53 protein-coding genes (1 of these 53 running past the window's edge) are annotated in these 57,671 nt (G+C 68.3%); 32 read left to right on the forward strand and 21 right to left on the reverse strand.

Translation table 11 applies throughout. From position 1 onward, the window contains the following. On the forward strand, positions 1-2,184 hold a 2,184-nt coding region (locus AB0M45_RS13770), incomplete at its 5' end, for an NAD-glutamate dehydrogenase domain-containing protein (RefSeq protein WP_364327416.1). Between the two features lie 38 nt (positions 2,185-2,222). Here AB0M45_RS13770 and AB0M45_RS13775 read toward each other — a convergent pair. Then, positions 2,223-3,287 (reverse strand): SPFH domain-containing protein, encoded by a 1,065-nt coding sequence (locus AB0M45_RS13775; RefSeq protein ID WP_364327419.1) that lies wholly within the window; start codon positions 3,285-3,287, stop codon positions 2,223-2,225. A gap of 213 nt (positions 3,288-3,500) precedes the next feature. Between AB0M45_RS13775 and AB0M45_RS13780 the strand changes: the two genes are divergently transcribed. Together AB0M45_RS13780 and AB0M45_RS13785 are read left to right on the forward strand one after the other, a co-directional pair. Continuing rightward, positions 3,501-5,039, forward strand: a complete 1,539-nt coding sequence (locus AB0M45_RS13780; protein WP_364327422.1) for an amino acid permease — start codon at positions 3,501-3,503, stop codon at positions 5,037-5,039. A gap of 329 nt (positions 5,040-5,368) precedes the next feature. Further along, positions 5,369-7,615, forward strand: a complete 2,247-nt coding sequence (locus tag AB0M45_RS13785; RefSeq protein ID WP_364327425.1) for a tetratricopeptide repeat protein — start codon at positions 5,369-5,371, stop codon at positions 7,613-7,615. Positions 7,616-7,621: 6 nt separating this feature from the next. On the opposite strand, the gene AB0M45_RS13790 is transcribed toward AB0M45_RS13785, so the two are convergent. Then, positions 7,622-7,978 (reverse strand): DUF1707 domain-containing protein, encoded by a 357-nt coding sequence (locus tag AB0M45_RS13790; protein WP_364327427.1) that lies wholly within the window; start codon positions 7,976-7,978, stop codon positions 7,622-7,624. Between the two features lie 216 nt (positions 7,979-8,194). On the opposite strand from AB0M45_RS13790, the gene AB0M45_RS13795 reads away from it, so the two are divergent. The 4 genes from AB0M45_RS13795 to AB0M45_RS13810 all read left to right on the forward strand — a co-directional run bounded on the left by AB0M45_RS13795 (position 8,195) and on the right by AB0M45_RS13810 (position 14,962). Beyond that, a complete protein-coding gene (locus AB0M45_RS13795; RefSeq protein ID WP_364327430.1) occupies positions 8,195-8,929 on the forward strand; it encodes a MerR family transcriptional regulator in 735 nt (244 codons plus the stop codon). Between the two features lie 243 nt (positions 8,930-9,172). Next, positions 9,173-9,754, forward strand: coding sequence for a dihydrofolate reductase family protein (locus tag AB0M45_RS13800; protein ID WP_364327433.1), 582 nt, complete (start codon positions 9,173-9,175; stop codon positions 9,752-9,754). Positions 9,755-9,853: 99 nt separating this feature from the next. Next, on the forward strand, positions 9,854-12,370 hold the full coding sequence (locus tag AB0M45_RS13805) for an AAA family ATPase (RefSeq protein ID WP_364327436.1): 2,517 nt from the start codon (positions 9,854-9,856) through the stop codon (positions 12,368-12,370). Between the two features lie 54 nt (positions 12,371-12,424). Beyond that, complete coding sequence (locus tag AB0M45_RS13810) at positions 12,425-14,962, forward strand: hypothetical protein (protein WP_364327440.1); 2,538 nt, start codon at positions 12,425-12,427, stop codon at positions 14,960-14,962. A 275-nt stretch (positions 14,963-15,237) separates the two neighbouring features. Here AB0M45_RS13810 and AB0M45_RS13815 read toward each other — a convergent pair whose 3' ends face one another. The 5 genes from AB0M45_RS13815 to AB0M45_RS13835 all read right to left on the reverse strand — a co-directional run bounded on the left by AB0M45_RS13815 (position 15,238) and on the right by AB0M45_RS13835 (position 21,456). Next, positions 15,238-15,795 (reverse strand): hypothetical protein, encoded by a 558-nt coding sequence (locus AB0M45_RS13815; RefSeq protein ID WP_364327443.1) that lies wholly within the window; start codon positions 15,793-15,795, stop codon positions 15,238-15,240. Positions 15,796-15,940: 145 nt separating this feature from the next. After that, a complete protein-coding gene (locus AB0M45_RS13820; RefSeq protein WP_364327446.1) occupies positions 15,941-16,315 on the reverse strand; it encodes a hypothetical protein in 375 nt (124 codons plus the stop codon). A gap of 1,057 nt (positions 16,316-17,372) precedes the next feature. Next, positions 17,373-18,119 carry a DUF6008 family protein gene (locus AB0M45_RS13825; RefSeq protein WP_364327449.1) on the reverse strand — a complete coding sequence of 249 codons (747 nt, stop codon included), beginning with the start codon at positions 18,117-18,119 and terminating at the stop codon, positions 17,373-17,375. 178 nt (positions 18,120-18,297) lie between these two features. Continuing rightward, positions 18,298-18,939 carry a TetR/AcrR family transcriptional regulator gene (locus AB0M45_RS13830; protein WP_364327452.1) on the reverse strand — a complete coding sequence of 214 codons (642 nt, stop codon included), beginning with the start codon at positions 18,937-18,939 and terminating at the stop codon, positions 18,298-18,300. 48 nt (positions 18,940-18,987) lie between these two features. Next, entirely contained in the window at positions 18,988-21,456 is a 2,469-nt protein-coding gene (locus AB0M45_RS13835) for a phosphoketolase family protein (RefSeq protein WP_364327455.1), read from the reverse strand. Between the two features lie 270 nt (positions 21,457-21,726). On the opposite strand from AB0M45_RS13835, the gene AB0M45_RS13840 reads away from it, so the two are divergent. From AB0M45_RS13840 to AB0M45_RS13870, 7 genes are all read left to right on the forward strand, one after another. Beyond that, positions 21,727-22,302, forward strand: a complete 576-nt coding sequence (locus tag AB0M45_RS13840; RefSeq protein WP_364327458.1) for an FKBP-type peptidyl-prolyl cis-trans isomerase — start codon at positions 21,727-21,729, stop codon at positions 22,300-22,302. A 257-nt stretch (positions 22,303-22,559) separates the two neighbouring features. Next, complete coding sequence (tig, locus tag AB0M45_RS13845; protein WP_364327461.1) at positions 22,560-23,936, forward strand: trigger factor; 1,377 nt, start codon at positions 22,560-22,562, stop codon at positions 23,934-23,936. A gap of 236 nt (positions 23,937-24,172) precedes the next feature. After that, the gene (locus tag AB0M45_RS13850) at positions 24,173-24,760 is read left to right on the forward strand and encodes an ATP-dependent Clp protease proteolytic subunit (RefSeq protein WP_364327464.1); all 588 of its coding nucleotides are present in this window, start codon (positions 24,173-24,175) and stop codon (positions 24,758-24,760) included. Positions 24,761-24,830: 70 nt separating this feature from the next. Then, positions 24,831-25,499, forward strand: a complete 669-nt coding sequence (locus AB0M45_RS13855; RefSeq protein WP_067475990.1) for an ATP-dependent Clp protease proteolytic subunit — start codon at positions 24,831-24,833, stop codon at positions 25,497-25,499. 432 nt (positions 25,500-25,931) lie between these two features. Then, positions 25,932-27,212, forward strand: a complete 1,281-nt coding sequence (gene clpX, locus AB0M45_RS13860) for an ATP-dependent Clp protease ATP-binding subunit ClpX (protein WP_195131826.1) — start codon at positions 25,932-25,934, stop codon at positions 27,210-27,212. A gap of 145 nt (positions 27,213-27,357) precedes the next feature. Then, complete coding sequence (locus AB0M45_RS13865; protein WP_364327468.1) at positions 27,358-27,768, forward strand: STAS domain-containing protein; 411 nt, start codon at positions 27,358-27,360, stop codon at positions 27,766-27,768. Positions 27,769-27,828: 60 nt separating this feature from the next. After that, on the forward strand, positions 27,829-27,930 hold the full coding sequence (locus AB0M45_RS13870; RefSeq protein WP_364327471.1) for a ribosomal protein L7/L12: 102 nt from the start codon (positions 27,829-27,831) through the stop codon (positions 27,928-27,930). A 191-nt stretch (positions 27,931-28,121) separates the two neighbouring features. Here AB0M45_RS13870 and AB0M45_RS13875 read toward each other — a convergent pair whose 3' ends face one another. From AB0M45_RS13875 to AB0M45_RS13895, 5 genes are all read right to left on the reverse strand, one after another. Continuing rightward, positions 28,122-29,015, reverse strand: a complete 894-nt coding sequence (locus tag AB0M45_RS13875) for a hypothetical protein (RefSeq protein ID WP_364327474.1) — start codon at positions 29,013-29,015, stop codon at positions 28,122-28,124. Between the two features lie 223 nt (positions 29,016-29,238). Then, positions 29,239-29,808 (reverse strand): carboxymuconolactone decarboxylase family protein, encoded by a 570-nt coding sequence (locus AB0M45_RS13880; RefSeq protein WP_364327477.1) that lies wholly within the window; start codon positions 29,806-29,808, stop codon positions 29,239-29,241. Positions 29,809-29,905: 97 nt separating this feature from the next. Beyond that, on the reverse strand, positions 29,906-30,283 hold the full coding sequence (locus AB0M45_RS13885; RefSeq protein WP_364327480.1) for a nuclear transport factor 2 family protein: 378 nt from the start codon (positions 30,281-30,283) through the stop codon (positions 29,906-29,908). A 39-nt stretch (positions 30,284-30,322) separates the two neighbouring features. Continuing rightward, a complete protein-coding gene (locus AB0M45_RS13890) occupies positions 30,323-31,114 on the reverse strand; it encodes an AraC family transcriptional regulator (RefSeq protein ID WP_364327483.1) in 792 nt (263 codons plus the stop codon). Positions 31,115-31,310: 196 nt separating this feature from the next. Next, positions 31,311-31,943, reverse strand: coding sequence for a dihydrofolate reductase family protein (locus AB0M45_RS13895; protein ID WP_364327486.1), 633 nt, complete (start codon positions 31,941-31,943; stop codon positions 31,311-31,313). A gap of 194 nt (positions 31,944-32,137) precedes the next feature. Between AB0M45_RS13895 and mihF the strand changes: the two genes are divergently transcribed. After that, a complete protein-coding gene (mihF, locus tag AB0M45_RS13900) occupies positions 32,138-32,452 on the forward strand; it encodes an integration host factor, actinobacterial type (RefSeq protein ID WP_067475971.1) in 315 nt (104 codons plus the stop codon). Positions 32,453-32,610: 158 nt separating this feature from the next. Here mihF and AB0M45_RS13905 read toward each other — a convergent pair whose 3' ends face one another. From AB0M45_RS13905 to AB0M45_RS13915, 3 genes are all read right to left on the reverse strand, one after another. Beyond that, the gene (locus AB0M45_RS13905) at positions 32,611-33,153 is read right to left on the reverse strand and encodes a hypothetical protein (protein ID WP_364327490.1); all 543 of its coding nucleotides are present in this window, start codon (positions 33,151-33,153) and stop codon (positions 32,611-32,613) included. A gap of 81 nt (positions 33,154-33,234) precedes the next feature. After that, entirely contained in the window at positions 33,235-34,074 is an 840-nt protein-coding gene (gene fdhD, locus AB0M45_RS13910) for a formate dehydrogenase accessory sulfurtransferase FdhD (RefSeq protein WP_364327493.1), read from the reverse strand. After that, a complete protein-coding gene (locus tag AB0M45_RS13915) occupies positions 34,071-36,368 on the reverse strand; it encodes an FdhF/YdeP family oxidoreductase (RefSeq protein WP_364327496.1) in 2,298 nt (765 codons plus the stop codon). The genes fdhD and AB0M45_RS13915 overlap by 4 nt, the downstream gene beginning before the upstream one ends. 125 nt (positions 36,369-36,493) lie before the next feature. Between AB0M45_RS13915 and AB0M45_RS13920 the strand changes: the two genes are divergently transcribed. Together AB0M45_RS13920 and AB0M45_RS13925 are read left to right on the forward strand one after the other, a co-directional pair. Next, positions 36,494-36,655: a hypothetical protein gene (locus tag AB0M45_RS13920; protein ID WP_364327499.1), complete on the forward strand. Its 162-nt coding sequence runs from the start codon at positions 36,494-36,496 to the stop codon at positions 36,653-36,655. Positions 36,656-36,702: 47 nt separating this feature from the next. Beyond that, complete coding sequence (locus AB0M45_RS13925) at positions 36,703-36,996, forward strand: helix-turn-helix transcriptional regulator (protein ID WP_364327502.1); 294 nt, start codon at positions 36,703-36,705, stop codon at positions 36,994-36,996. A gap of 156 nt (positions 36,997-37,152) precedes the next feature. Here the strand turns inward: AB0M45_RS13925 and AB0M45_RS13930 are convergent, their stop codons facing one another. Then, the gene (locus AB0M45_RS13930) at positions 37,153-37,479 is read right to left on the reverse strand and encodes a hypothetical protein (RefSeq protein ID WP_364327505.1); all 327 of its coding nucleotides are present in this window, start codon (positions 37,477-37,479) and stop codon (positions 37,153-37,155) included. A gap of 573 nt (positions 37,480-38,052) precedes the next feature. Between AB0M45_RS13930 and AB0M45_RS13935 the strand changes: the two genes are divergently transcribed. The 3 genes from AB0M45_RS13935 to AB0M45_RS13945 all read left to right on the forward strand — a co-directional run bounded on the left by AB0M45_RS13935 (position 38,053) and on the right by AB0M45_RS13945 (position 39,867). Then, complete coding sequence (locus tag AB0M45_RS13935; protein WP_364327508.1) at positions 38,053-38,574, forward strand: DUF6879 family protein; 522 nt, start codon at positions 38,053-38,055, stop codon at positions 38,572-38,574. Next, a complete protein-coding gene (locus AB0M45_RS13940; protein ID WP_364327511.1) occupies positions 38,571-39,407 on the forward strand; it encodes a helix-turn-helix transcriptional regulator in 837 nt (278 codons plus the stop codon). The genes AB0M45_RS13935 and AB0M45_RS13940 overlap by 4 nt, the downstream gene beginning before the upstream one ends. A 139-nt stretch (positions 39,408-39,546) precedes the next feature. Beyond that, positions 39,547-39,867 carry a DUF6879 family protein gene (locus AB0M45_RS13945; protein ID WP_364327514.1) on the forward strand — a complete coding sequence of 107 codons (321 nt, stop codon included), beginning with the start codon at positions 39,547-39,549 and terminating at the stop codon, positions 39,865-39,867. Positions 39,868-39,938: 71 nt separating this feature from the next. On the opposite strand, the gene AB0M45_RS13950 is transcribed toward AB0M45_RS13945, so the two are convergent. After that, entirely contained in the window at positions 39,939-41,129 is a 1,191-nt protein-coding gene (locus AB0M45_RS13950) for an FHA domain-containing protein (protein ID WP_364327517.1), read from the reverse strand. 1,045 nt (positions 41,130-42,174) lie between these two features. Here AB0M45_RS13950 and AB0M45_RS13955 point away from each other — a divergent pair. The 3 genes from AB0M45_RS13955 (at position 42,175) to AB0M45_RS13965 (ending at position 44,383) form a co-directional block, all read left to right on the forward strand. Further along, entirely contained in the window at positions 42,175-42,969 is a 795-nt protein-coding gene (locus tag AB0M45_RS13955) for a hypothetical protein (RefSeq protein ID WP_364327520.1), read from the forward strand. A 182-nt stretch (positions 42,970-43,151) separates the two neighbouring features. After that, positions 43,152-43,823, forward strand: a complete 672-nt coding sequence (locus tag AB0M45_RS13960; protein ID WP_364327522.1) for a TetR/AcrR family transcriptional regulator — start codon at positions 43,152-43,154, stop codon at positions 43,821-43,823. Between the two features lie 41 nt (positions 43,824-43,864). Beyond that, entirely contained in the window at positions 43,865-44,383 is a 519-nt protein-coding gene (locus AB0M45_RS13965) for a GNAT family N-acetyltransferase (RefSeq protein ID WP_364327525.1), read from the forward strand. Positions 44,384-44,544: 161 nt separating this feature from the next. Here AB0M45_RS13965 and AB0M45_RS13970 read toward each other — a convergent pair whose 3' ends face one another. After that, complete coding sequence (locus AB0M45_RS13970; RefSeq protein ID WP_364327961.1) at positions 44,545-46,095, reverse strand: glycerol-3-phosphate dehydrogenase/oxidase; 1,551 nt, start codon at positions 46,093-46,095, stop codon at positions 44,545-44,547. Between the two features lie 31 nt (positions 46,096-46,126). After that, positions 46,127-46,789, reverse strand: a complete 663-nt coding sequence (locus AB0M45_RS13975) for a helix-turn-helix domain-containing protein (RefSeq protein WP_364327528.1) — start codon at positions 46,787-46,789, stop codon at positions 46,127-46,129. Between the two features lie 125 nt (positions 46,790-46,914). On the opposite strand from AB0M45_RS13975, the gene AB0M45_RS13980 reads away from it, so the two are divergent. Continuing rightward, positions 46,915-48,492, forward strand: a complete 1,578-nt coding sequence (locus tag AB0M45_RS13980) for an FAD-binding oxidoreductase (RefSeq protein ID WP_364327964.1) — start codon at positions 46,915-46,917, stop codon at positions 48,490-48,492. After that, on the forward strand, positions 48,489-49,445 hold the full coding sequence (locus AB0M45_RS13985) for a diacylglycerol kinase (protein ID WP_364327531.1): 957 nt from the start codon (positions 48,489-48,491) through the stop codon (positions 49,443-49,445). Before AB0M45_RS13980 ends, AB0M45_RS13985 begins: the two co-directional genes overlap by 4 nt. Positions 49,446-49,534: 89 nt before the next feature. Here AB0M45_RS13985 and AB0M45_RS13990 read toward each other — a convergent pair whose 3' ends face one another. Together AB0M45_RS13990 and AB0M45_RS13995 are read right to left on the reverse strand one after the other, a co-directional pair. Continuing rightward, complete coding sequence (locus AB0M45_RS13990; RefSeq protein WP_364327534.1) at positions 49,535-50,212, reverse strand: AAA family ATPase; 678 nt, start codon at positions 50,210-50,212, stop codon at positions 49,535-49,537. 158 nt (positions 50,213-50,370) lie between these two features. Then, positions 50,371-50,964 (reverse strand): XRE family transcriptional regulator, encoded by a 594-nt coding sequence (locus AB0M45_RS13995; protein ID WP_364327537.1) that lies wholly within the window; start codon positions 50,962-50,964, stop codon positions 50,371-50,373. A gap of 106 nt (positions 50,965-51,070) precedes the next feature. Here AB0M45_RS13995 and AB0M45_RS14000 point away from each other — a divergent pair, with 106 nt between their 5' ends. From AB0M45_RS14000 to AB0M45_RS14030, 7 genes are all read left to right on the forward strand, one after another. Then, positions 51,071-51,310 carry an FAD-binding protein gene (locus tag AB0M45_RS14000; protein WP_364327967.1) on the forward strand — a complete coding sequence of 80 codons (240 nt, stop codon included), beginning with the start codon at positions 51,071-51,073 and terminating at the stop codon, positions 51,308-51,310. Further along, complete coding sequence (locus AB0M45_RS14005; protein WP_364327540.1) at positions 51,219-51,560, forward strand: FAD-dependent oxidoreductase; 342 nt, start codon at positions 51,219-51,221, stop codon at positions 51,558-51,560. The genes AB0M45_RS14000 and AB0M45_RS14005 overlap by 92 nt, the downstream gene beginning before the upstream one ends. Before the next feature lie 315 nt (positions 51,561-51,875). Continuing rightward, positions 51,876-54,554: a valine--tRNA ligase gene (locus AB0M45_RS14010; RefSeq protein ID WP_364327543.1), complete on the forward strand. Its 2,679-nt coding sequence runs from the start codon at positions 51,876-51,878 to the stop codon at positions 54,552-54,554. Between the two features lie 89 nt (positions 54,555-54,643). Then, positions 54,644-56,014, forward strand: a complete 1,371-nt coding sequence (locus AB0M45_RS14015; protein ID WP_364327970.1) for a folylpolyglutamate synthase/dihydrofolate synthase family protein — start codon at positions 54,644-54,646, stop codon at positions 56,012-56,014. A 64-nt stretch (positions 56,015-56,078) separates the two neighbouring features. Continuing rightward, a complete protein-coding gene (locus AB0M45_RS14020; protein ID WP_364327546.1) occupies positions 56,079-56,495 on the forward strand; it encodes a DUF4233 domain-containing protein in 417 nt (138 codons plus the stop codon). Positions 56,496-56,672: 177 nt separating this feature from the next. Next, the gene (gene ndk, locus AB0M45_RS14025) at positions 56,673-57,089 is read left to right on the forward strand and encodes a nucleoside-diphosphate kinase (RefSeq protein ID WP_364327549.1); all 417 of its coding nucleotides are present in this window, start codon (positions 56,673-56,675) and stop codon (positions 57,087-57,089) included. 472 nt (positions 57,090-57,561) lie between these two features. Continuing rightward, on the forward strand, positions 57,562-57,671 hold the 5' portion of the coding sequence (locus tag AB0M45_RS14030; protein WP_364327552.1) for a translation initiation factor IF-2 N-terminal domain-containing protein. 3,268 nt of this gene lie beyond the right edge of the window; only the first 110 of its 3,378 coding nucleotides appear in the window; it begins with the start codon at positions 57,562-57,564; the stop codon falls past the right edge of the window.

Consider the following 57,671-nt stretch of genomic DNA (forward strand, 5'->3'; position numbering starts at 1 on the left):
CCTGCGCGGGTGGTGCGCCGGGATGGTGATGACACCTATCTGGTGGTGGCCGCGGATAAGGGCACGGCGACGTTTTCGGATATCGCCAATGATGTCGCCCAGAGTTATGGGTTCTGGTTGGGTGATGCGTTTGCTTCGGGTGGGTCGGCGGGTTATGACCACAAGGCGATGGGGATTACGGCCAAGGGTGCGTGGGAGAGTGTGAAGCGGCACTTCCGTGAGATGGAGATCGACACTCAGTCGCAGGATTTCACTGTTGTGGGTGTGGGTGATATGAGTGGTGACGTGTTCGGTAATGGCATGTTGTTGTCCGAGCACATCCGTTTGGTGGCCGCGTTCGACCACCGCCACATTTTCCTCGACCCGAATCCCGACGCGGCTCGCTCGTTCCAGGAGCGTCAGCGGATGTTCGCGCTGCCGCGCTCGTCGTGGGCCGACTACGACCGGTCGTTGATCAGCTCCGGCGGCGGCATCTACGACCGCTCCGCCAAGGCGATTCCGGTGACGCCGGAGGTGCGTGCTGCGCTCGACCTGCCCGCACATGTGACCACTTTGTCGCCGCCGGAGATGATCAAGGCCATCCTGCTCGCGCCGGTCGACCTGCTGTGGAACGGCGGTATCGGGACCTACATCAAGGCGAGTACCGAGACCAACGCCGAGGTGGGCGACAAGTCCAACGACGCGGTCCGGGTGAACGCAAATGAACTCCAGGTCAAGGTGATCGGCGAGGGCGGCAACTTGGGTGCGACCGCGCTCGGCCGCATCGAGTTCAGCCGCAATGGCGGACGGATGAACACCGACGCGCTGGACAACTCGGCGGGTGTGGATTGCTCCGACCATGAGGTGAACATCAAGATCCTGCTGGACGCCGTCGTATCCAGCGGCGAGCTGCCCATCGCCGAGCGCAATCCGTTGCTGGCCTCGATGACCGACGAGGTCTCCGAACTCGTGCTGCGCGATAACATCTCGCAGAACTTCCGGCTGGGGATGTCGCGGGCCGACGCCGCGGGCATGTCCGGCGTGCACGGCAGGCTGATCAACGACCTCGAACAGCGCCGCGGCCTGGACCGCGAGCTCGAGGCGCTGCCGACGGATGCCGAGCTGGCCCGCCGTGCCGCCGAAGGAACCGGGCTGACCTCGCCCGAGCTGGCCAATCTGATGGCGCACGTGAAGCTGTCGCTCAAGGCCGACCTGCTCGCTGGCGACCTGCTCGATAGCGCCGCGTTCGCGTCGGTGCTGCCGGCCTACTTCCCCGCGCCGCTGCGCGAGCGGTTCGCCGCCGCGATCGGCAGGCACCCGCTGCGGCGCGAGATCGTGGCCACCGTCGTGGTCAACGAGATGGTCGACTACGGCGGCATCACCTACGCTTTCCGGCTCGCGGAGGAGGCCGGGGCGACCACCGACGACGCGGTGCGCGCGTACCAGGCGGCGGTGGAGATCTTCGACCTGCACACTCTGTGGGAGCGGATCAGGCAGACACCGATGTCCACGGCGGCGCGCAACGAACTGGAGCTGGAGACCAAGCGCACGCTCGACCGGGCGTCGCGGTGGCTGCTGTCCAACCGGCCGCAGCCGATCGCGATCGGCGCCGACATCGCCAGGTACCGGGACGGGGTGCGTGCCCTGGCCGGCCAAGTCCCCGCCTGGCTGACCGGGAACCTCACCGACGATCTCGCCGAGCGCTCGCGGCGGTCGATCTCCCGCGGCGCGCCGCGGGAGCTGGCCGAGGAGGCCTTCGGGCTGATCCACCGCTTCCCGCTGCTGGATGTGATCGACCTGGCCGACATCGCCGACCGCGAGCCCGCGGAGGTCGCGGTGCTGTACTACGCGCTGAACGAGCATTTCCAGATCGAGCGCCTGTTGACCGCGGTGGGCAACCTGGAGCGCGGCGGGCGTTGGCGGGCGCTGGCCCGGCTCGCGGTGCGCGAGGATCTCTACGATTCGCTGCGCTCGCTGACGCTGGACGTGCTGACCGCTACCGAACCGCAGGACAGCACCGCCGAGAAGATCGCGTACTGGGAGTCGACCAACCGGTCGCGGCTGGCCCGCGCCCGTGCGTCACTGGCGCAGATCTTCGCCGCCGAGACCCACGACTTGGCCGCCCTCTCGGTGGCGGCGCGGCAGGTCCGCGGCATGGTGAGCGGTGGTGAGTCGACCGCCGTCGCACCGACGGTCGCCGGCTGATCCATCCGACGATGCCCGGAGGCATGGCGCGCTCGGCGTCAGCCTCCGGGCATCGGCGTTCCGCAGGCACCGCAGAACTTGGCCGATGCGGCGGATTCCGCGCCGCAACTGGGACAGTGCCGCGGCTGCGGCGCGAGGCGCGCACCGCAGTTCATACAGAACCGCGCGCCCGCCGGGTTCGCGGCAGCACAGGCGGTGCACGACACCTGGGCCGCCTCCGGAACAGCGGGCGGCAGCTGCGGTGCGGCGGAAGGGGTGCCGACCTGCTGGCCGATGGCGTTCAAACTCAGAGCGGCGCCGAGGAATCCGCCGTCAGCGCCGTGGTGGTGACCGTGTGCGAAACCCTGGCTCGCGCCGAGCGCGAGTTCACCCGCGGCGTAGCGCTGGAAATCGCCGGTCAGGGAAATGTACTTGACGTCCTTGGCCAGTCGCTTCAGCCGGTCGGCGTCTTCCGGAGCCAGTGAGATGTCGAAGTTGCCGATCCTGGGGATGCGCAGGCCGTATTCGTAGAGTGCCGTGTTCGTCTGGCGCAGCACCGCGGTCTCGATCGGCTGCAACTGCGCCGAGAGCCCGAGCACCTGCCAATCGCCGCGCGAGATGCCCTGGGTAACCGCGATTTTCATGGACTTGAGCAGCAGGTCGGCGCACCAGCTCTGCACCCGTTGCTGGTCGGTGAGGTCCGCGGTGCCCGCCAGCTGGGTGAGCAGCTCGGCAGGATCGCGGACGGTCAGGGCGAACTCGCCGAACACGCGCAGGGTCACCACCTGCTCGCTGACCGGGTCGAGGATGTCGGCCAGCCGACCGCCGAACCGAATCCCCGGAAACTCTCGTGTGGAGACGAAATACAGCTCGGCGCGATAGAAGTTCCCGCCGGTGACCGTGTCGACCAGTGCGCCGAGCACCGGAAGCTCGGCGGCATCGATGCGGTGCCGGCCCGGGCCCATAGCGGCGATCACCCGCCCGGACTGGACGAAGAGGGCGATCTCGTCGGCGTTGACGATCGCGCGGCTGTAGCGGCGGATGTTGACATCCGGCCACTTGAAGACCAGCTGGTTCTTGCGCTCCTCGGGGACCGCGATGAACTCCCGCTCGAACCACGCCATCTGCGCTCCCTCTACTGTCTTTCCCCATCGAGCGTACCGATACCGAGTGGCTCGTTCAATGATTCATTTTTGCGATTACTGCTGCTCGGACGCCTTTTTCTCAAAGCCATTGATGTCCAGCATGTTACAAGTGGCGAGTCGCTATTGAACGTACCGCTATCTAACGGTACATTGAGCGAAGTTATGATCGCCGTCACCTGAAAGGCCATCGCCATGACCACAGTTCGACCTCCCGCGGAGGCGCCCGCACCCGGTGCCGCGCTGCATGAGGAGGACGAGGGATACCACAAGGCCCTGCGCCCCCGTCAGCTGCAGATGATCGCGATCGGTGGCGCGATCGGCACCGGGTTGTTCCTGGGGGCGGGCGGGCGACTGGCCAGCGCGGGCCCGGGTCTGTTCCTCGTCTACGCCATCTGCGGCGTATTCGTCTTCTTCATCCTGCGGGCGCTCGGTGAGCTGGTGCTGCATCGCCCCTCCTCCGGATCGTTCGTCTCCTACGCGCGTGAGTTCTACGGCGAGAAGCTGGCATTCGCGGTCGGGTGGATGTACTTCTTCCACTGGTGCATGACCGGGATCGTAGACATCACCGCCATCGCGACCTATGTCCATTACTGGGGAGCGTTCGAGGCGATACCGCAGTGGCTGATCGCCCTGGTCTCCCTCGCGGTCGTGGTGAGCATCAACCTCATCTCGGTGAAGTGGTTCGGCGAGCTCGAGTTCTGGGCCGCGCTGATCAAGGTGGTCGCGCTGGTCACCTTCCTGATCGTCGGCACGGTGTTCCTCGCGGGCCGTTTCAAAGTCGACGGTCAGGTCACCGGCCCCAGTGTCATCACCGACAACGGCGGTCTGCTCCCCAGCGGCCTGCTGCCCCTGGTCCTGGTCACCACCGGCGTCGTCTTCGCCTATGCCGCGGTGGAGTTGGTCGGCACGGCGGCGGGTGAGGCGGAGAATCCGGAGAAGATCATGCCGCGCGCGATCAACTCCGTGATCGCCCGGATCGCGCTGTTCTACGTCGGTTCGCTGGTCCTGCTCGGTCTGCTGCTGCCCTACACCGCCTTCAAGAACGGTGAGAGCCCCTTCGTCACCTTCTTCTCGAAGCTCGGCCTGGACGGCGCCGGCTCGGTGATGAACCTGGTCGTGCTGACCGCGGCGTTCTCCAGCCTGAACGCCGGCCTCTACTCGACCGGCCGCATCCTGCGCTCGATGTCGATGAACGGCAGCGCGCCAACCATCGCGGCCCGGATGTCCCGCGGCGGCGTGCCCTACGTCGGCATCCTCGCCACCGGCGCGGTCGCGCTGATCGGCGTCGGCCTGAACGCGGTGGTGCCGGAGCAGGCGTTCGAGATCGTGCTGAACATGTCGGCGCTGGGCACCATCTTCGCGTGGGCCGCGATCGTGGTCTGCCAGCTGCAGCTGTGGCGCTGGTCGCGCACCGGCCGGGTAGAACGGCCGTCTTTCCGGCTGATCGGCACGCCGTACACCAGCTACGCCACCCTGGTGTTCTTGGTCGGAGTGGTCGTCCTGATGGCCTTCAGCGACGACCATGTGCAGCGTGGTGCGGTGATCGCGATGGTGGTCATCATGATTCCCGCGCTGGTCGGTGGCTGGTTCCTCGCCCGCAAGCGGGTGCTGCAGATCGCGGCGATCCGCGAGGGCGTCACCGGACAGTTCCCGGTCCTGGCCGAGCGGCCGAAGCGCCGCGAACAGGGTGGCGACACGGTGGTGATCCTCGACAAGCCCGACGAGGAGTGAGCCAGTATCCGCCCCGGGCCTCTCGCCCGGGGCGGGTCTATTCCCAATGCCGGGAACAACACTCTGCGCATCGACAGGCGGCGGACCAGAATGAAACCCCGATTCAACGGTGGGTTTGAGAGGTTCGTATGCCCGAGCACCCCAGCGCATCCGACCGTCCACTCGGGCATCCGTGGGCGAATCGGCGAATGCGCGGCACCGAGGTGCCTCGGCGAACTTCCCACCCCTGGGCAACTCGGCACCTGCTCAAAACCGAAGTGGCCCCACGACTACCCGATCCGTGGTCGACACCGCGGTGGGTCGAGGAGCGGTCGAAACGTACCGTCGCCGTGGACTCCGTCCCGAGCGTCGTCGAGCCCTCGACCGCTCCGGACACCGCGCCGGAGCCGACCATCGGCACCGCCGAGCTGCTGCTCGGCGAACTCGAATCGGAACCCGGTTCCGGGCGCAGCGCGCGCTCGCGGCCGAGTGTGCGCAGATTGGGTGGTGGTCTGGTGTCCATGCCCAAGGTGAGCCCGCTCGATCCGCGCACCGCGGTCATGCAAGACCCGGAAGTCCCTGAGCACAAACGATTTTGCTGGAAGTGCCAGCAGCCGGTCGGCCGCACGGCCGAAGCCGGGCCGGGTGCGGTCGAGGGGGAGTGCGGCCGATGCGGCTCCCCGTTCAACTTCCGGCCCTCGCTCCAGCCGGGCGAGATGGTCGCCGACCAGTACGAGGTCCAGGGCTGTCTGGCCCACGGCGGGCTCGGGTGGATCTACCTCGCCGTCGATCGCAATGTGAGCGATCGCTGGGTGGTGCTCAAAGGGTTGCAGAACCCGCTCGACTTCGAAGCGCACGTGGTCGCCCTCGCCGAACGCCAGTTCCTCTCCGAGGTGGCCTATCCCGGCATCGTCAAGATCCACAACTTCGTCAAGCACCGCTCCGGCCGCGACGTGGCCGACGGCTACATCGTCATGGAGTACGTCGGCGGACGCTCGCTGAAGAAGATGCTCGACCTCCGTGCGCCGGAACGTATTCAGGTCTCGGAGGCGATCGCCTTCATGATGGAGATCCTGCCCGCGCTGGACTATCTGCACTCGTTCGGGCTGGCCTACAACGACCTCAAGCCGGACAACATCATGGTCAGCGAGGACGAGGTCAAGCTGATCGACCTCGGCGCGGTCGCCGCGATGGAGTCCTACGGCAGCATCTACGGCACCCCCGGCTACCAGGCTCCCGAGATCACCGAGACCGGCCCGACCGTGGCCTCCGACATCTACACCGTCGGGCGGACGTTGGCCGCGCTGGTCATGGACATGCCCAAGAACGCCGACGGCCACCAGCTGCCCGGCATTCCCGCGCTGGAGCAGGAGCCGCTGCTGCGGCGCTACCCCGCGCTGCACCGGCTGCTGGAGCGCGCGACCGATCCGGATCCCCGCCGCCGCTTCCCGACCGCCTATGCCATGTACGGCCAGCTCGCCGGTGTCCTGCGGATGGTGCTCGCCTACGACACGGGCAAGGAGCACCCCCAGGCTTCGCTCGAATTCGGCGCGATGCGTGGCGATTTCGGCATCGAGACGCTGATCGGGCAGACCGACGGGATGGCCGACGGGCGGCACCGGTTGCCCGCGCTGGACGCGCCGAGCGTCGTCGCGGCTCTGCCGGTTCCGTTGATCGACGGCGAGGACCCCAGCGCCGACCTGCTGTCCACGCTGCTGCACGGCGACCCGAGGCATGCCCTGGACGCGTTGCGCCGCACCGCCGACCGGATCGTCTCCGGGACGATCCGGGAGCCGGAGACCTTCGAGCTGGAGGGCACGCTGACCGCGGTGCGCGCACACCTCGACCTCGGTGAAGTGGTGGCCGCGTGCGATCGGCTCGCCGATCTGCGGCCCGACTACGGCACCGACTGGCGTATCGAGTGGTACTCCGCGGTCGCCGCGCTGCTGGACGGGCAGTACGAGCGCGCCTTCGAGTACTTCGATCTGGTGCATCGGATGCTGCCCGGCGAGATCGCCCCCGCGCTGGCGCTGGCCGCAACGGCGGAACTCACCCTGCAACATCTCGGGGACGCGGCCGACGGCACCGACTGGGGCGGGCTCGCCGAGGAGTACTACCGCACCGTGTGGCGGACCAACCACGGCGTGGTGAGCGCGGCCTTCGGCTTGGCCCGCAGACTCGCCGCCGACGGCGGGCTGCTGGAGGCCGTGGAGGTCCTGGACCAGGTGCCGGAGGCATCGCGATATCAGAACATCGCGCGAATGACCGGGTGCCTGCTGTTGGTTTCCCAACCGATCCCGGAGACGACCGAGGCTGACCTGCTGGAGGCCGCCGCGCGCCTGGACGCGGCGCCGGACGAGCCACGAGCGCTGCAACTGCAGGTCATCGTGGTGGGCGCGGCGCTGGAGTGGGTGCGCGCTGGCGGGCAATCGGCCAGTCCCGAAGCGACCCTGCTCGGTTTCCCGTTCACCTTGCTGGGGCTGCAACGCGGGCTGGAGTCGAGCCTGCGTGCGCTGGCGCGGATCGCGCCGCATCGCTTGCACCGGTACCGCTTGGTCGACCTGGCCAACTACGTGCGTCCGAAGTCGCGGTGGTGACCGGACTCAGGTGGTCCGCGCGGTGAGCATGAAAAGCGCTGGCGCCGCCAGGATCACCAGCAGCCACAGCCAGTTGCCGGTGGTCACCGCGAGCACCACCGAGAACACCACTGCCGCCCCCGCCAGCACGACGAGGCGGGGCAGCGGATTGGCCGGGATGACCTCGGGTGCGGGCGGTGTGCTGCCGGGCAGCTCGGCGAACAGCTCGGCCAGCTGAGCTTTGCTGGTCGCCGCCGCGACGGCCGCGCTGAGCTCGTCGAACTCGGCCAGACCGATTCTGCCCGCGCCCAAGTGCTGGGTCAGCTCGCGAAGTGCCCGCTCCCGGTCGGCGATACTGGCCGGAGGGCCCGCAGATTCACCCATGCCGGAAGGATAGGTGCAGCGGCAAAAGCCGTGCACCGAGCGGGTTTCCAAGGGCGGGAAGGGTGCTCGGCCGCGGGGTGGCGCCCGCGCCTCCTGAGCATGGATGGCCACCACGCGCACGGCGTTTGCTGGTTTGTCGCTGGAGACCGGTCGGTCGCGCAGGCAATGGCCGCGCACCGGCCGTCGCGCCGTGTTGCGATGTGGTTTCCTTGAAGTATGACTGCGGGTGTGGAGTACACGATCGACGAGCTGGCGCGGGAGGCCGGTACGACCGTGCGCAGCCTGCGCGTTTACCACGAACGCGGGGTGCTGCCGCCTCCGCAGGTCAAGGGGCGGACCGGGTTCTACGGCGCGGACCACCTCAACCGGGTGCGCACCATCAGCAGGCTGCTCGACCGGGGGATCAAACTCAACGGCATCAAGGAATTGCTCAACGCCTGGGACCGCGGCGACGACCTGGGCGACATCCTGGGCGTCGGCGAGCCCGGCGCGCCAGAGGCGGCCGCCGTCGATACCGGGGACACCATCGCGGCGACCGAACTCGCCGACCGCTACCGCGACGTGCCCAACGGTCTGGCGCGGGTCGTCGCCGCGGGTCTGTACGAGCCCGTGGACGCGGCGACGTACCGGATCGCGGATCGGCGGCTGGCGCACGGTTTCGATCGCCTGACCGCCGCGGGCATCCCGGCCGATCAAGCGCTCGGCGAGCTGGAGAAACTGCGCGCCGACGCCGACCGGATCGCCCGCCGCTTCGTCGACCTGTTCCGGCGCACGGCCTGGGCGTCGTTCCAGGATTCGCCGGGCGGCCCGGCGGAGGTCGCCGACCTCACGCAACGGCTGGCGGACAGCCGCGCGGTCCCCGGCGAGACCGCCGTGGAACTCGTAAACCGCTTCGTCACAAAGTATCTCGACCAGGACACCGAGCTTTCCGAGACCCTGTCGCAGGATTGATCGGCGCGCGCGGCCGAAACCGCTGGAATATCTCCATTTCAGATTCCCATCAGTGGAGATACGTGACAGTAACGTGCCGTTAATTAGCGGTATATTGGCCTCGTTCGGCGCGCCTTCGTACTGTTGCGACGCCACCTTTCGTCGTCTACCTAAGTATGTCTTCCACCGACCTACCGATGCGCCGAAGTGTCGCTCTCCCCGACAATCTGACCGTCGCACAAGGGCAGCAGATGGGTGTGGGCAATGGGACGCGTGACACTGTGGATGCAGATGTCGCTCGACGGCTTCGCGGAGGGGCCGGATGAGGAAATCCACTGGCCAGTGGTCGACGAGGAACTGTGCGAGTCGTTCCTCGACGAACTGCGTTCGGCCGACCTGTTCCTCTACGGCCGCAAGACGTACGAGATCATGGCATCGTTCTGGCCGACCGCCGACGTGGATCCGGCGATTTCGGAGTTCTACGTCGATTTCGCGCGGTGCTGGAAACAGACGCCGAAGCTCGTCTTCTCCCGGACCCTGCGCGCCGCCGGGTGGAACACCCGCATCGTCGGGGACGATCTGGTCGAGCAGATCACCGCGCTACGCGCGCAGCCCGGCTGCGACATGGTCCTGTTCGGCGGCGCGGAGACGGCGTCGGCGTTCATGAAGCACGACCTGATCGATGAGTACCGGCTGTTCGTCCACCCCATACTGCTCGGTCGGGGCGTCCCGTTGTTCCCGACGCCCGCGGTGGCCTCGGGGCTGCAGCTCGTCGACGTGATGACCTTCGACAGCGCGGTCGTCCAAATGCACTACCAGCAGACGGCCGCGGCGTCGACAGTGTAGTGCGCGCGGCCGCCGGGGACCGCCCACACGGGATGTGAGACGAACGTTAACCTCTGATTGCTCAGCGCGTGGGCGCGTCGTCGGCTAACTTTCGTTTGTATGTCCCTGGTTCAGGCACGTGGCGACGTGCTGCCTGCGTCCACCAGTGAATTCATCGGCCGGGAGACGGAATTGGACCGGCTGGGCGCGCTGCTGGACGGTGACGCCCGCCTGATCACCCTGGTCGGCCCCGGTGGGATCGGCAAGACGCGATTAGCCGCGGAGGCGCTGCGCCGTGGCTCGCGGGCCGGGCGCAGGCCGGTCTACTGGGCGCGGCTGGCCGAGCTGGAGCCCGACAGCACCGCGACCGCGCAGGATGTGATGCAGTCGGCGGTGCGCACCGATCTCAGCTCCCCACCCACCGGTGCCGCGCTGGTGCGCACTTTTACCAGCGGGGACCGTTCCGCGGAGCGTGCGGTTCTGGTGCTGGACAACTGCGAACACCTGCTCGGCGCGGTCGCGGCGATGATCGCCGAGCTGCTGGATGCCGCGCCGGGGCTGACCATTCTGGCCACCAGCCGCGAGCCGATCGGCTGGGCCGACGAGTACCTCCTGGCCGTGCCGCCGCTGTCGCCGCGCCAGTCGCTCGAATTGTTCCGCGAGCGTGCCGAACTCATCGGGCGGGCGATCCCGGACGATCGCGAGCAGGTCGCCGTCGCGGCGCGGATCTGCCGCCGGGTCGACCACAACCCGCTGTTCATCCGGCTGGCCGCGGCCCGGCTGCGGCATCAGCCGCCGGTGATGGTGCTGCGGGAACTCACCGGCGACGCCGACGACAAGCGCCTGCGCTGGACGCACGGAGCCCGGGCAGGCGCCGAGGAGCGCCACCGCGGCGTCTACGACGTCATCGCTTGGTCCTTCGCGCTGTGCAGCCCGCCCGAGCAACTGCTGCTGGAGCGGCTGTCGGTCTTCGCCGCGGGGTACGAGACCGATGACGAGTCCGTCCGTGGCGGTATCGAGCTCGATGCCGCGATCGCGGTGTGCGCCGACGACTCTTTGCCCGCGCGTGACATCGAACACCTGCTGGAGCGGCTCACCGAACAATCGCTGGTGTCGGCGCACCTGACCGCGACGACCGTCAGCTGGTACCTGGTGGAAAGCGTGCGCGTGTTCGCTCGCGATCACCTGCGCCGCCGCGACCGCGGCGAGTTCGACCGCCTCGCCGCCCGGCACCGCCGGTACTTCCGGGACAAGGTTGTCGCCGGACAGGCCATCTGGCTCGGCCCGCACGACCTGGCCTGGCTGGCCTGGGCGCGGTCGGCGTGGAACGACATCGTGCTCGGCATCGAATCCGGCCTCGCCGATCCGGCGGAGGCTGTGATCGCGCTGGAGACCGCCACGGTCCTGCTCTCGATGAAGATCCCGTTCGTCAAGTACGGTGCGGGCGCGCTGACTCGGCTGACCGAACGCGCGCTGGAAGCCACCAACGCGGCCGGGCTCCGTCCCTCCGGGGTCGCCGACCTCGCCACCGCGCTGCTCGGCTGGATCTCTTTGTGGCAGGGGCGCAGCGACAACATCCCGCAGTTGCTCGCCGACTGCATGACCGCGCCGGCCGGGGCGGGGCCGCGCTACACCGACGCGGATTTCGGATTGCCCGCGCCGGTGGAATGGATGTGGGGCCTCGAGCTGATGCTGGTGCGCGGCGACCCGCGCGCGATCACCGTCCTCACCCGGGCTCGGCACAAGTTCGCCGAGCAGGGCGACCGCATCGGCGCCGAGCGCAGCGACGTGTTCGTTGCGTTCTGCTCCGCCCTCGTCGGTGACCGGCAGCAGGCGCTGGAGAACACCGCGCGATTCCTGGAGCGGTCGGTGTCGTCCGGCTCGACGCTCTCGACGGCGTGGGCCGAGATCGCGCGGGCGGTGGCGCTGGCCAAACACGGGTCCGCCGCCGAGGCGCTGGCGATGACCCACGGCGTGCTCACCCGCCACCGCGGTGAGCGGGACACCTGGACGGCGACCTGGGCGGTGGGCGCGCACATCGTCGCGATGGGCCAAGTGCTCATGGCCGAGCGGGCCGACGGTGGGGATCCCGCGGCGGCAGCGACCGCGGCGACCGAAATCGCCTATTTGGTGGGGAGTTTCAAGACGCGGCAGCGCTCGATGGGTATCGCTGTGGACCGGGTGCCGCTGGTCGCCGCCGAGATCCGCAGTGCCGCGGAGGTCGCGCGCACGGTACTCGGCGACCGGGCATACGCTTCGGCCGAGCGCCGGACCCGGCTGCGCCCCGAGCTGGACGCGCTGTGGTGGCCGGCCACCGAATCGACGCCCGCGCCCCGGCGGCCGGACCGGCCGAGCGCTGCCCGCCCCGCGTCGCGGCGGCCCAGCTCGCGCTGGAACGACTTGTCCCAGGCCGAACGCGACGTCGCCATCCTAGCCGCGGCGGGCTGGCCCAACAGCGCCATCGCCGCCCGGCGGCGCAGCTCCATCCGGACGGTTGACGCGCAGGTCGCCGCCATCCGGCAGAAGCTGATGATCGCCTCCCGAGCCGACATCGCCGGCCACATTCCCGCCGAACTCGCCGACCGCGTCCGCCACGAATCCGAGCGGCGGCCCAGGCGCGGCCGCAGGCGTGCCTGATGGCCTATTAGGCTGCTGCTCCCGGTAATTTCTGGATCGATAGGTGTGGGCGGCATGTCGGAAGTGAACAGCGGCGGTGGCAACAGCCCCGCCGCGCCCGGCGAGTTCGTGGGCAGACACGCCGAACTGCGACAGATCGACACGCTGCTGTCCTCGTCGAGCGCGCGGTTGATCACGCTGGTCGGGCCGGGCGGCATCGGCAAGACGACGTTGGCGTTCGAAGCCGTGCGCCGCTATCGCGGCACGGCGCGGCACGCCGTGTACTGGACGCGCCTGGCTCGACTCGCGGCGGGCGCGGAAACCGGAGCGGTCGCCGAGGAAGTGCTGCAGTCCCTCGCCAAGAGCGGCATCACGGGCCGGTCGGCCTGGGACGGTTTGGTGGCGACTTTCAGCGAACACGACGACGAGTCGCACCGGACGATCCTCGTGCTCGACAACTGCGAACACGTGCTCGGCGGGGTCGGACCGCTGATCGTCGGACTGCTCGAAGCGGTGTCCGGCCTGACCGTCCTCGCGACGAGCCGGGAGCCGGTGGGCTGGATCGACGAGCAACTGGTCACCGTGCCGCCGCTGGCCGGCCCGCACGCCCTCGAATTGTTCCGGCGGCGTGCCGAGCGCACTGGACGGCCGATTCCGGAGGATCCCGGACAGCTCGCCATCGCCGCGCGGATCTGCGGTCACGTCGACAACAACCCGCTGTTCATCCGGCTGGCCGCCGCGCGACTGCTGCACCGGCCGCCCGCGATCGTGCTGCGCGAGTTGTCCGGTAACACCGAAGACCGGCGCCTGCAGTGGACGCACGGCGCCAGGGGCGGCGTGGGGGAACGCCACCGCAGCGTGCGCGACGTGATCGCCTGGTCCTACGGTCTGTGCACCGACCTCGAACAACTGCTGCTGGAACGGTTGTCGGTGTTCGCAACCAGTTGCGACGCGGAGAACGACGAATCTCCGTTCGGCGGCGCGGACACCGACGCGATCGTGGCGGTCTGCGCGGACGCGTCGCTGCCCGCCGAGGAGCTCGAGCGGCTGCTCGAGCGCCTGGTCGAGCGGTCTTTGCTGTCGGCGCACATCACAGCGACCGCGGTCCGGTACTACCTGCTGGAGAGCGTCCGGGTGTTCATGCGCGACCGCCTGGCGGCGCGCGGCGACGACGTCGACGAGGCGCGGCTGCTCGCCCGGCACCGGCGCCACTACCGGGACCGGGTCGCCGCGGGGCCGGCCACCTGGTACGGCCCGCGGGAACAGGAGTGGATCGACTGGGCGCGCACGGCCTGGGACAACATCCTCATCGCCATCGAAACCAGCCTGGCCGACCCGGCGGAGGCCGTCGTCGGATTGGAGACCGCCGCGACGCTGATGGCGTTGCGTGTGCCGTTCATCACCGGCTCCAACCGTGCCATCACCGGTCTCGCCGAACAGGCGCTGGAAGTCACGGCCCAGCTCGATCCGCCGCCGACCGGGCTGCGCATCAATGCCACCGCGTTGGTCGGCTGGATCGCCATCTGGCAGGGCAGGCACACCTACACCGCGCAATTGCTGGACGAGTGTGCGGCGGAGTGCCTGACCGACCCGGATCTGCGTCGCAGCTGGCGGGAGACCACGGCGACCGACGTCGGCCTGCCCGCCCCGGTGGAGTTCACCTGGGGTCTGGAGCTGCTGCTGATCCACTTCGACCTGCGTGCGGCCGATGTACTGTCGCGGGCGCGAAGGAAATTCGCCGCGGTCGGCGATCGGGCGGGGGAGCAGCGCAGCGAGCTGTTCGAGACGCTCACCTACGCCAACATCGCCGACGCCGACGTGGCGCTCGGGGCCACGCGCAGGCATCTGGACCGGGCCCTCGACTCCGGCGCGGCCTGGGCCATCGCCTGGGCCGAGCTGGCCTTGATGATCGCGGTGTCCAGGCACGGTGATCCGCGGGAGGCGGTGCGGCTCGGACAGTCCACGCTGGAGCGCCTGCTGACCACCGGGGATACCTGGACGGCGGGCTGGGTCGCGCACTTCAGCATGATGGCGAAGACCTACCTGCTGTCGGCCCGGCTCGACGCGGGCGACACCGGGACCGCCGAATCGATTGCCGCCGCCACCGAGATCGCGCATCTGCAAGGCGGAATCGACACGCTGCACCGTTCGATGGGCATCGTCGCCGACCGGGTGACGCTGGTGGCCCGCGGCACCGCCCGAGCCGTCGAGGTGGCCACCTCGGTCGTCGGCGAGGAGGTCTACGGGGCGGCCGCCCAACGCGGCGCCCGCCTGCGGCCGGAACGCGACGAACTCCAGCTGTTCCTGCTCGGCAGGTTGCCGATCGATCAACTCCCGAGCCCGCGACCGCGAGCCAGGACGATCGCCTCGCGCTGGGACGAGCTGACCCCCGCGGAGCGGGAGGTCGCCGTGCTCGCCGCCGCGGGCTGGGCCAACAGCGCCATAGCCGGGCGCAGGGGCAGTTCGATCCGGACGGTCGACGCCCAGGTCGCGGCGGTGCGCCGGAAGCTGATGGCGGCCACCAGGGCCGACATCACCTGGCATATACCGGAGCATCTGGACGAGCGGGTCCGGCTGGAATCCGAGCGGCGGCCCACGCGACGGTCGGCTTGATTTGCAGCGCGGATCTGATTTGCAGCGCCTGCGGCGCTGCGTGTTCGCGGCCCTGTGATGGCTCGCGTCCGAAGGACCGCCGCTGGCGACTGCGTCGCGGACGCGGCGGCCACTCGGACGCGCGCCGGGCCGCGAACGGGCAATGCTCGGTCTCGCTCCGCTCGAAACTCGAGGCGGGGCTGTTGTGGTTGCGCTGAGGGCGAACCGTACCAACGCAACCACGCCCATAACCGTCGTGGCGGTTACGGGCGTGAGTGCGCGTTATTCGGGTTCGGTCAGATCAGGGAGCCGTCATGGCAACTGCCCGACGACCGCCAAGACGGCCGCGGCCCCGTGCCGGGGTCGAACGCCCACTGGGCGATCGGTCCGGCGGCTTTCCAGTACAGCGCGCCGCGTCCGTCCGCGACCACCTGGTATACGTCCTCGGAGCCCTCGATGAGCTGGTTGCCGACGCAGTAATCGTTGTAGTCGGTACCGAATTGGCGTGCGCCGGCGCTGAACTGGCCGGCGGGGTTGGCGTACGCGCCGGGGTTGGGGACGGTGCTCCTCTGCCGCGCGTCCGCGCGGTGCCAGGAGGACGTATGCCAGTACGGAGCGCCGCGACCGTCGGTGCCGCAGATGAAGTTCCAGCCGCCTGCCACGACCGTCGTGCCCTGGCCGTAGGCGCCACCGGCCCAGAGGCAGGCAGCGCCCTGAGCCTCGGCGGTGCCCGCGCCGAGGCTCAGGCCGCCCGCCGCCACCACTGCCGCCGCCAGCAGGGTGAGCGTCCGTGCCGTCGCGGTCCGCTTGTCGTGACACGCGGTCATACGGCGTAGGCCTCTAATCTTGCTCATTGGGGTTTCTCTTTCGTGCGCTGTCCCGGCGGTCGACGAGGATCGGCCTTCGGGAACGATGATGCTTCAAGTAATGCGCCGCTATACAGCGGTAAGATCAGGTGCGGAAATGTCGGGAAAGGTTTCGAGTGCGCCGGCTGCTCGATCAGCGGCACCAGCTGGCGTGCGGCTTGCACACGGTGTAGCCGCTGCCGTCCGGGCGGGTCGTCCGCGACCAGGTCGAGCTGTTGGAGTTGTTGCCGGTGACGGTTTCGCTCGGCCCGGGCTGGCTCTGGCGCTGGTGGTAGTCCCGGCGAGCCTGGTCGGCCGCGTTCGCCTCCAGCCGGTCGCTGTTGCGGTGGTGCTGACCCATCGGGTCGATGTGGGTCCAGCCGTGGTCGTCGCCCGTGCCGTTGCGTGGGTCCGAGGGATTCGAGCGCGGCTCGGCCGCGGTGATGCCTGCGGCGCCCGCGGTGAGTGCGCCGATGATCACGGCGCAGGTGAGCAGTCGCCGGGCGGTATGTGTGATGGTGGCGTTCATGGTAAGTCTCCGTGTGGAATTCGACCTGTGCGCGGCACGGTTCGGGATGCGGCGGTGCGGCGAACGGCGGGTGTCGGAGTTGCCGCGCGGGGTGGGGGCGGGAAAGGAATCGCGGCGGCATCCGTCGCGGACATGTCGTCCGCGGGGCGGTGCCGGTCGGCGCGGTTCCGGTCGTCGGAGTGGGAAGAGCCCGGCCTGTCGTCTCCGTGGCGGCCCGGGTATGCGGGGCGTGGGGCCTCGACGGTGTCGGGCCCGGCCAGCGCTCGGGCCGGCGCCGGGGTTTCCGGCGTGGCCGCTATCGCGCTCACGATCAGCGGGCGGACGAGCCAGGTCTGCGTCCGTCGCTGGTGTGCCGTGATGCCGGTCATCGTTCGTGTCCGATTCATCTCGCCACCCTTGGGAGCGGGGATCGGCCGGTGTGGTCCGATCAACGACTCCCCGTTTATCGTGCCGTTGGATAACGTCACATTAATCGACGGGTAGATGCATTGTCGAGTGGATTTCTCGGTGCTGGGAAGCCTGCCTGCCGCCAGCTGGGTGGCCGCCGCATGACCAGCGGCGATGTCGGCAGCGATAGGGGGACCCTGGGCGCGGTCGGAGGCAATATTTTGCCCGGGTCAACTCGGGAACAGCTGGCGGTGCAGGCGGGTTCGATAGCTCATCAGCCGAAAAGTGATGTGGCTCGCGGATTTCCCGGTGAGGTGGCGCGAACACACTTCGGGCATCCGCTGATCTGAGTGATCCGCGATCGGGTGGCCGCTCAGTGGTTCACCGTATGGATCTTCGACTGCCGAACTGCTGGAAGAGATGGTCGCACTCGTCCGCGGACACGCGATCGGCCGGACACTCGGCGAATGCGCCGCCGTGCCAAGGGGATTACATCAGTGGCGTGGCTCTCGAGGGCGCGGCCGATGGAGGAAGTTCGCGTGCACCGTCCACGTGCTCTCTGGTCGAGCGGGTTTGAGGAATCATGGGCACAATCGTCGCGGGGTGATACGAGAAACCGCGCCTGCTGGCAGGTGACCTGCCGACGGGCGCGGTTTCGATCTCTGGGGAATCAGGCTTCGATCGCGTAGGCCGGGGCCACCGGCTCGTTTGCCGCGGCCGGAGCCCGGCGGGGCTCGGTCGTGGCGGCGGTATCGCGGAACGGGGCTTCGATCACCGCGCGCTCACGCCACAAGTGGTACAGCGCGAGCGCGAAGATGGTCGTGCCGATCACGTTGGCCAGGAAGTGCCACCAGATGCGGTAGGTCGACGCGCCCGCGCCGGGATCGAGCAGGCCGAAGATGGTCGACAGCCCGATCGCCTCGGTGCCGAAGGCGACCGTGAGGGTCAGCGCGAGATGCTCGAGCCCGTGGATGCCCTGCATCAGCACGCCCATCCGGCCCCACTTGCGGGCCTTGCTCTCCAGTGCGTGATGGGTGACCAGCGCGACGCCGACCAGCCCGGCGAGGAAGTGGAAGTTGCCGACCAGGTGCAGCAGCTCCATGCCCAGCGACGGCTTCATATGGTCGACCTGGCCGAAGCCGTTGGCCAGGCCGGTGCCCCACGGGGTCATCCAGGCCGGTGCGTTCGGATGCTGGATCCAGTACCCGACCTGCGCGACATGCTCTTGGAAGTGACCGATCTGGGCGATCACGCCCAGCCCGACGACGCCGAGTGCGGTTCGGAACATCCAGGGCCGCAACGGTTTTCGCAATGCGACGACCAGCACGCCGACGGCCGCCCACATCACGACCATCCACGCCACCATCCCTATCGCGCCTAGGATCTCCAACGCGCTCGCTTCGGCTGTGTGGTTCATCGGAACCGCCCTTCTGTGCGCCCTCCGGCAACGGCGGCGGATGGGATGTTGCAACGGAACGCGTGCAGACGCGTTATCCGCAAGATACAAGCTGGGGCACCGTTTGTCCGAAGTATCCGAATGTGCAGGGCTGCCGCATGATTCGGCTCTCGTTATGCGCAAAGCGCATAGCGCATGCTCAGGCGGGTTTCAGGAATCCCTCGATGATCCGGCGGGCGCGCTCGGCGGCCTCGGGGTCGCCGATCCGCAACGCCGTGTTGGTCGCGCAGAGCACCGCGTCGATGTGGAAGGCGACCAGATCCGGGTCCAGATCGCCGATCTCACCGGCGGAGACCGCCGCGCGAAGTTCCCGTTCCAGCAGCCGCACCCATGCTCGCTGGTCGCGGAACAGCGCGTCCCGGACCGGACCCGGCTTGCTGTCGTGCTCGGCCATGGTCGCGACGCGGAAGCATCCGCCCGCGAACAACGGCGTCTCGGCGTACACCATCCAGTGCTCGGCCAGCGCTCGCAGGCGGGCGACGCCGTGCGGCGCGGATCGCGCCGGTTCCACGACCGCCTCGGTGAACCGGTCGCGCGCGTAGTCGATGACGGCCAGTTGCAGCGCCTCTTTGGTGCGGAAGAGGGTTTGGATGCCCGCCTTGCTCAGTCCCGTGTCGGTCGCCAGCCTGCCGAAGCTCAGGCCCGAGAGTCCGTCCAGCGAGGCGATGTCGACCGCCCGCCGCAGCACGGTCGCGCGGGTCTTCGCCCCGCGCAGCAGGCGTTTGTCGGTGATGCCCGTGGTGTGCCGCTGAGGCGGCGAAACGGAGTCCACACCTTCCATACGGTCGATCGTACGTTCTCGGTCGCGGGCTCCGTCCGATAGCCGCACTCAGGCGCGCTGGTAGGGCCAAGTCCAGTCGGCGACCTCGGGGATGTCCGCGCCGTGCTCCCTGGTCCACGCGCGGGCGGTCCAGCGCGCGTCGACCATCTCCTGCCGCAGTCCCGCGGCCCGCTCGCGCAGGGTCGGCACGCGATCGATCACATCCATCACCAAGTGGTAGCGGTCCAGGTCGTTGAGCATCACCATGTCGAACGGTGTGGTCGTGGTGCCGCGCTCCTTGTAGCCGCGCACATGCAGGCCGCCGTGGTTGGCGCGCCGATAGGTCAGCCGGTGGATCAGCCACGGGTAGCCGTGGAAGGCGAAGATCACCGGCCGGTCGCGGGTGAACAGTGTGTCGAACTCGCTGTCGGGCAGGCCGTGCGGATGCTCGTCCCGTGGTTGCAGCCGCATCAGATCGACCACGTTCACCACACGCACACGCAATTCGGGCAGTCGTTCGCGCAGTATCGCCGCGGCGGCCAGGGTCTCCAGTGTCGGGACGTCACCCGCGCAGGCGAGCACCACGTCCGGCATGGTGCCGACCTCGTCCCGGTGGCAGGCCCAAGGCCAGATGCCGATGCCGCGTGCGCAGTGTTCGGCCGCGTCCGTCACCGACAGCCAGTCGGCCTGCGGTTGTTTGCCCGCGACCACCACGTTCACATAGTGGCGGGAACGCAGGCAGTGGTCGTAGGTGGACAGCAGCGTGTTGGCGTCCGGCGGCAGATATACCCGCACGATCGAGGGCTTCTTGTTCAGCACCACGTCCAGGAAGCCGGGGTCCTGGTGGGTGAACCCGTTGTGGTCCTGGCGCCAGACATGCGACGACAGGAGGTAGTTGAGGCTGGCGATCGGCCGCCGCCACGGCACCGCCGCGCTGGCGTCGAGCCATTTGGCGTGCTGGTTGAACATCGCGTCGACGATGTGGATGAACGCCTCGTAGCAGGTGAACACGCCGTGTCTGCCGGTGAGCAGGTAGCCCTCCAGCAGGCCTTGGCACATGTGCTCGGACAGCACCTCGATCACCCGGCCGGTGCGGTCGAGTTTCTCGTCGCGGGCATCGATGTCGGCCTGCCAGTCGCGTCCGGTGACCTCCAGGATGTCCTGCAGCCGATTGCTGGCCAGCTCGTCGGGCGCGAAGGTGAGGAAGTTGTCCGGGTTGTTCCTGGTGACCTCGCGCAGCCATCCGCCGAGCACCCTGGTGGCCTCGTGCCGGGTCGCGCCCCGCGCGCTCACCTCGACGCCGAACTCGCGCCACTCCGGCAGGCGCAGGTCGCGCACCAGCGCGCCGCCGTTGGCGACCGGATTGGCGCTCATCCGCCGATTGCCTTCGGGCACCTGGTCGCACAGCTCCGACACCGGCTTACCGGTTTCGTCGAACAACTCCTCCGGACGATAGGACCGCAGCCACTGTTCCAGCACCGCGCGGTGCTCCGGGTCGGTGCGCGCGGCGGGCAGCGGAACCTGATGCGCGCGGAAAGTGCCCTCCACCGGGTCGCCGTCCACGATCGGTGGGCAGGTCCAGCCCTTCGGCGTGCGCAGCACGATCATGGGCCATGCAGGCCGTATCCCGTCGGTGCCGCCGCGCGCGGCGCGCTGGATCTGGGCGATCCGCTCGAGACCGGTGTCCATCGCGCCTGCCATGGCCTGGTGGACGGCGGCCGGATCGTCGCCCGCGACGACGATCGGCTCGTAGCCGTATCCGTGCAGCAGCGCGAGCAATTCCTCGTCCGGGATACGCGCGAGGATGGTCGGATTGGCGATCTTGTATTCGTTCAGCGCCAGGACCGGCAGGACCGCGCCGTCGCGCGCCGGGTTGACGAACTTGTTCGCATGCCAGCTGGTGGCCAGTGGACCGGTCTCCGCCTCGCCGTCACCGACCACACAGAACACGGTGAGGTCGGGGTTGTCCAGCGCGGCGCCGAACGCGTGCAGCAGCGAGTAGCCGAGTTCACCGCCCTCGTGGAAGGAACCCGGCGTCTCCGGTGCGCAGTGACTGGGCACGCCGCCGGGAAAGGAGAACTGGTGAAACAGCGCGCCCATGCCGGTGGCGTCCTGCGGAATGTGGCTGTAGAACTCGGAGTATGTGCCTTCCAGCCAGGCGCACGCGTTCGGGCCGGGTCCGCCGTGCCCGGGCCCCGCGACGAAAACCGCGTTCAGGCCGCGTAGCCGGATCGCACGATTCGCGTGGGTCCAGACCAGATTCAGGCCGGGCACGGTGCCGAAGTGGCCGAGCAGGCGCGGCTTGATGTGCTCTGGTCGCAGCGGTTCGCGCAGCAGCGGGTTGGCCATCAGGTAGATCTGGCCGACCGAGAGATAGTTGGCGGCCCGCCACCACGCGTCCATGGACGTCAGCTCGTCGCGTTCCAGCGGGCCCCGCGCGTCCGCGAGCCGATAGGGACGCGGAGCGACGGTTTGCCCGCTCGTCCTGCCGACATTGTCCGCCGAAGTATCGCCACCTGCACTGGCCATGTGGGTCATGCGCCGACTCTCCTCACACTCGGGGCATCGGGGACGGCGGCGCCACCACGCGCGCGCCGTCCCGGATCGTGCACGGCTGCCGACCGGAATCGGCAACGCGGAATGGAGAATTCATCGCCAGCTTAACGGGGCCTGCGATTCCGGCGTGGCGAAAGCGTGTCGCGGGACGTCCGGCCCGCCCGACCCGGGTCTATGCGTACCTCCACCTTCCTCCGGCCATGCGCGGACTGTTGACGGCCTGCGTCCGGCTGCGTCCATTAAGGTCCGGGCATGCACATTCTCGGAAGGATCATCGGGATCGGAGCCCTCGCCGCGACGACCATCGCGCTGGCGGCCTGCGGGTCGGACGACGAGACCTCCACCGTCACCACCACCAAGGCCACCGCCCAGGCGGGTCCTTCCGCCGCGCAGCGCCCGGCCACGCCGAGCAAAGGCCGCGAGTGCACGGCCGAGGACATCCGCGTGACCGGCGACTTCGGCGCCGCGCCCACGATCACCATCCCGGACGACTGCGACCCGCCGAAGCAGCTGATCGTCAAAGATCTCAGTACGGGCAGCGGCCCCGGCGCCGTCGCCGGTCAGCAGCTGACCATGAACTACGCGCTGGTCACCTGGTCGGACAAGAAGACGCTGGACAGCTCGTTCGACCGCGGCAAGCCGTTCCAGCTCACCCTCGGCGGCGGTCAGGTCATCGATGGCTGGGACCAGGGGCTGGTCGGCGTCCAGGAAGGCTCGCGCAGGCTGCTGATCGTGCCGCCGGAGCTCGGCTACGGCGCTGGTGGGCGCGGCATCGCGCCGTACGAGACGCTGGTGTTCGTCACCGACGCGGTCTCGGTGGGGAAGTAGCCGGACCCGTCGCGGCCTCCGGCAGGCACCGCCGATTGCAGGCTCGCTCGGCCGGTCAACTAACCTGGTCGGGATGCGCCGTGCACACCGCATCCCTCGTCGTCTCGGCCGAGGCCGGGAGCCCGGTCCGGATCGGCGCCGGTGGTGGGTGGCTGCCGGCGTAGCGCCGCTTCGCCTGCCATTCCGACCGCCGGGTGCGGGGTGGAGCACGCACACCGAACGTCAACCAGTACGAACAACGAACAAGGAGCATGTCCGTGAAGAGCACCGTCGAGCAGCTGAGCCCGACCCGGGTCCGGATCAACGTCGAGGTGCCCTTCGAGGAGCTGAAGCCGGATTTCGACCGCGCGTACAAGGCACTGGCCAAGCAGGTCCGCATCCCCGGCTTCCGTCCCGGTAAGGCGCCCGCGAAGCTGCTCGAGGCCCGCCTCGGCCGTGGCGCGATCCTCGAGCAGGTCGTCAACGACGCGCTGCCCGGCCGCTACAGCGAGGCCGTCACCACCGCCGAGGTGAAGGTCATCGGGCAGCCCGAGATCGAGATCACCAAGATCGAAGACGGCCAGGAGCTCGCCTTCACCGCCGAGGTCGACGTGCGTCCGGAGATCGCCCTGCCGGATTACTCCGGCATCGCGGTCACCGTCGACGCGATCAGCGTCGGCGACGAGGACATCGAGGAGCAGCTGCAGTCGCTGCGCCAGCGCTTCGGCACGCTGACCGGCGTCGAGCGCCCGGTGCGCGAGGGCGACTTCGTCTCGATCGATCTGTCCGCGACCGTGGACGGCGAAGAGGTGCCCGAGGCCGCCACCACCGGCCTGTCCCACGAGGTCGGCTCCGGACAGCTCATCGAGGGCCTGGACGAGGCGCTGGCCGGGCTGTCGGCGGGCGAGTCGAAGGAGTTCACCTCTACGCTGGTCGCCGGTGAGCACGCGGGCAAGGATGCGGCCATCACCGTGACCGTGCAGTCGGTCAAGGAGCGCGAGCTGCCCGAGGCCGACGACGAGTTCGCCCAGCTGGCGAGCGAATTCGACACCCTGGATGAGCTGAAGGCCGACCTGCGCGGCCGCGTCGAGCGGGTGAAGAAGGTGCAGCAGGCGGGCGAGATCCGCGACAAGGTGCTGGAGACCCTGCTGGAGCAGGTCGAGGTGCCGCTGCCGGAGGCCGTGGTCAAGGCCGAGATCGACGCCGTGACCCATGACGCCGTGCACGGTTTCGACCACGACGAGGCCAAGTTCGCCGAGGCGCTCGAGGCGCAGGGCAGCACCCGCGAGGAGTTCGACGCCGACACCAAGGAGTCCGCCGAGAAGTCGGTGAAGACCCAGCTGCTGCTGGACGCGATCGCCGAGGCGGAGGGCACCCAGGTCGGTCAGGAGGAGCTCACCGAGCGCATCCTGTTCCAGGCGCAGCGCTACGGCATGTCGCCGGAGCAGTTCATCCAGCAGGTGCAGCAGGCGGGCCAGCTCGGCGCGGTGTTCGCGGACGTGCGCCGCGGCAAGGCGCTGGCCGGGGTGGTCGGCCAGGTGACCGTCACCGACTCCGCGGGCAACCCGGTGGACACCGCCGAAATGTTCGGCGCTCCGGCGGATTCCGCGGACGAGGGCGAGACCGAGGAGACGTCGGCGGCGGACGCCGAATAATTCCATGGAATACCCGCGCTATCGGCGCCCGAGGGGTGCACTGATTGCGCTGTGAGCGAAGAAAGGGCGGTACCGGGAGTTCGGTGCCGCCCTGCTTCGTTAATGTTTGTGACGGCAAGTTGGATGCGCCTTGTCCAATAGGGTGCGGCATATCCAACCAGTGATGGCTATGTGGCAATCCGCAACGAGCCGGTGAGAGAAGGCAGGTATCCGTGACAATCAACCAGGCAGGGGTCATGACAACCGCGACTGCTGGTCTCAACCTCAGTGATTCGGTGTACGAGCGCCTGCTGCGTGAGCGCATCATCTTCCTCGGCACCCAGGTCGACGACGACATCGCGAACAAGCTGTGCGCGCAGATCCTGTTGCTGTCGGCCGAGGATCCCACCAAGGACATTTCGCTCTACATCAACTCGCCGGGCGGTTCGGTGACCGCGGGCATGGCCATCTACGACACGATGCAGTTCGCCGAGTGCGACATCGCCACCTACGGCATGGGCCTGGCCGCGTCGATGGGGCAGTTCCTGCTCACCGCGGGCACCAAAGGGAAGCGCTACGCACTGCCGCACGCGCGGATCATGATGCACCAGCCGTCGGCGGGCATCGGCGGCTCGGCGGCCGACATCGCGATCATGGCCGAGCAGTTCGCGCACACGAAGCGCGAGCTGAACGAGCTGCAAGCGCTGCACACCGGCAAGTCCGTGGAGCAGGTCACCAACGACGCCGACCGCGACCGCTGGTTCACCGCGTCCGAAGCCCTGGAGTACGGCTTCATCGACCACGTGATCAGCCACGCGAACCAGGCCAACGGCGCCAAGAAGTAACGCACCGGACCACCCACAGGCCCCCGGACGTCTCGAACGTCCGGCCGCCGCACCGACTTTGGAGACGAAGATGGCCAATCTGATCGACCCGCGCGCCGGCCTGTCCGGCATCGCACCGCAGAGCCCGCAGGCGCGCTACATCCTGCCGTCGTTCATCGAGCACTCGAGCTTCGGCGTCAAGGAGTCCAACCCGTACAACAAGCTGTTCGAGGAGCGCATCATCTTCCTCGGCGTGCAGGTGGACGACGCCTCCGCGAACGACATCATGGCGCAGCTGCTGGTGCTCGAGTCGCTGGACCCCGACCGCGACATCACCATGTACATCAACTCGCCGGGTGGCTCGTTCACCTCGCTGATGGCCATCTACGACACCATGCAGTACGTGCGCGCCGACGTCGCCACGGTCTGCCTGGGCCAGGCCGCCTCCGCCGCGGCCGTCCTGCTGGCCGCGGGCACCCCTGGCAAGCGGGCCTGCCTGCCCAACGCCCGCGTGCTGATCCACCAGCCGTCGCTGGAGGGCGGTATCCAGGGTCAGGTGTCGGACCTGGAGATCCAGGCCGCCGAGATCGAGCGGATGCGCCGCCTGATGGAGACCACGCTGGCGCGGCACACCGGCAAGGACGCCGACACCATCCGCAAGGACACCGACCGGGACAAGATCCTGACGGCCGAGGAGGCCAAGGAGTACGGGATCATCGACACCGTGTTCGATTACCGCAAGCTCAGCGCACAGAAGTGACACACGTGCCCGTCGTTTCCGGGTAGACCCGCCGAGGGCGGGGCGAATCGCCGATCCCGGCGGTGGTTCGCTTGAAAATTGCTTGACAACAGGGAATTCCGGCCGGGAGGTATGTCAGGGGCATGCTGCCCGGCCGGACCGCTTCCGTGTCGCCGGTGATTCGGACGATTTCGTTCGAACTCGGGCGTCGCGCGGCGGTCGGTCGGAGGTCATGGTGGGCCATCGGGCTCACAACCCGCGCGAGAAACATGCGCGAGTTGTCGACCTCCATCCCGCACACCGGGTACGGTCAACCTAGGGACCTTTGCTCCCGGTTGCCGACACTGTCCACCAGCTCCGAAACAGTCGAAGCGTTTGCGGCTGCGAAAGTGGTGGACAGCTGGCACCCTGGACGGACGGTTGCACGCGGACAAGGAAGTAGGGACCCACGAGATGGCGCGCATCGGAGATGGCGGCGATCTGCTGAAGTGCTCGTTCTGCGGAAAGAGCCAGAAGCAGGTCAAGAAGCTCATTGCGGGACCAGGGGTGTACATCTGCGACGAGTGCATCGATCTCTGCAACGAGATCATCGAGGAGGAGCTCGCCGAATCCAGCGAGGTCAAGCTCGATGAGCTGCCCAAGCCCGCCGAGATCCGGGACTTCCTGGAGAACTACGTCATCGGGCAGGACACCGCCAAGCGCACCCTCGCGGTGGCCGTCTACAACCATTACAAGCGCATCCAAGCCGGTGACAAGGGTCGCGACAGCCGCGGCGAGACCGTCGAGCTGGCCAAGTCGAACATCCTCATGCTCGGTCCCACCGGCTGCGGCAAGACCTATCTGGCCCAAACGCTGGCGAAGATGCTGAACGTGCCGTTCGCCATCGCCGACGCCACCGCGCTCACCGAGGCGGGATACGTCGGCGAGGATGTGGAGAACATCCTGCTGAAGCTGATCCAGGCGGCGGACTACGACGTGAAACGCGCCGAGACCGGCATCATCTACATCGATGAGGTCGACAAGATCGCGCGCAAGAGCGAGAACCCGTCGATCACCCGCGACGTGTCCGGCGAGGGCGTGCAGCAGGCGCTGCTGAAGATCCTGGAGGGCACCCAGGCGAGCGTGCCGCCGCAGGGTGGGCGAAAGCACCCGCATCAGGAGTTCATCCAGATCGACACCACCAACGTCCTGTTCATCGTGGCGGGCGCGTTCGCGGGCCTGGAGAAGATCATCTCCGACCGCACCGGCCACCGGGGCATCGGCTTCGGCGCCGAGGTCAGGTCCAAGGCCGAGATCGACACCACCGACCACTTCGCCGAAGTCATGCCGGAGGACCTGATCAAGTTCGGCCTGATCCCCGAGTTCATCGGCCGCCTGCCCGTGGTCGCCTCGGTGACCAACCTGGACAAGGAATCGCTGGTCAAGATCCTTTCCGAGCCGAAGAACGCGCTGGTCAAGCAGTACGTCCGGTTATTCGAGATGGACGGGGTCGACCTCGAGTTCACCGACGACGCGCTGGAGGCCGTCGCCGACCAGGCCATCCTGCGCGGCACCGGTGCGCGTGGTCTGCGGGCGATCATGGAGGAAGTCCTGCAGCCCGCGATGTACGACATTCCCAGCCGCGACGACGTCGCCAAGGTGGTCGTCAACGCGGACACCGTCAACGACAACGTGCTGCCCACCATCGTCCCGCGCAAGGCGCAGCGGCCGGAGCGCCGGGAGAAGTCGGCATAATAGCGGGTGTAGCGGCCGGGCCGGTGGGGTACTCCTTTGTGAGGGTTGAGCAAACAGCCTAGTTCCGGCGGGTGTGTCGTCCGGAGCGAATCGTTACCGCGGGCGTCGTTCTGAGATCGCCGCGGACGACTGGACCGAGGTCCTGATGTCGACAGTTTTCGCCACCCCTCCGTTTCTGCTTACCGACGCCCGCAAAGCCGACCATCCGGCCGAGCGGCTCCAGATTTCCGTCACTGCCCCGAGCGACCAGGTCACGCTGTGCGCCGTCGCGGGCGAGGTCGACCACTACACCGTCGAAGTGTTCCGCCGCCAACTGATCGGGTCGCTGAGCACGGCGGCTCCGCTGGTGGTCGTCGATCTGTCCAAAGTCACGTTCTTCGGCGTCGCCGGGCTACGGGTGCTGATCGAGGCACGGTCCCGGCTGGCGAGCACCGACCACCGCCTGCGCTTGGTCACCGGGCCGCGGTGTGTGGATCGGTTGCTCGAGGCCGCCGCCGATATCGCGTCATTCGAGACCATGACGAGTCTCGCGCATGCCGTGCTGGACGCCGCCTGAGGCCGGTGCCGGTCACAGGAGGCCGTCACACCGGGAATAGCCGAGGTCGACGCGCTTCTGATGCAGGGCAAGAAGGTTCACGCGATCAAGAGGTACCGCGAACTCACCGGGTGCGGGCTCAAAGAGGCCAAAGACGCGGTCGAACGGCGATATCCGTACTGAGTCCGATGCTGACGGCACCGTGTGCCGATCTCCATGGGAGATGCGATGCGCGGTGCCGTGCCGGAGGTGAACGGCGCACTGGGCCGCGGCGGCCGGTGTCGCTTCCGCAACGACGTATTGCACGGTTACGGGTTTGTCCGGTGCCGCCTCAGCAGTCGAACACACAGGATCACCCGTCCAGCGGGGACCTGCTACCGGTGCGAGCTGGGAACCAAACGGTCGTCGTTCTGCACGGCCCCCACGGCCACCGGCAGGTCGGCGTGGGAGCCGACGAGAACGTCCCCGGAGGATTCCGACAGCGGATCCGGCCCGGTGGGATCGGGCAGATTTCGGACCTCTTCGGTGGCGATGGCGATCGCACGGCCGTAGCGTGCGCTTGCGGCATCGTGGATGAGCAGCGCGACGCCGATCATCACCGGCGCGACCCCGTGCACTGCCGCGTCGAACCACCGGCCCGCACTCACGTACGGGTAGGTGTTCAATCCGACCGTCAGCGCCAGCAACGAGATCTCGGCGGCCGCGACCTGGCTGCGATTGTCCAGCACGCCCCACTCGGTGACCTTGTTCGTGCCGATCATGATGATGATCAGCGACACGCTGATCATCGCCTCCAGCAGATAGCTGAACCAGTACAGCGGATCGGTCGGCCCGCCGGGCGCGATGTTGTGCTGGACGTTGACCGCCGACCACAGCATCCCCGCGGCGACCACGCCCGCCAGCGCGCCCAGCGACCATGATCGGTGCCGGTACAGCGACGCGAGCCGGGCGTGCGGACTGGACGCGCGCCGCTGCGCGGCAATGGCCTTACGCGCCAACAGGATATCCTTGACCTCGGCCTTCTCGATGGCCTCGGTGGTATGCCGCGCACGGTCGGAGGCCGTGGCCGCCGCCTCTACCTGCTTCCAGCGCTGTTCCCGGTCCTGGGTCCGGATCCGTTCGGCCAGTTCGCGTTCGGCGCGCAGCTCCTCCTCCGATAGCGCGCCGGTCAGCGCCGGGTCGAACTGGTAGGCGAGGCGGCCCCTGGCCTTCTCGACCCGGCTCGCGAGCCGCGCGACGTCGTCGTCGAGAGGATGTTCGTCGAGCATGCGGCTCCAAACGGTTGAGCGGAGGGGAACTCGAGAAACCGAAGACGCCGACTCGGCCTATCGGTCACCGAATGCGACACGATAGCTCGCTGACCGGGACTCGGACAGGCAGCGTCCACACCTCCTATTCATAGTCCATTACCGGCCGCAGCGACAGTCCGGAGCGGCCGCGGTGCTGAAACACCTGGTCGGCCGGGACCTTTCCGGCAGCGTGGGTCCGCCGTCACGCCCAAGGCACCCGGCACGAATCGGTGCTGAAGCCTTGTGCCGTGATGCCGAGTGCTGAATAGGACCGTGCGCGTGAGTTTTCCAGCGCGATGTGATAGGTGAGTTCCACGACACCGGCGCGGCCGAAGCGTCGCTCGAGATCGGCGACCTGCTCGTCGGTGACCGAGGTCGGTGTCGCGGTCATCGCGTCGGAGTAGGCGATGGCGGCGCGCTCGTCCTCGGAATACAGCGGCGAGGTCGCGTAGTCGGCGATGTGTTCCAGCCGTTCGGTGTCCAGCTCGCCGAGGCGCATGAGCATGGCGCCGAAGTCGACGCACCACGAGCAGCCGATCGTCCACGCCGTGCGGTAGACCGCGATCTCGCGGATGACGGCGGGCAGGACGTTGCTGGCCTTGTCGACCATCGTTTCGTGGACGGCGTTCGCGACCAGCAGTTTGGGGTGGTTTGCGGCGACGGCGAACGGCTCCGGCACTTCCCGGAAGCGGCGCTTGGCGATCCGGTACAGCAGCTTGGTCACGGGTCCGGCCTGCTGCGGGGTGACGGCGGCGATGCGGGTGGCGCCCATGTCGATCTCCTTCGATCAGCGGATATGGTCCTACTTCTCGGACGAGAGACCGTGCCGGAATGTGATGGGGCCATTGTGTGACCCGCCCCACGGTGGATTACTCGGGCTCGATCCGCATGTCCTGCTGACTCCAGTAGGCACGCATCCCGGTGATCCGGCCTTCGTCGTCGAACTCCATCACGTCGATCGGCGAGACGGTGAAGCGTTGCCCGCCGACTCTCGTGACGAGGGTGAACGGGAACGCGGCCTGATTGCCCGCGATCCTGATCTCCTCGGGCCGCAGTTCGGTCTCCCGGTCCAGCGCGGCGATCACCTCGTAGAACTCGCGGATGGCAGCGTGGCCCTGCCGGGCGGGGGTGCCGACCGGGTCCTCCACGATCGCGTCGGGTGCGTACAGGTTGACGATCTCGTCGGTCGGGCCCGATCCGACCAGCTTGACGTACTGCTCGACCACGTCGCGGATCTGTTTGGCCACCGTACCTCCGATGAAGTGAAACGTGTTCTAATTTCTAGCCTAGCAAGCCCGAGTCCTCGATTCGATCCCTCCGGCGTCATCCAGCACGACGATCCGGACGCCGGTAGCCAGCAGCGCGGTGGCCGAAAGTCCGAACAGCGTGTGGAAGGCGTCGCTGAAATGGGAGGGGCTGGCGAACCCGGCGTCGATCGAAGCGGTGGTGAGGTTCTCGCCTTTGGCGATCGCCCGGCCGACGCCGAGCATCCTGGCCCAGAGCCGGTAGCGCCGGAACGAGGTGCCCGCCTGTGCCGCGAACAGGTGCAGGAATCGGGACTCCGACAGGTGCGCCGCCGCGGCGAACCGTTCGGCGGTGAACTCATGGGCGGGATGCGCCAGCAGAGTCGCCATGGCGGCCGCGACGCGGTCGTCCAGGGGTGGATATGGTGCCGAGCCGACGAGATCCGCCAGCGATCGCGCCTCCGGCCGGTCGCGGGCCGCCGCCGCCAACGCGGCCTCTTCCCGGTGGTTCAGCCCGAAATCGTTGTCCCAGAGGGTCATCCGCTCACGGCACGCGCGTGCTCGAAGTGATCCCGGATCGAGATAGCAGAACATCATGTGGTCACCGCCCGCGACCACCCGATGCACGCGGCGCGGTGGGATCAGCGCGCTGCGCACCGTGCTCGCGACGCCGTCGGACTCCAGCGTGAACGGGGCGTCCACCCCGACAGCCAGGCAGTCCACGGCGGTCGAATGGGCATCGAGGCGCAGGGAAGGTCCGCGATAGATCGCCTGCCCGGCCCACAGCCACAGCGCCGCGGATCCGCCTGTTTCCGGTGCAGTGCTCGGCCTCATCCGGCCATGCTGGCACGGACGTGCGTAGAGCGGCAGTTGTTCGGTTGTCGTGTTCCCGCCAGGCGACGGTGGCGATCGGCGGGGCCGACCGAGCCGGGTTTCGGGGGATCGCCGTTGATCCCCCTCTGGTTCGCCGTTGAACCGCGACCCGCGCTAGATGTTGCTGCTGAGTCTGTCGGGGAAGAGGTCGCCGGTGTTACCGGGCCGGCGCGGCTACTTCGTCGGTGTAGTCCCCGTACTGCGGCGTGCCGGTGTTGCGGTAGGTGCTGATCACGACGCCGCTACCGGTCACGCGGGAATCGGTGAGCCGGAGCCCGGTGGGCTGGACTTCACTGGTGAACAGCCGTTTGCCGGTGCCGAGCAGCACCGGGAAGGTGAGCAGATACAGGGTGTCGACCAGGCCGTTCGCCAGCAGGGTGTGGGCCAGGTTCCCGCTGCCGTGCACCTGGAGTTCGCGGCCGGGACGCTGCTTCAGCGCGGTCACCTCGGCGACCAGGTCGCCGCGCAGTAGCTGCGTGCCGGCCCACTCGGCGTGCTCCAGAGTCGAGGTCGCGACGTACTTCGGGAGCGTGTTGAGCTTCGTGGCGACCGGGTTGTCCGGATCGGTGACCTTCGGCCAGTAGCCCGCGAAGATCTCGTAGGTGCGCCGTCCGAGCAGGAACGCGTCGACCCGCTCGAACACCTCGTCGACGAACGCGCCGAAATCCGCGTCGCCGAACGGCACCGACCACCCGCCGTGGGTGAATCCGCCGCTGGTGTCCTCCTGCGGCCCACCGGGCGCCTGGTAGACGCCGTCGACGGTGACGAATTGGGTGAGGGACAGCTCCATGACGTGGTGTTCCTTTCGTCCGTTTCGCCCGCGGCGCGCGGGCCGGTTACCCGTTCCGACGGCGTGGACCGGGGAAATTCATCGCTATTTCCGCTGCTCGTGCCCCGGTGTGTCGAGCTTGCGCTCCTGGTGCCGTGATGTTTACTCGGTCCGGTCAACCAGAGGTTCGAGTGACGAGTGGAAGCGGAGGAGACATGGCACTGCCTACCATGACCGCAGAGCAGCGCACCGAGGCGTTGGCCAAGGCGGCTGCGGTCCGCAAGGCACGCTCCGAACTGATCGGCAAGGTGAAGGCGGGCAAGGTTTCCGTCGCCGACCTGCTCAAGAAGGCCGACACCGACGAGCTGGTCAAGAAGACCAAGGTGGCTGCCGTGATCAAGGCCCTGCCCGGCGTCGGCCCGGTGAAAGCCGCGAAGCTGATGGACCAGGCGGAGATCCCGGAAGATCGCCGCATCGGCGGCCTCGGTGCGCGTCAGCGTGCGGCGCTGCTGGATGCGCTGAAGGACTGACCGGCGGGAGCTTCGCGGCGACGTGGGGTCCGCGGACGCACCGGATCACGCCCGTGGTGATCGCCCACGGGCGTCCCGGACTCGTGAGCGAGCGCCGGTGAACGGACCGAGGACACAGCGCGCCTTTGCGCACGACGGAGCCGAGCGCAGTCGTGAGCTCAGCGGGACGCGCGCGGCCGGCGGCGCGGGAAGCGCAGGGTGATCGGCTGCGGGTCCGACAGCGGGAGATCGCCGCGCGGCGGAACGAACACGCAGACCAGCCCGCCGACGACGAGCAGGAACGCGGCGATCAGGCTGGCCGTGAAGCTGCCCGCGTCCAGCTCGGCGGGCTTGTGCAGGGCGTGGTAGAGGAAATGCGGGACGGCGAAGGTCAGCCAGCCGACGCCCGCGATCCGGGCTGCCGTGGTGCCGTTGACGACGAGCGCCGCGATCGTGACGGCGGTCAGCGCCAGGAAGAACGCCCCCACGTCGCCGGTCAGATGGTGGTTGTAGGGGCCGTCGGCCGCCACCCACTGGGCGCCGAAGCCCGGAAAGCTGGTGTACCAGGAGTGCGGCGCCAGGGTGGCCCACAGACCGACGATCGCGCCCTGCACGGCCGAGATCGTCAGGACGATCCGTGTGACCAGCAGGCGGCGGCGGTACTGCTCGAACCGCATCCGTACGCGCAGGCCCTCGGAGTTCCCCTCAACCGAGATCCGCATCGGCCGCTCCGTTCTCGCCGAACCCGTTCCGGCTCTGTGCAGTCACGGTAAGTCGGACGATCCGTTACAGGCAATAGGGAGTCAGGCCAAGAGTGCGGCCGTGCCGGGTGCGGCGCGGATCCGTTCGGGGGCGCTGTAGACGTTCATGGTGTCGCCGCGCAGGAAACCGACCAGGGTGAGCCCGGCGTCCGCGGCGAGGTCGACCGCGAGCGAACTCGGCGCCGAGACCGCGCCGAGCATCGGGATACCGGCCATGACGGCCTTCTGGACCAGTTCGAACGAGGCGCGCCCGCTCACGATCAGCACGAGATCGTGTGCGGGGACGCGGTTTTCGCGCAGCGCCCAGCCGATCACCTTGTCCACGGCGTTGTGCCTGCCGATGTCCTCGCGGACCGCGAGTGCGGTGCCGTCGGCGGTGAACAGTCCCGCGGCGTGCAGGCCGCCGGTGGCGTCGAACACCGATTGGCGGTCCCGGAGGCTGTCGGGCATGGCGGCCAGCACGCGAGTGTCCACCGCTGGGCCGTCCTTCGGTAGCGGGAACCGGGTGCGGGTGCGCACGTCGTCCAAGGCGGTCTTGCCGCACAGGCCGCACGCGCCGGTGGTCGGGAAGGCGCGAGTGGGGACCGGAACCGGCGTGCGCAGGGTGACGTCCAAGACGTTGTAGGTGTTGCGTCCCTGGTCGTCGGTGCCCGCGCAGTAGCGGGCGGCGACGATGTCTTCGGCGGAACCGACCATGGCTTCGCTCAACAGGAATCCGTGCACCAGGTCGATGTCGTTGCCTGGCGTGCGCATGGTGACCGTCAGCGAGTGCCCATCGATGCGGATTTCCAGGGGTTCTTCGACCGCGAGGGTGTCCGGACGCTGGATTTCGCCGGTGGGTGAGATCCGGCGCATCCGGCGGCGGGCGGTAACCCGGCTCATGAGGTGCTCGGCTCGAAGCGGACCGTGACCGCTTTGGCGACCGGTGTGTTCGACCGCGCCGCGACATGGTCCAGCGGAACCAAGGGGTTGGTCTCGGGGTAGTAGGCGGCGGCGTTGCCGCGTGGGGTGGGGTAGGAGACCAGGCGGAAGCCTTCCACGCGGCGTTCGGTGCCGTCGGTCCATTCGGAGACCACGTCCACCAGGTCGCCGTCGGCGAAGCCGGACGCGGTGATGTCGTCGGGGTGCACGAGCACTACTTTGCGTCCGCCGTGCACGCCGCGGTAGCGGTCGTCGAGGCCGTAGATGGTGGTGTTGTACTGGTCGTGGCTGCGCAGGGTCTGCAAGATCAGCCTGCCTTCCGGCACCGGCAGCCAGGTGAGCGCATTGACGGCGAAGTTCGCCTTGCCGGTGGCGGTGCGGAATTCGCGGGCATCGCGCGGCGGGTGTGGGAGCTGGAATCCGTTGCGCTGCCGGACTTTCGTGTTGTAGTCCGAGCAGCCGGGCACCACGCGGGAGATCGCGTCGCGAATGGCGTCGTAGTCGCGGGCGAACCGCGCCCACGGCACCGGATGATCCGCGCCGAACAACGCTTGCGCGAGTTCGCAGACTATCGCGACTTCGCTGCGGAGTTGGTCGCTGACCGGCTTCAGCCGTCCAGTGGAAAGGTGCACCATCGACATCGAATCCTCCACCGACACTTGCTGTTTGGTGCCGTCCGGGGACAGGTCGAGATCGGTGCGGCCGAGGGTGGGCAGGATCAGCGCGGTGCGGCCGTGCACGACGTGGCTACGGTTGAGTTTGGTGGAGACCTGCACCGTGAGCGCGCAGCCACGCAGCGCGGCCTCGGTCACCGCGGTGTCGGGGGTGGCGGCCACGAAGTTGCCGCCCATGCCGAGGAAGACTTCGGCGCGGCCGTCGCGCATGGCGCGGATGGCAGCGACCGTGTCGAAGCCGTGCTCACGCGGGCTGGTGATGCCGAACTCGGCGTCGAGGGCGTCGAGGAAGGTGGCGGGCATCTTCTCCCAGATGCCCATGGTGCGGTCGCCCTGGACGTTCGAGTGGCCGCGCACCGGGCAGACGCCCGCGCCCGGCTTGCCGATCATGCCCCGTAGGAGCAGCAGGTTCGTGGCTTCCTCGATGGTGGCCACGGCATGGGTCTGCTGGGTGAGGCCCATCGCCCAGCAGATGATGATGTTCTTCGATCGCGCGAACACCTCGGCGGTGTGCTCGAGTTCCGTCGTGCTCAGGCCGGTCGCCGCCAGGACAGTGTCGAAATCGACCGAGCGGACGTGCTTTTCGTACTCGGCGTAGCCAGCGCAGTGGGTGTCGACGAAGTCGCGGTCGACCACCGTTCCCGGCGCCCGGTCCTCGGCTTCCAGCAGCAGGCGGCCGAGCGCCTGGAACAGCGCCATATCTCCGCCGAGGCGGATCTGCAAGAAGTCGTCGGCGATCGGAACGCCGGTGGTGAGGCCCTTGACCGTCTGCGGATCGCGGAAGCCGAGCAGTCCCGTCTCCGGCAGCGGATTCACCGCGACGATCCGGGCGCCCTTGGCCTTCGCGCCCGCCAGTGCGCTGAGCATGCGCGGATGGTTGGTGCCCGGGTTCTGGCCCGCGACGATGATCAGGTCCGCCTTCTCGAAGTCATCGATGGAGACCGAGCCCTTGCCGATCCCGATCGAACTCGACAGCGCGGCGCCGGAGGACTCGTGGCACATATTCGAGCAGTCCGGCAGGTTGTTGGTGCCGTAGCTGCGGACAAGCAGCTGGTAGAGGAACGCGGTCTCGTTGCTGGTGCGCCCAGAGGTGTAGAAGACGGCCTCGTCGGGTGAATCCAGGCCGCGCAGCGTTTCCGCGATCAACCGGTAGGCGTCCTCCCATGCGATCGGCGAATAGTGGGTGTCACCGGGTCGCAGCACCATCGGGTGCGTCAACCGGCCCTGCTGGCCCAGCCAATACCCCGACTTGTCGCTGAGTTCCACGATCGAGTGCGTCGCGAAGAACTCCGGGGTCACCGTGCGCAGCGTGGCCTCTTCGGCGACCGCCTTCGCGCCGTTCTCGCAGAACTCGGCGGGCCTGCGGTGACCGCTGGGCTCCGGCCAGGCGCAGCCGGGGCAGTCGAAGCCGTGCACTTGATTGACGCGGGCCAGAGTCCGGGCAGTCCGGATGACGCCCATCTCCTCGACCGAGCGCTTCACCGCCACCGCCACGGCGGTGACGCCGGCGGCCTCCTCCTTGGGCGGAGTCACGGTCAGCTCGGCCTCGTCGATGTCCCGGCTCGGTCCGTTTCGATGCATGCCGCCATTGTGCTCTCCATGCCGTCCGAGCCGGGCGGGGACCGGTGCGGAACTGCACCCCAGGCCGGAATGCGCGCTAGGAAACTCGACCTCCAAATATCACATATGTGTGATATCGTGATCGGGTGTTGTACGAGATCCTCGCGGAACCGGAAGTCGTCGAGTTTCTGTACCGCCTGGACGCCGCCAGCCGGGCGGCGGCAGACCATCGCGCTGGACTCCTGGCCGAACTCGGGCCGCAACTCGCGGGCGAAATACGTGCGGAAAATCTGCGAAACCGAACATGACAGGACTTATCAGCACATCATCGCGCTCTAGAAAGGAGACCCGCTCCATGATTTCGCAAGAAGAATTCGACCGTCGTACAACCGAACAGCGGGCAACCCCTGAATACCAACAGGCGTACCGGAACGCCGAGATTGCCTACGGGGTAGGGAAGATGGTGCGGGAAGCGCGAGAAGCAAGGGGGTGGACCCAAGTGGAGTTAGCCGAACGTTCCGGACTGAAGCAGCACGCGATCTCACGCCTCGAGGCTGGGGACGTGGTACCGACACTCACCACCCTGGAAAAGATCGCGCAAGCGTTCGGTGGGCATGTGCACGTGAACATCGCTGAACAACGCTGCTGATGGCCGCCATGTCCTGGTTCTCGGCGCCGTCCGGGAGCGGTCGGGGTGAGCTTGCGGGAGCGACTCACCGTGCTGGCGGGCGCATCACGTCGTTGGCGGCGCACCTGTTGTATATGTACATCGCCCGCGTCAGCCGCCGAATTGGCCAAGAGGGTATCAACGACCAAAGGTCTTGATCCAGGCATCGTGTTCGGTTGGTGAGAGCATCCGGCCATCGGTGCAACCGAATGCCCAGCGTGCGTAGGTGTTTTCGGGCTGGACCGTGATCACGTCGACGACTTTCACCAGCTCGGCAGGCACGTCCGCGCCGAAGTGCTGGGGATTGGGCACGATTACGGCGTCGACATCAATCCGTCGGACCACGTTCAGAAGCCGACTCAACGGGCAATCGGTCTTGGGCCCGAACACCACGGTCTTCGCCAGTTCGTATCCGAGTCGCTTTGCGAGGCTGCGGATTTGGATCTCGTCCCAGGTCTGGGACACACCGGAAACATCTCGGCGCAGGTACCCGATCGCCGTCGGCCGTGGTCTCATCTGCCCCTCCTCATCCGTTGGTGAGCACCCGACGCCGGGGGCGGCTCACCCGGCGTCGCGTGCCTGGTCACACACGCTACGAAGCGTCCACCGGCCCACGCCAGAAGTATGCACAAGGTTGCAGAAACTCAGCTTCCAGCTGACAAAGCTTGCTACGTCGAGGAACATTGAAATCGTGCGGGAATACTCGTGCATAGAACTAGACAGGGGGCAACAACATGCGCCTACAGTTCCTCGGCAAGGGTGGGTCAGACGTTGGCGGATGTCCGACTCTGTACGCCATCGACCCGCACGGGTACCAGGGCTGGCGAACCGACAAGCTTGGAACAGTTGAGATCCCACACCTGCTACTCGGGTTCACTGAGCCGGATACGTTTATCGGCGCGACGATGACGGACACCGGGCGAGGGACGTTTACCCTCACCGGACGACCCATCGTCGAGCCAGAGATCCTGGCTCGGCTCGATCTAGCGCCGAACGAGACAGCGGTTGAAGTTCCGAGGATCAGGAGGACTTTCTACGGTGCTCTACCTTCAGCATGAGCCGCCAGACTGGGTGAGCCTCTTCCGCGGATGCAAGACCGAAGCATTCCATCTAGAAGTTCGGGACGCATACGCGGTGCCAACTGAGTCGGACCGGTTTCGCCGGTTCCTCGAAGGTGAGCCACCGCTGCCAGACGAGCACAAGAACCGGTGGGTTGACCTCATACAGGAAACTGTCGGCCGGGGCGTAACGGTGAGTCGGGTACGAGTGGTAACCGAGCCGCTCACTGACTATCACCGCTGGCTGTTGTCCGTCACCGGTAGCAATGTGGAAGCTGGGGAAGGCATACGGTACGTACCTCGGCATGTCGCCGGAGAGGTCCCACCAGATGATTGGTGGCTCCTGGACAACGACCGTGTTGTCTACAACTTGGTCAACGAGCACGAGAAGCCAGCGGGCCTAGCGGTAACCACCGATACTCGGATTGTCGAGTACTGCCAAGGTGTACGCGAACGGCTCTGGGAGCTGGCAACACCGTACGCGGAGTATGTCAAGCAGTGACCGACAGCGTTCACGACGCTCGGGAAGCTCTCGGGGCACGGCTCCGGGAGCTTCGCCGTTCGGCAGGGCTCACCGGCAGGAAGCTGGCCGAGCTGTCAGGCTGGCACCAAACCAAGGTGTCGAAGATCGAATACGGGCGGATCAAGCCGTCCGATGACGATATCCGGGCGTACTGCGCCCACACCGGTGCCGAGGACCAACTACCAGACCTGCTGGCGACGCGGCACAACATCGAAACGGCCTACCTCGAATGGCGGAAGGTGCTCGGCACCGGGCTCAAGCGCCGACAACAGAAGTCCCTGAAGCTCGAAGCTGAAGCAACGTTCATCCGCGACTACCAACCTCAGATCGTCCCCGGTCTTCTGCAGACCGCGGAATACGCCGAAGCCAAGCTGAGGCGAGGCATGGAGTTCCACCAGGTACCCGACGACTTGGACGAAGCCGTGTCGAAACGGATGGAGCGGCAACGCATCCTCTATCAGCGTGACCACCGGTTTCACTTTCTCATCGCAGAGCAGGCGCTGTACGCGACAGTTGGCAGCGATGACATCATGATCGGCCAGCTCGACCGGCTCGCCTCGATAATCGGCATGCCGCGCGTCGCGCTCGGCATAGTCGCGGCGACGGCTGAGGCGCTGGTGGTGTCAACCAACTTCGTCATGTTCGACAACCGACTCGTCATGGTGGAAGGAACAGCGGCCGAGCTGACCATCACGCAACCGCGCGAGATAGCGGTCTACGGACGGGCTTTCGAAACGCTTGCCAGGCAGTCCGTGACCGGTGATAAAGCCAGGGATTTGATCAGGGCAGCGCTCGAGCGGCGGCGTTCATAGTCCCGCACGACACGCTCTTTGGATCTGAGCTCGGGTCGCTGTGCCGACCACGTTGTCGGCGCATAGATAACGGACACCGGGCGTGATCCTGAAGGCTGAGAGGTATACCACGGTGGAATTTCGGTCGAATGATCGGTGCATGGAGCTGTTCGAAGAAGCGCGCACGTCAGAGTTTCATCTGGAAGTTCGGGACACCTACGTGGAACCGGAGGAGTCCGAACCGTTCCGTCGATTTCTCAATGGCGAACCGGAGCCGGTCGGCGGCTACGACAAGAGCGATTGGCTCGACCTCATTGCGACGGCGACGGCGACGGCGACGGGGCAGGGTATCACCATGAGCCGGGTACGGGGTGGCCACGGTCCCGCATTCGGACTATCACCGCTGGTTGCAAAAGAACGGCTCTGGCCTCTGGCTACTCCGTATGCCGAATACGTTTCCACGGCCAATGTCCAGCGGTAACGAGGTCCGTACTCGCAACCGCCCGCTGCTCATACTCGCAGTTGAGGGAACTGCTGCTGCGCCGCTGAAGGTCAATTGTCGTCGCTGCGATAGGTAAGGATTCGCTCGCTGATGCGGACGCGCCAGCCGGGTTGGAGTTCGGTGGGGGAGGTGGTTATGCGGGTCCATTGGTCGGTGTCGGGGGCGGCGATGAAGGTGCCCGAGGTGGCGGCGGCGTCGCGGACGTAGACCTTGCCGCCGTCGACCGAGACGTAGGCGTGGACCCGGGAGACGTGGCGGTCGCGCTGGACGACGAGGGGAGCGGCGGTGGCGGCGCGCACGGATTCGTCCACCTGCGGGCCGCGTCCGATGACGTAGGGGCGGTCCAGCGGATAGGCCGTGCCGTCTTCGGTGATCAATGCGCCGGGGGCGGTTTCGGTCGCGAGGGCGGTCGGACGCAAGACGCGGGTTCCGCCGTTCTCGGCTGTTTTGCGAAGGGCGACGGGCTCGTCCGGGTGGTGCGCCGCGGGCTGCAACTGGGACCAGGCCAGTGGGCGATCCGCGACCGGCCGGGGTGGCCGCGGTTTGGCTAGTGGGCGTGCCGATGCGGTCGGCCGGGCGGCTGGGGGAGCCGGTGCGAGAGCGTCGGACGCGCCGGTCGGTTCGGGCATCGCCGAGAATCCGGTCGCAGCCGTGGGCTCGGGTTCGGCCTGCGCGGGACGCCCGGCGGACGTGGACCGCTCGGCGGACTCGGATGGGCGCGGCGCAGCGGACTCGGATGGGCGCGGCGCGGCGGCCATTCCGGCGCGCCGAAGCGTGGCGTTCCAGACGAACTCGCCGCCAGGGACCACGCCCGTCCGCAGATCGGTGCGCGGCAGCGCCGTCAGCGGCTCGCCGGTGCTCGAGCCGATCGTGATGCGGCGCACCGGCTCGCGGACGATCTCGTCCACCCAGGTGAACGCGCGTCCGCCGTCCAAGCGGCGGACGCCTTCCGCGCCGTGGATCTCGGCAGTGACCGGTCCGCGCAGCAGGATCAGCGTTCCGTCGTCGGTTGGCGCGACCACACCGAACGGCGGTGTCTGCGCCGTGCCGCCGAAGATCACCGCGGCGAGACGTTTGGCCAGCGCCGCGCCGGGATATTCCACATCGGCCACGGCCTCGATGGTGCCGAGTATTCGGTCCGTGGAAGCGGTCTCGTCGCCCAAGTAGGCGACGACCGCGCCGAAACGGGCGACCAGGCCGTCGCCCGGTGCGATACCCACGGTGGGCGGTTTACTGCGCACCCGCGCCCTCCTTCCCGGCGCACTACCGGCATACCTGAGCCAGCATAGAGCGTCGGCGTAAGCCGAACCGGAGAGCCGAAGTCTCGCCGGGTGGGTGCCGAGCCCCCTCCATCAGTGGCGTTCGCTGGTCGAATTCCCTGCTGTCAGCCGCTTTCCGGCCACCGGCGTCAGCGGTGTCGCGACCGCTCTGAACTGGGCATTGTGGTTACAGCCGCACCCTTACCCCGGGCATGCGCGCCAACCCGAAATATGATGTACGTCACTCACGTCGGCGGACCCGCACTGGCGTTGGCGCGACATCGCGGCGCAAGGAAGACACTGCCGCTCGTTGTCGTGCGCGGCTGTCGGCGCTCCCGGTTTCGCCACAGTCGGTGTCGATCGTGATCGGCGCAGCTAACCTCACCACCTGATGTCACTGCTGGTGATTTCGCGGCGCCGAGGTGGCGGTCCATACGGGGGAGCGGTGCGCTGCATCCGGCTGTCAGGGTGCGGCGAGCAACTATTCGCGGTGTCATTCGGCCGTGACGACGGCTGCGAAGGTTGTGGTGACAACCGTTCTGCGGCGGGTCGGGCCGACCGCCCAGGGGCGAGCGGCGGGGCTGGCTGGACAACGCACGGCCGCCTTGCTCGGCGACCACGTAGTCGATGGACGGCGGTAGGTAGAGCCGGCCGAGCAGCAAGAGCCGAAGCTCACCCACGCTCCGTATGGTCCGGTGCTTGTCGCTGAGTTGTCGCGCGGGCGACTCTGCGCCAGAGACGTTGGCGGAGAGGGAAATTGGTTAACCACCCCAAATCTGGTGGGGTGCGGCCGAGGGGCTGGTCTCGTAAACTTCCCTTGCATGGGGACTTCGATCATCCGAACACCATGACTCCGCGGCAGCCGAATCCGCGCCCCGGCATAAGGCCACAGCGCGGGAAGCCTCTGCGCCATTCCCCTCGTCGGCAGTCGCGGCAACGCGCAGCAGAGCAGCCTGCCTCGCCGCCGTCGTCCGCAGAGAGCAAACCATGGTGGAGACGTGCACTCACCTGGCTGTTCGCTTTCTTCGTGGTTGGCGGCGCTGTCGGTGCTTTTGCGAACGACCAGATCAAGAGTTGGCTCACCAGCGAATCCGAAAAGTACGGCACAGACATCAAAGTCGTCGATATGACCGAGGTCGATGATCCGGCGAGCAATTGGGTGCTGCCCGCCGGCGTCGACCCGACGCCCTACCTCACTCGGATGACGAACGAGCCGCGCATGGTTTGGCTGCGTGAACACGGTGCCGTCGCAGCATCGTCCATGACCTGGGAAGTGACACTTTTGGCCAACCGGACCAGCGCCGTGGAGATCGTGGATATCGTACCGGTGCTCGTCCAACCATGTGGGGCCCCGCTGGTATCCGGATACGGCTTCATGGACGAGCACCTCGAAGGAGAAACGGACAAGCTCGTTCTGGTTACCGATGTGGCAAGCGAGCATCCGGTGTTCGACCGGAGCGGTGTCGACGACAAAGGCGAGCGTGTCGATGTCCTCGACTTCTTCGCCAACAAGCGCATCACGCTGCCCAAAGGGGAGAAGAATACGATCGCGTTCACCACGAGAATCACCGAAGGACACTGCCGGTGGACCTACCGGCTGGACTACATCGCCGAAACCGGCCGGGAATCGATGACCATCACCGCGCCCGGAGGAAAGCCGTTCGAAATGACCCAGGGCGGTCTCACCGAAGGCTACGACTGGGTTGTGCCGACCGCATCGCTCATGTGTCTCGGAGTCCCGGAGGGTGCGGTGCGACCGAAGTTGAGTGGGACAGAGGGCCGGGCGCTTATCATCAATGGCGAATGCTGGACCCCACGGTAGTCGAACCTGGTTATCGCACCGCGGCAGCGTCCTGCCCGCCACCTGCGGAGTGCCGCCGGGCAGTTGACACGAACGCTGATCGTGTCAAACAGCGTTCGTCTGCGGCTATGCTCGGGCGCAATGAGTGGGCGAACGAGCCAGAATACGGATATGCCGGAGCCGACCGGCAGCGAGGCGAACGGATGAGCGCGGCAGGTGTCAGCCGCCGGGCACGCCCGGCCAAAGCTCCGTTGAGTCGCGAGGTGATCGTCGAGACCGGCCTGCGCATCCTGGACCGGGACGGCGCGGCGGCGCTCACTATGCGCCGGGTCGCTCAGGACCTGGATACCGGAGCGGCTTCGCTCTACGTCTACGTCGCCAACCGCGACGATCTGATGGCCGCCATGCTCGACCATGTCCTCGGCACGGTTCCCGAGCCGGTCGGGGCGAGCTGGCGCGACCGGCTCACCCAGCTCGTCGACGCCACGGTCGCGGCGATGAGCAGGCACGAAGGATTGGCGCTCGTCGCGCTCGGCACGATCCCGACCAGCCCGAACGCGCTGCGGCTCATGGAGCTGATGCTCCGAGCGCTCACCGAGGCGGGACTGGACGGCCGCACCGCGTCCTGGGCGGTGGACCTGCTCTACCTGCACATCACCGCGTCGGCCGCCGAGCAGAGCGTGCACGACACCAGCGGCGGCACCGAGCGCGACTACCTCGCCGACGTCGCGCGGTGCTTCGCCCAGCTGCCCGCGGACCGGTACCCGACCATCGTGGCCATGCGCGACACCATGCTGTCCGGCGGCGGTGACGCCCGCGCGGCATGGGCGGTCCGGGTGCTGCTCAACGGCATCCTCGCCACGCGGGCCGACTAATACACTGGCTCCGGTCGTGCCCGCCGGTCCACAATGACCCGGTGATTCGGCCTGCGACGACCCGTGACCTCCCTGCGCTTCAGGACATCGAGCGCGCGGCGGGCAAACCGTTCGCGGAGATCGGCATGACGGTGGTGGCCGATGACGAACCTCCCTCGCTGGAAACGCTGCGCGAGTTCCAGGAGGCCGGACGCGCCTGGGTCTGGGCCGAGGACGATCGGCCGATCGGCTACCTGATCGTCGGGGTGATCGACGGAAATGCGCACATAGACCAGGTCTCGGTGCACCCCGGCTACGCCGGGCGACGCATCGGCAAGCGCCTCATCGACCGAGCCGCACGCTGGGCCGCCGACCAGGGCATCCGTGCGCTGACGTTGACCACGTTCACCGAGGTCGCCTGGAACGGGCCATATTACGAGCGGCTCGGCTTCCGCTGCCTGTCCGCGGATGAGGAGACACCCGGCCTGCGCGCGCTGCGCGCCGCCGAACGCGCCCACGGCCTCGATCGCTGGCCACGCGCGTGCATGCGAGCGGAGTTGTCCGCGTGGGCGATCGACTGACCCGCCCGCGAACCGAATACCCCGGCGGTCCCTGAGCCAGGGCTGCTTCCGCGTTGCATGGATTGCCGGCCGATCAGCGCCGAATAGCGCCGGAGACCGCCGAGTAATGACGGAGGTCACTGCGTCAAAAGGAGCAATTCGCCCGCGTCGCGAAGACCGTCCTAGCTGATGGCGGCAAGTGCGACAGCGGCGGCCGTGGCTGCGGCCGCCCGGTCCTCGGCGACCAGGCCGATGCGGGTGCGCCGGTCCAGCAGATCGTCCGCGTCGAGCGCGCCCTCGTGGGACACCGCGAACGCGAATTCAGCGGCGAGCACGTCGATTCCGGGGGCCACCGGCTCGGCGAGCGCTGGATCATGGCGCGCCGCCGCCAGCACGATGGTCGCCTCGCTGCCGTAGCGGTCGATCAACACCGGCGGGGCGTCGATGCGGTCGCGCGCCGCTCCGGAAACCGCGCCGACCAGAGGAATCTCCCGGGTGCGGCATGGCCCGGCGGTGAGCCCGCCCTGCGCGACGGCCGCGTCGACGGCATCTTCGGCCATCTTCCGGTAGGTGGTGAGCTTGCCGCCGACGATAGTCACGACGCCGGTGGGGGAGCGCAGTACCGCGTGCTTGCGTGAGATGTCGGCCGTGTTGTCGCCGGCGGTCTGCAACAGCGGCCGCAGGCCCGCGTACGAGCCGCGAATGTCTTCGCGCGTCAAGGGCTCACGCAGGGCGGGGTTGATGGTGTCGAGCAGGAAGTCGATCTCGGCGTCGGTCGGCTTCGGCTCGTCGGGCACCGGTCCCGGCGCGTCCTCGTCGGTCAGGCCGAGGTAGACCCGGTCGTGCGCGGCGGGGAACGCGAAGACGAAACGGCTGGTGCTGCCGGGCACCGGTACGGTCAGCGCGGCGGCGAGGCCGCCGAAGGACGCCGCGGAGAACACCAGGTGGGTCCCCCGGCTCGGGCGCAGCTGGATGCTCGGATCGACCTGGTCGGCCCAGACGCCAGTGGCGTTCACCACGGTGCGTGGCCGCACGGCGAGGGTCTCGCCGGTCCGGGTGTCGCGCAAGGTCGCCGAATCGCCGGTGACGTCAAGGGCTTCGGTATACGTGATGACTCGCGCGCCGTGCGCCGCCGCGGTGCGCGCGAGGGCCACGACCAAGCGCGCGTCGTCGACGAGCTGCCCGTCCCAAGCCTGCAACCCGCCGCGCAGCCCCGCGCGGCGCACGGTCGGCGCCAGCCGCAACGCCTCCGCGGCGGCGACGCGCCGGGAGCGGGGCAGGATCGCCGCCGGGGTTCCCGCGCCGCGCCGCAGCAGGTCGCCCGCCAGGAAACCGGCCCGCACCAGCGCGGCGTGGGCCGCGCCGACGCCGGGCAGCAGCGGCACTAGCTGGGGCAGCGGGCGCACCAGATGTGGCGCCGTGGTGCGCATGAGGATCCCGCGTTCCACCGCGCTCTCGTGCGCGATGCCGACCCGGCCACTGGCCAGGTAGCGCAGCCCGCCGTGCACCAGCTTGGAACTCCAGCGGCTGGTGCCGAAGGCCAGATCGTGGCGTTCCACCAGCACGGTTCGCAGGCCGCGGGCGGCCGCGTCGAGCGCGGCGCCCGCGCCGGTGACGCCGCCGCCGATGACCAGCACGTCGATCTCGGCGCCGTCGCCGAGCCGGGACAGGTCCGCGGCGCGGCGGGCGGCGTTCAGTGCGGAGTCGCCGGTGTGCCGCGAATTCCTGGTCATCGCAAGGCCTTTCCGATCCAGCAGGGCGCCGTCATCGCGGCTGCTTCCGGTTGCCGCCGTCGGCGCGGTCATCGAGGTACCCGTCGATCGCGCGACGGAGTTCGGTGTCGAGGTGTTCGCCCGCCAGCAACGGCGCGACGGTGCCCGCCGATTGCACCGCCGACTGGGCGATCAGCAGCAGCATTGTGGCCATCCGTTCCGGGTCGCCATCGCGGATGGAGCCGTCCTGCTGGCCTTCCCGAATGCCCGCCGCGAACAGCTCGATCAGCGCGCGCTGGTTGCGCCCGAGCCGGCCGAACACGTAGGTGAGCATGAGATCGGTGTCGGTGCGGAAGATCTTGCCGAACAGCGGATTCGACCGGACCGTCGCCGCGCCCGCGACCAGGCCTTCGACCAGCCTGGTGCGAGCGCTGCCCGCCGACGGCATGGTCGCCGCGACGATGCCGCGCAGCTCACGCACCAGCAGCTCGGCCACCAGCGCGCCGGTATCCGGCCAGCGGCGGTAGACGGTCGGCCTGCTGACACCCGCCCGCCGCGCCACCTCGGTGAGCGTGGTGCGGCGCACGCCGAACTCCTGCACGCAGGCGCGGGCCGCGTCCAAGATCGCGAGGTCGGTCGCCGAGAGCGCGTTCTCGGCGGAGTCGTCGGGAGCGGTCAAGGTCACCACCGGGGTCGATTCGTCGGTGGGGGCCACCGAACAGGGTGAATAAGCCGAATGCTCGTTACTGCTTGACAGTCTATGTCAAACTGTAACGCATGGAGCAGCGAGCGACCAATGGACACAACCGCTGGCGCGGCATGAGCGGGTCCGCGACGAGTATGGTCTGGGATGCCTGGGGAGTTCCGGCTGGACACCAGCAACTTCCGGAGCGAATCCGCACCCTGCTCATGCAGGTCTTCGGGGTCTCCGGCAATCCGGTGGCGCGCCGCGATGAGGGCGACGTGCCACTGCGCGAATCGGCGCTGACCCCCGCCCGGCGAGCCGGATTGGCCGAGGTGGTCGGCACCGGCAACGTGTCCGCCGACCACCGCGACCGGTTGCGGCACGCCGGTGGCAAGAGCACGCCCGATCTGCTGCGCCGCCGCGCCGAAGGTCCGCAGGACGCGCCCGATGCCGTCGTCTTCCCCGCCGATCACGACCAGGTGCTCGCCGTGCTCGCCTACTGCGCGGAGCACGCCGTCGCGGTGGTTCCGTTCGGCGGCGGCACCAGCGTGGTCGGCGGCGTCGATCCCGTGCGCGGCCGTTTCGACGCCGTGATCGCACTGGACCTGCGCAGGCTCGATCGCGTGACCGACATCGACCCGATCAGCGGCACCGCGACACTCGGTGCTGGACTCGCCGGTCCGCGCGCGGAGGAACTCCTCGCCGAACACGGCCTCTCGCTCGGCCACTTCCCGCAGAGCTTCGAGTTCGCCACGATCGGCGGCTTCGCGGCGACGCGGTCGTCCGGACAGGCGTCCGCGGGCTACGGCCGCTTCGACGACATGGTGCAGCGGCTGAAGATCGCCACGCCAAGCGGCACGCTGGAACTCGGTCACGCCCCGGCCTCGGCCGCCGGACCGGACCTGCGCGAACTGTTCGCCGGTTCGGAGGGAACGCTGGGCGTCATCACCGAGGTCACCCTGCGGGTGCATCCGGTCCCGGAAACCGTTGCCCACCAAGCGTGGTCGTTTCCCGACTTCGAAACCGGTGCCGCCGCGCTGCGTTCGGTGGTGCAGGCCGGCGCGGCACCGACCGTGCTGCGGCTGTCCGACGAGGCGGAGACCGGGATCAACCTGGCCCGCTCCGGTGATATCGGCGGGAGTCAGGTCGCGGGCTGCTTGGCCATCACCACCTTCGAGGGCAGCGCGGCGCATGTCGCGGCGCGCAGCGCGGAGGCGGGCGAGCTGCTTGCCGCCGCGGGCGGCACACCGCTGGGCGAGGAACCGTCGCGGGAATGGGAGCACGGTCGATTCGCCGCGCCATACCTCCGTGACGCACTCCTGGACGTCGGCGTGCTGTGCGAGACACTCGAGACCGCAACCACTTGGTCGAACCTGGCGGCGCTGAAGGCGGCGGTGACCGCGGCGCTGACCGGCGCGCTGGGCGAGCAAGGGACGCCCGCACTGGTCATGTGCCACATCTCGCACACCTATCCGACCGGCGCGTCGCTGTACTTCACCGTCGTCGCCAAGCAGCTGGACGACCCGCTCGGCCAGTGGCTGGCCGCCAAACGCGCGGCGGGCGACGCTATCGTCGCGGCGGGCGGCACCATCACCCACCATCATGCGGTCGGCACCGATCACCGTCCATGGCTGCCGGACGAGGTCGGCGATCTCGGCGTGCGCGTGCTGCGCGCGGTGAAGGCCGAGCTCGACCCGGAGGGCATCCTGAACCCCGGAAAGCTGGTGCCGTGACCGAGTATTCGCCCGTGCGGGCAGTCACCGTAGTGACCAATCCGCGGTCCGGGCACGGCAAGGGCGGCGACGCCGCGAACGCCGCGATCGCCCGGTTCCGTGCCGGCGGCGTCGAGGTGACCGAGGTGTGCGGTGGGTCGGCTGCCGAATCCGTCCGGCAGGTTCGGGATTCCATCGGGGGCGGCAGCGATGCGAAGCCGGACGCCGTGGTCTGCATCGGCGGCGACGGGCTGATCAACGTGACCCTCGCGGCTGTCGCGGAGACCGGCGTCGCGCTCGGCATGATCCCCGCGGGTACCGGCAACGATCTGGCCAGGGAACTCGGCGTGCCGACCGACGACCCGATCGCCGCGGCCGATGTCGTATTGCGCGGGCGGACCAGGACCATCGATCTGGGTCGGATCGAGTCCACCGGTTCCGGCGCGCCGATGTGGTTCGCCACCGTGACGGGCACCGGATTCGACGCGCGAGTCACTTTGCGCGCCAACGACATGCGGTGGCCGAAAGGCAGACTGCGCTACACCGTCGCGGCGCTGGCCGAGATATCCGGACGTTTCACCGTGCCCTACCGCGTCGAGCTGACCGGTGCGGTCACCGAGGGGCTGACCAATCCCGGCGTGGGTGCCCGGTTGGCGACCGAGGCCGTCATGGTCGCGGTCGGCAACACTCGCACCTATGGCGGCGGCATGTTGATCTGCCCGGACGCGCTCATGGACGACGGACTGCTCGACCTGACCGTGGTCGGCGCGCTGTCGCGCAGGGAGATGCTGCGCCTGCTGCCCGCGCTGTCGGCGGGCAAGCGCCAGAACCATCCGGAGGTGAAGCAGTACCGTGCCGCGGCCGTCACGCTCAGCGCGCCGGGCGCGCCCGCGACGGCCGACGGCGAACCGGCCGGCACCCTGCCGATCACCATCCGTGCGGTCCCCGCGGCGCTCACCGTACTGGTTCCCTGACGCGACAAGCGAGTTGGCGGTCACGGCGTACCTCCGCCTTCGCTCCGGCCATGCGCGGGCTGATGACGGACTACGTCCGACAGCGCCCATCAAGAGGCGAAGACCACGCGACGGATCCGGTTGACCGCCGCGCGGTCGACGATGACCACCGAACGCGATGCGCCGGTGGTCGTATCGTGCGAGGTCGCGATCTGGCGCATCAGCTGACGCCAGCGCCGCACGTGGATCGAAAAGGCCACGCGATTGATCCGGCGCCCGCGGGCGTACTGGCCCGCCCGCGCCACGGCGGCGGGTACGTCGAGCATGAGCAGGTGCAGTTCGCGGTCGTAACCCGCCGCCCAGCGCGCGATCAGCGTGCGTGTCCAGCGGAAGGTCGCGCAATCGTGGATCACGACCGGACCGGTGCTGTCGCGTAACGCCGTGCGGATCGCACGGAAGTGCGCGATATGCACCACCGGGCGCCACAGCAGATAGGGCAGCCACCACAGCCTGGGACGCAAGCGGTTTCGCGCCTGCATCGAGTCGAGCACCAGCGCGCCATCGGGACCGCATGAGGGAGCAACGGCATCGGACGCGGCGCTGAAGAACTTGCGCAGCGCGGTGCTCTTGCCCGCGCCGGGAACGCCCGCGACGATCAGCGCCGCCGATGCCGGGTACCGCAACTCCTCGATGGCGTGTCCCCGTAGGTCGTGCAGGGTGCCGGGGGACAGGATCGGCAGCCGGGGTTCGGGGCCGTGCGTCGGCAGGGTTTCGAGCGGGGGGTTCACCCCTCCTAGAATCCCCAGCCGAGACCCGTTCGGCAACCGGGAAAACCCTGGTTTTTCCTCGGGATTCACTGGAGGAGGGGCGCTGGGAGTATCCACCTTCTCCAGGGTCCCGATTTTCCGCGGTCCGGGCAATATCGGACATTCGGGACATTATCGGATTACTCGCGTTTCCGTCCGGCCGAGCGGGCACGAAGGTGCATTCGTTCACCCTGGGAGCCGAAAAGGCTGAGGATTTCCACCGGGCCGCGGCCCGCGCTGGCGAACCAATGCGGTTGGCGGGTGTCGAATTCCGCCGCCTCGCCCGGCCCGAGCACCAGATCGTGCTCGCCGAGCACCAGGCGGAGCCGTCCGGACAGCACGTAGAGCCACTCGAAACCCTCGTGCACCTTCGGGTCCGGCTCGCCGCGATCGGGCGGGATGATGATCTTGAACGCCTGCAGCGGCCCAGGCTGCCGAGTGAGCGGGACGATGGTGAGCCCGTTCATCTTTCGCGCCGCGAGGTGCACCCGCGGATCGGCGATCTTCGGCGCGGCCACCAGTTCGTCCAAGGGCACCTGGTGGGCCATCGCGATGGGTAACAGCAGCTCCAAACTGGCTTTGCGCTGCCCGGACTCCAACCGCGACAGCGTGCTCTTGGAGATCCCCGTGCTTTCCGCCAGCGCGGTGAGGGTGACGTTGCGGCGGGTGCGCAGGGCCTTGAGCCGCGGGCCGATGTCGGCGAGTGCTTGGGTGACGGCGGGTTGCGTGGACATGTCACCAGTGCACCGCGTTTTCCCGAAATCGGCAACGTTAGTTGCCGGATAAGCGGACGGGACGGCAACCTGCCGGTGGAGGTGATCGCGGATGAGCGAGCGAGATATGGACCGAGCCGAGCACTCTCGTGCCGGAGCCGAGCGACCGCGCGGCGCAGGCATGAGCAGGACGTACGACGTGGTGATCGTGGGTGGCGGCGCGGCGGGACTGTCCGCGGCGCTGGTCCTGGCCAGAGCGCGGCGTCCGGTTCGTCGTGGACGACACACTGCGCGGGGTGGAACTGTCCGACGGGCGGACGGTGCCGCGGACGGCGATGTTCGTCGCCCCGGCCTTCCGCGCCCATGACGCCGTGCTCGTCGCGCTGGGCTGCGCGTTCGACGACAGCGGCTGGGTGGTCACCGACCCGGCGGGGCGCACCAGCGTTCCTGGTGTCTGGGCCGCTGGCAACGTCGCCAACCCGGGAGCCCAGGTGATCTCGGCGGCGGGTGCGGGCTCGACCGCCGCGATCGCGATCAACGGAGATCTGGTGATGGCGGACGCCACCGCGCTCGCGCGATTAGGGGGAATATCCGGGGTACAAAATGCCGGAAGCTGAGAATTACTTATGGATTCCGGGTCGGGTCTCGGATCGCCGGTAGGCTACTGGCATAGGCGGAGTGTTCGGTGTCCCTCATCCACCGAAGACTCCGCCTTATTTTGTTTTCAGCCCGGAATGCCGCGCCTTCCATGCGCAGGAGAAGGCTCCGACGCGGTCGCGTCGACGGCGGCCGACCATGGGCGCAGGTTCACCCGGGATTCGATGCCCGCGTCGATCGGCGTGCCGGGCGGATCCGCGCCGGATTCGGCGGACCCGTGCCGGGCAGGTCGACCGACCCGAAGCGGGCGGATCGACGCGCTCTAGAATCGCGGGGTGACCAGCGCAGCCCCTGACAACACGCGTAATCGTGCCGATGCCCTCCCCAAGAGCTGGACCCCCAGCGACGTAGAGGCCGAGATGTACGAGCGCTGGGTAGCGGCTGGCTATTTCACTGCCGACCCCGCCAGCGGTAAGCCCCCGTACTCGATCGTGCTGCCGCCGCCGAACGTCACCGGCACGCTGCACATGGGCCACGCACTCGACCACACCCTGATGGACACGCTGTCGCGCCGCAAGCGGATGCAGGGTTACGAGGTGCTGTGGTTGCCGGGCATGGACCATGCGGGCATCGCCACCCAGACCGTGGTGGAAAAGCAGCTCGCGGTGGACGGCAAGACGAAGGAAGACTTCGGCCGCGAACTGTTCGTCCAGAAGGTGTGGGACTGGAAGCGCGAGTCCGGCGGCGCCATCCAATGGCAGATGCGCGCGCTCGGTGACGGCGTCGACTGGAGCCGGGACCGCTTCACCATGGACGAGGGCCTGTCCCGTGCCGTGCAGACCATGTTCAAGCGGCTCTACGACGCGGGCCTGATCTACCGTGCCGAGCGGCTGGTGAACTGGTCGCCGGAACTGCGTACCGCGATCTCGGACATCGAGGTCAAATACGAGGACGTGCAAGGTGAGCTGGTCTCGCTCCGCTACGGCTCGCTCAGCGACGACGGGCCGCACGTGGTCGTGGCCACCACCCGGGTGGAGACCATGCTCGGCGACACCGCCGTGGCCGTGCACCCCGAGGACCCCCGCTACCGGGACCTGATCGGCACCACCCTGGAACATCCGATCACCGGGCGGCAGATCCCGATCATCGCCGACGACTACGTCGATCCCGAATTCGGTTCGGGTGCGGTGAAGATCACACCCGCGCACGACCCCAACGACTTCGAGATGGGTCTGCGGCACGGCTTGCCGATGCCGACCATCATGGATGAGCGCGGCCGGATCACCGGCACCGGCACCGAATTCGACGGCATGGATCGTTTCGAGGCGCGCGTCAAGGTGCGCGAGCGGCTCGCCGAGGAAGGCCGGGTCGTCGCGGAGAAGCGGCCGTATCTGCACAGCGTCGGTCACTCCGAGCGCACCGGCGAGCCGATCGAGCCGCGCCTGTCCATGCAGTGGTGGGTCAAGGTGGATTCGCTGGCCAAGGCCGCGGGTGACGCGGTCCGCAGCGGCGACACCGTGATCCATCCGAAGAGCCAGGAGCCGCGCTGGTTCGGCTGGGTCGACGACATGCACGACTGGTGTATCTCGCGTCAGCTGTGGTGGGGCCACCGCATCCCGATCTGGTACGGCCCCGAGGGCGAAGTGGTGTGCGTCGGCCCCGGCGAACCGGCGCCCGAGGGCTGGGTGCAGGACCCGGACGTCCTCGACACCTGGTTCTCCTCCGGACTGTGGCCGTTCTCCACCATGGGCTGGCCGCACGCCACCGCTGAACTCGAGAAGTTCTATCCCACCAGCGTTCTGGTCACCGGCTACGACATCCTGTTCTTCTGGGTGGCGCGGATGATGATGTTCGGCACCTACGTCGCCGAGGACGCCGTACTGACCACGGGCAAGGGCGGCGAGCGCCAGGTGCCGTTCAAGGACGTGTTCCTGCACGGGCTGATCCGCGACCAGTTCGGCAAGAAGATGTCCAAGTCGCGCGGCAACGGCATCGACCCGCTGGACTGGATCAACGCTTTCGGTGCCGACGCCACCCGCTTCACCCTGGCGCGCGGCGCGCAGCCCGGCGGCGACCTCTCGGTCGGCGAGCCGCACGTGCTCGCCTCGCGCAGCTTCGTGACCAAGCTGTTCAACGCCGCCAAGTTCGCGCTGATGAACGGCGCGCAAGTCGGCGACCTGCCCGACCGCGCACAGCTCACCGATGCCGACCGGTGGATCCTGGACCGGCTGGACGCGGTGCGCGCGGAAGTGGATTCGGCGTTCGACGCCTACGAGTTCGGCAAGGCCTGTGCGGCGCTCTACCACTTCGCCTGGGACGAACTGTGCGACTGGTACCTGGAATTGGCCAAGGTGCAGTTCGCCGCCGAGGGCGCACGCGCCGAGGCGACCCAGCTGGTGCTCGGCGCGGTGCTGGACGCGGTGCTGCGCCTGCTGCATCCGGTCATCCCGTTCGTCACCGAGGCGCTGTGGCAGGCGGTGACCGGTGGCGAGTCGGTGGTGCTCGCGTCGTGGCCGCAGGCTTCCGGTGTGCCCGCGGATCAGGCTGCGGCGCAACGTATTTCGGATACCCAGCGGTTGATCACGGAGATCCGGCGGTTCCGCAGCGACCAGGGCCTGGCCGACAAGCAGAAGGTGGCGGCCAAGCTCATCGGCGTGGACGCCGCGGGGCTCGGTGAGCTCGCCCCATCGGTGGCGAACCTGGCCAGGCTCACCGAGCCCGGTGTGGATTTCGCCGCCACCGCCTCGGTGGAGGTGCGGCTGAGCACGGCGACGGTGACCGTCGAGGTGGACACCTCCGGCGCGATCGACCTGGACGCCGAACGCCGCCGCCTGGAAAAGGACCTCGCCGCCACGCAGAAGGAACTGCAGGGCACCGCCGCCAAGCTCGGCAACGAGGCGTTCCTGGCCAAGGCGCCCGAGCACGTCGTCGACAAGATCAAGAACCGGCAGCAGATCGCGTCCGCCGAAGTGGCGCGTATCGAGTCCCGCCTGGCGGAGTTGAGCGGCAAGTGAACCACGAGCCGGAACCGCAGTACGGCGACGACGAGCGCCGTGGCGGCGCGCGGCTCGGCTCCGGGCCGTCTCCGGTGGAACTGGCCGAGATGGCGCTGGTCGAAGCGGAACTCGACCAGCGCTGGCCGGAGACCAAGATCGAGCCGTCGCTCACCAGGATCGCCACGCTGATGGACCTGCTCGGCTCGCCGCAGCAGAGCTATCCGGCGATCCACGTCGCTGGCACCAACGGCAAGACCTCGGTGACCAGGATGATCGACGCGCTGCTCACCGCGCTGCACCGGCGCACCGGCCGGATCACCAGCCCGCACCTGCAGCTGGCGACCGAGCGGATAAGCATCGACAACGCGCCGATCTCGCCGGCCGAGTATGTGGAGCTCTACCGGGAACTGCTGCCGTTCGTCGAGATGATCGACAAGCAGTCGGCGGCCGCGGGCGGGCCGGCGATGAGCAAGTTCGAGGTGCTCACCGGCATGGCGTTCGCCGCCTTCGCCGAGGCGCCGGTGGATGTCGCGGTCGTGGAGACCGGCATGGGCGGCGCCTGGGACGCCACCAACGTGATCGACGGGCAGGTCGCGGTGATCACGCCGATCGGCCTGGACCACACCGAATATCTCGGCCCGGATCTGGCCTCGATCGCCAAGGAGAAGGCCGGGATCATCAAACGCGCCCCGGACAGCCTGGTGCCGCGCGACAACGTCGCGGTGATCGCGGAGCAGGAGCCGGAGGCGATGGAGGCGCTGCTGCGCCGCGCCGTCGAGGTGGATGCCGCGGTCGCGCGCGAAGGCGCCGAGTTCCGCGTACTCGCCCGCCAGATCGCGGTCGGCGGGCAGCAGCTCGAGTTGCAGGGCCTCGGCGGGGTGTACGACGAGATCTTCCTGCCGCTGCACGGCGAGCACCAGGCACGCAACGCGGTGCTCGCGCTCGCGGCGGTGGAGGCGTTCTTCGGCGCCGGCGCGCAGCGTCAGCTCGACATCGACGCCGTGCGCGCCGGTTTCGCGAGCGTGACCAGCCCGGGCCGGCTCGAGCGCGTCCGTAGTGCGCCGACCATCTTCATCGACGCCGCGCACAACCCGGCGGGCGCTCGGGCGCTGGCCGCGACGCTCACCGACGAGTTCGACTTCCGCAAGCTGGTCGGCGTGATCGCGGTGCTCGGCGACAAGGACGCCGACGGCATCCTCGCCGCGCTCGAGCCGGTGTTCGACGAGATCGTCGTCACCACCAACGGCTCGCCGCGCGCGCTGGACGTGGAGACTCTCGCGGATCTCGCGGTACAGCGGTTCGGCGACGAGCGGGTGGTCACCGCGAGCACGCTGCCGGACGCGCTGGAGACCGCGATCGCCATGGCCGAGGACGTCGGCGAACAGGGCGAGATGGTGTCCGGCGCGGGCGTCGTCGTTACCGGCTCGGTGGTGACAGCGGGCGCGACCCGCGCGCTGTTCGGAAAGGACCCGGCATGAGTGAGCGCAGGCGGCAGCGGAGCGTGACCACGCAAGGCCCCGATCATGCCGGAAGGGATGCAGCATGAGTGAACCCGCCGACCAGGGCGAGCGGCCGGTGCCGCCGCCCGCGACCGATCCGTGGAAGGGCTTCCGCGGCGTGATGGCGGGCACCCTGGTGCTCGAGGCGATCGTCGTACTGCTCGCGCTGCCGGTGGTCGCCGACGTCGGGGGCGGGGTGACCTGGCTGTCCGGCACCTACCTCGTGGCGCTCGCGGTGGTGATGTTCCTCGGTGCCGGGTTGCAGCGGCGGTCCTGGGCCCTGCCGTTCAACCTCGCGCTGCAAGTCTTCGTCCTGCTGGGCGCGTTGATACACCTGTCCATCGGCATTATCGGCGTGGTGTTCGCCGTGGTCTGGGGCTTCATCCTGGTGCTGCGCGCCGACGTGCGGGGGCGCATGGAGAAGGGCTTACTGCCGAGTCAGCGCATCCAGCGCGATTAGCCGTCATCGCGGCGATCGCCTCGGCCCCTCGCAGCGGGCCGCCTCGTGACGAGAACGTGGACGACGATCGGCAAAAGGAGCCCCGACGCGGTGTCCAGGTCCACGGCGGGACGCCTGGAGCGAGCCAGCCCGACCGCTGCTGCGGCGTCCGGAAGGTTGCCGGTTAGGCTGTGCGCCGTGACTGAGCAGACGTTGGTACTCATCAAGCCGGACGGTGTGGCCCGTGGCCTTGTCGGCGAGGTGCTGGTACGTATCGAGCGCAAGGGGCTGAAGATCGTCGCCCTCGAGCTGAAGCAGGTGTCCGAGGAACTGGCCAAGGGCCACTACGCCGAGCACGCCGAGAAGCCGTTCTTCGGTTCCCTGATCGAGTTCATCACCTCCGGGCCGGTGGTCGCGGCCATCCTGGAGGGCCCACGGGCCATCGCCGCGTTCCGGCAGATCGCGGGCGGTACCGATCCGGTCGAGAAGGCCGCGCCCGGCAGCATTCGCGGAGACTTCGCTCTCGAGACGCAGGAGAACCTGGTGCACGGGTCCGATTCACCCGAATCGGCCAAGCGTGAGATCGCCCTCTGGTTCCCGGAACTGCCCGCCTGATCGGGTCTCGACCGTCGGGCCCGCGCCGTGGTAGCGCAGGGCGAACGCGTCGCGGGCCCGACGGTGCCGAGCGCCGATGGCGAACGCCCGGCGCGCGATGTGGGATACTGGCATCGGCTGCATTCGATGCCGACTGTTCGTGCAGGTGCGCGAACGAGACGTGACGAGCGCAGCCGGATGACACCGCGGTTCGATGCCGATCATCGCTGCCACGGACAAACGGCCTGGTAGTCGGGGCTCGCTGTTCGCGTCGGCACGCTGGATGAGCGCTCGATCCGTGGAGTTCAGCCATACTGCCAGGCGCCGCGTGACCAGTTAGCCCGAACGACGAACGACCGAGGAGATAACCGGGCACGCGGGGCGAGACCACTTGACCTCGCGCCCACCGGGTGCGAGTCGAACGAACAGCGTCCCCGCGTCGGCCGCGTCACTCCCGCCGGGAGGGACGCGCCCGGGGGCCCGAGGAGACTTCGTGGCCGATCAAGAGCCGCTGGAAACAACATCACAGGATGCCGAACAATTGCCGGAGCGAATCCGAGTTCACGCACTCGCCAAGCTGCTGGGGGTAACGAGCAAGCGCAT

This window comes from Nocardia sp. NPDC051787 (assembly GCF_040681325.1).
Classification (GTDB): domain Bacteria; phylum Actinomycetota; class Actinomycetes; order Mycobacteriales; family Mycobacteriaceae; genus Nocardia.

Coding starts and splice junctions, on each gene's coding strand:
- AB0M45_RS13995 (WP_364327537.1), bottom strand. CDS start 50,964: ATGTCCACGCAACCCGCCGTCACCCAAGCACTCGCCGACATCGGCCCG.
- AB0M45_RS13800 (WP_364327433.1), top strand. CDS start 9,173: ATGGGACGCGTGACACTGTGGATGCAGATGTCGCTCGACGGCTTCGCG.
- AB0M45_RS14015 (WP_364327970.1), top strand. CDS start 54,644: ATGGCGCTGGTCGAAGCGGAACTCGACCAGCGCTGGCCGGAGACCAAG.
- AB0M45_RS13880 (WP_364327477.1), bottom strand. CDS start 29,808: ATGGGCGCCACCCGCATCGCCGCCGTCACCCCGCAGCAGGCCGGACCC.
- AB0M45_RS13870 (WP_364327471.1), top strand. CDS start 27,829: ATGCAGGGCAAGAAGGTTCACGCGATCAAGAGGTACCGCGAACTCACC.
- AB0M45_RS13790 (WP_364327427.1), bottom strand. CDS start 7,978: ATGGGTGAATCTGCGGGCCCTCCGGCCAGTATCGCCGACCGGGAGCGG.
- AB0M45_RS13795 (WP_364327430.1), top strand. CDS start 8,195: ATGACTGCGGGTGTGGAGTACACGATCGACGAGCTGGCGCGGGAGGCC.
- AB0M45_RS13960 (WP_364327522.1), top strand. CDS start 43,152: ATGAGCGCGGCAGGTGTCAGCCGCCGGGCACGCCCGGCCAAAGCTCCG.
- AB0M45_RS13915 (WP_364327496.1), bottom strand. CDS start 36,368: ATGCATCGAAACGGACCGAGCCGGGACATCGACGAGGCCGAGCTGACC.
- AB0M45_RS13780 (WP_364327422.1), top strand. CDS start 3,501: ATGACCACAGTTCGACCTCCCGCGGAGGCGCCCGCACCCGGTGCCGCG.
- AB0M45_RS13810 (WP_364327440.1), top strand. CDS start 12,425: ATGTCGGAAGTGAACAGCGGCGGTGGCAACAGCCCCGCCGCGCCCGGC.
- AB0M45_RS13820 (WP_364327446.1), bottom strand. CDS start 16,315: ATGAACGCCACCATCACACATACCGCCCGGCGACTGCTCACCTGCGCC.
- AB0M45_RS13945 (WP_364327514.1), top strand. CDS start 39,547: ATGGAGCTGTTCGAAGAAGCGCGCACGTCAGAGTTTCATCTGGAAGTT.
- AB0M45_RS13840 (WP_364327458.1), top strand. CDS start 21,727: ATGCACATTCTCGGAAGGATCATCGGGATCGGAGCCCTCGCCGCGACG.
- AB0M45_RS13805 (WP_364327436.1), top strand. CDS start 9,854: ATGTCCCTGGTTCAGGCACGTGGCGACGTGCTGCCTGCGTCCACCAGT.
- AB0M45_RS13835 (WP_364327455.1), bottom strand. CDS start 21,456: ATGACCCACATGGCCAGTGCAGGTGGCGATACTTCGGCGGACAATGTC.
- AB0M45_RS13855 (WP_067475990.1), top strand. CDS start 24,831: ATGGCCAATCTGATCGACCCGCGCGCCGGCCTGTCCGGCATCGCACCG.
- AB0M45_RS13980 (WP_364327964.1), top strand. CDS start 46,915: ATGGTCTGGGATGCCTGGGGAGTTCCGGCTGGACACCAGCAACTTCCG.
- AB0M45_RS13875 (WP_364327474.1), bottom strand. CDS start 29,015: ATGCTCGACGAACATCCTCTCGACGACGACGTCGCGCGGCTCGCGAGC.
- AB0M45_RS13850 (WP_364327464.1), top strand. CDS start 24,173: ATGACAACCGCGACTGCTGGTCTCAACCTCAGTGATTCGGTGTACGAG.
- AB0M45_RS14000 (WP_364327967.1), top strand. CDS start 51,071: ATGGACCGAGCCGAGCACTCTCGTGCCGGAGCCGAGCGACCGCGCGGC.
- AB0M45_RS13825 (WP_364327449.1), bottom strand. CDS start 18,119: ATGAACCACACAGCCGAAGCGAGCGCGTTGGAGATCCTAGGCGCGATA.
- AB0M45_RS13830 (WP_364327452.1), bottom strand. CDS start 18,939: ATGGAAGGTGTGGACTCCGTTTCGCCGCCTCAGCGGCACACCACGGGC.
- clpX (WP_195131826.1), top strand. CDS start 25,932: ATGGCGCGCATCGGAGATGGCGGCGATCTGCTGAAGTGCTCGTTCTGC.
- mihF (WP_067475971.1), top strand. CDS start 32,138: ATGGCACTGCCTACCATGACCGCAGAGCAGCGCACCGAGGCGTTGGCC.
- AB0M45_RS13925 (WP_364327502.1), top strand. CDS start 36,703: ATGATTTCGCAAGAAGAATTCGACCGTCGTACAACCGAACAGCGGGCA.
- AB0M45_RS13895 (WP_364327486.1), bottom strand. CDS start 31,943: ATGGAGCTGTCCCTCACCCAATTCGTCACCGTCGACGGCGTCTACCAG.
- AB0M45_RS13865 (WP_364327468.1), top strand. CDS start 27,358: ATGTCGACAGTTTTCGCCACCCCTCCGTTTCTGCTTACCGACGCCCGC.
- AB0M45_RS14020 (WP_364327546.1), top strand. CDS start 56,079: ATGAGTGAACCCGCCGACCAGGGCGAGCGGCCGGTGCCGCCGCCCGCG.
- AB0M45_RS13815 (WP_364327443.1), bottom strand. CDS start 15,795: ATGAGCAAGATTAGAGGCCTACGCCGTATGACCGCGTGTCACGACAAG.
- AB0M45_RS13905 (WP_364327490.1), bottom strand. CDS start 33,153: ATGCGGATCTCGGTTGAGGGGAACTCCGAGGGCCTGCGCGTACGGATG.
- AB0M45_RS13775 (WP_364327419.1), bottom strand. CDS start 3,287: ATGGCGTGGTTCGAGCGGGAGTTCATCGCGGTCCCCGAGGAGCGCAAG.
- fdhD (WP_364327493.1), bottom strand. CDS start 34,074: ATGAGCCGGGTTACCGCCCGCCGCCGGATGCGCCGGATCTCACCCACC.
- AB0M45_RS13890 (WP_364327483.1), bottom strand. CDS start 31,114: ATGAGGCCGAGCACTGCACCGGAAACAGGCGGATCCGCGGCGCTGTGG.
- AB0M45_RS13970 (WP_364327961.1), bottom strand. CDS start 46,095: ATGACCAGGAATTCGCGGCACACCGGCGACTCCGCACTGAACGCCGCC.